The following is a 57,671-nucleotide window of genomic DNA, read 5'->3' as shown; positions in this document are numbered from 1 at the left end:
AAAGTGCGTAGGAACGCTCCTGAAGTCGAGCTTAACAGGCATCGGGCAACCGGATGAAGCAATGCGTCAGCTAAAGCTTTCGAGCAACAACGGATACAACGAAACCACCAGCAGCGCGGCCATGCCCCAGTTGAACAGGCGTAACCAGCGACGATCCTTGAGTACGTTGCGCAACAGCGTGCCGCACGCCGCCCAGACACCGACGCTCGGCAGGTTGATCAGGGCGAAGACCGCCGCAATCACGACCACATTGGTGAAATAGCCCTGCATCGGTGTGTAGGTGCTGATCGCACCGATGGCCATGATCCACGCCTTGGGATTGACCCACTGGAACGCCGCCGCGCCGAGGTAGCTGATCGGTTTGCTCTCCCCCTGTTCGCCGTCGGATACCGGCCCGGAATGGGCGATTTTCCACGCCAGGTACAGCAAATACGCCGCGCCGACATAACGCAGCACGGTGTAGAGCAACGGATAGGTTTGAAACACCGCGCCCAGGCCGAAACCGACTGCCACGACGAGCACAAAGAAGCCGCAGGTAATGCCAAGCATATGGGGGATGGTGCGGTTAAAGCCGAAGTTCACACCCGATGCCAGCAACATTGTGTTGTTAGGGCCGGGAGTGATTGAGGTGACGAGGGCAAACAGGGCAAAGCCCAGCAGCAGATCGAGCGAGAGCGTCATCGGTGGCAGTCCATCAGGGTCAGTCAGGTACTGACCCTATCGCACACCCCGGGGGAAACCCATGGACAGTTGCATGAAACTTCGAGCGGTACAGTCGCTCAGCTTGGACGGCCGTGAAGCTGGACAGCACGCTCGGCGTTCATCTCGCCTTGTTTGTCGAAACTGAAGGACTTCTGCGGTTCGCCAAGCAATTCAGCTTTTTTGGCGTGGTATTCGTCGAAAGACAAGCCGCGACGATTCAACGCTTCCAGCGCCAGTTCCCGGGTTTCTTCAGCGGTATAGGGCCGCAACTCCGGAGACACATGGCTGGCACAGCCGGCGAGAACGGAGACCGCGAGCAACAAGAAAGTGGTGAGTAGGGTTTTCATGATGTGGCGTCCTGGCATCTGGGTTCGGGGCAATGAACACAGGCTACCCGCGCCTTTCGATGAGCAGAAATCAACGCTTTCGATAGTGGGTATTGAGACCCGTTGCAGGCGCCGGCTTGCTGGCGAGGACGGCCGTAAGAACACCGTATGACTCAAGGGCCTCATCGCCAGCAAGCCGGCGCCTGCAAGGGACGATCATATTTCTTAATGATCTATAAATATCAAACAATGTTCTTTTGAGGAATAACAAAGAGCCTTTATAACAACCCCATCGCCTTTCACAACTGTTGCCCGCGCAACTGTTTGCCAGGCAACAGTCATTCAACAAACAGTCCTTCAAATCGAACAGCGCGCGTTCATCAATACGCTGCAAGCCACGGAAAACAAGGGCTCGATGGATTGGTACAGCTCTTGCTCAAGCCCTGTGACTACTCACTGCTCGCTGAGCAACTGTTTAAAAAAGGAACTGATCATGTCGCGTCCATTGAAAGTCGTTGCCCTGTCCGGCGGTACCTGGCGGCCGTCCCGCACCTTAGTGCTGACCCAGGCGCTGTTAGCCGAGCTGGCCGGGCAATTGCCGATCGAGAGCAAGCTGATCGAACTGGGCGACATTGCGCGTCCACTGGGCGCTGCACTGTCGCGCCAGGAACTGAGCGCAGACATCGAAGCCGAGCTGCAAGCCATCGAAAACGCTGACCTGCTGATCGTCGCCGCGCCGGTTTATCGCGGTTCGTACCCGGGCCTGCTCAAACACCTCTTCGACCTGATCGATCTGAACGCGCTGATCGACACCCCGGTGCTGCTCGCTGCCACCGGTGGCAGTGAACGGCATGCGCTGGTCCTCGATCATCAGCTGCGGCCGCTGTTCAGTTTCTTCCAGGCGCTGACCCTGCCGATCGGCGTCTACGCCACCGAAGCCGATTTCGCCAATTACCAAATAACCAGTGAGCCCTTGAAGGCCCGCATTCGTCTTGCTGCAGAACGCGCCGCGCCGTTGTTTGGCGTGCACCCCAAAAATCTGCTGAAAATCGCTTAAGGATCTCTTCATGGATGTTTTCTGGTTTCTGCCGACCCACGGCGACGGCCATTATCTGGGCACCACTCAGGGCGCACGTCCTGTGACCCTCAACTACCTGAAACAAGTGGCACAGGCCGCCGACAGCCTCGGCTACCACGGCGTGCTGATTCCCACCGGGCGCTCCTGCGAGGATTCGTGGGTGATCGCTTCGGCGTTGGTGCCGTTGACCGAACGCCTGCGCTACCTGGTGGCGATTCGTCCAGGCATCATCTCGCCGACGGTCTCGGCGCGCATGGCGGCCACGCTGGACCGGCTGTCCAACGGCCGTTTGCTGATCAACGTGGTGACCGGCGGCGACCCGGACGAAAACCGTGGCGACGGCATTTTCCTCGATCACAGCGAACGCTACGAAGTCACCGACGAATTCCTGAAGATCTGGCGCCGGGTGCTGCAAGGCGAAGCGGTGGACTTCGAAGGCAAACACCTGCAAGTGCAGAACGCCAAGGCGTTGTATCCGCCGGTACAGAAACCCTATCCGCCGCTGTACTTCGGTGGTTCGTCGGAAGCGGCCCATGAACTGGCGGCTGAACAGGTCGATGTCTACCTGACCTGGGGCGAACCGCCGGCCGCGGTGGCCGAAAAACTCGCCGATGTACGCGAGCGCGCGGCACGCAACGGGCGCACCGTGAAGTTCGGGATTCGCCTGCACGTGATCGTGCGCGAGACCGCCGAAGAGGCCTGGAAAGCCGCCGACAAACTGATCGAGCACATCAGCGACGAGACCATCGCCGCCGCGCAGAAGTCGTTCTCGCGTTTCGATTCCGAAGGCCAGCGGCGTATGGCCGCGTTGCATGACGGACGTCGCGACAACCTGGAAATTGCCCCCAACCTCTGGGCCGGTGTCGGCCTGGTGCGCGGTGGCGCGGGGACGGCGCTGGTGGGGGATCCGCAGCAAGTGGCGGCGCGAATCAAGGAGTACGCGGACTTGGGGATCGAGAGTTTCATCTTCTCCGGTTACCCGCACCTTGAAGAGGCGTATCGCTTTGCCGAGCTGGTGTTCCCCTTGTTGCCTGAACCGTACGCCAGCCTGGCCGGCCGCGGTGTCACCAACCTCACCGGGCCGTTTGGCGAAATGATCGCCAATGATGTGCTGCCCGCCAAAGCCACGGCCTGACAAGCAATCCCTGTGGGAGCGGGCTTGCTCGCGAAAGCGTCCGTACATTCGACATTTGTTTTGAAGGTGACGACGCCATCGCGGGCAAGCCCGCTCCCACAGGGGAATGCGCCGACTTCCATGAGGAACCCCGCGTGACTGCCAAGCCGCAAAGCGCCCTGTTATCCCCCCTGCACACCGCCCGCCGTTTGGCCGCCGAATTTGCGTTGACCGCTGTCGAGCGCGACGAGCGCGGTGGTACGCCTAAAGCCGAGCGTGACGCGTTGCGCCACAGCGGCCTGCTCGCCTTGAGCATTCCGGTCCAGTACGGCGGCCTCGGCGCCAGCTGGAGTGAAACCCTGACCATCGTGCGCGAGTTCGCCAAGGTCGACAGCTCGATTGCCCACGTCTTCGGTTTTCATCACTTGATGCTTGCCACCGTGCGCCTGTTCGCCCGGCCCGAGCAATGGCAGCCGTGGTTCGAACAAACGGCACGCAAGAACTGGTTCTGGGGCAATGCCCTCAACCCGCTGGACACGCGCACCGTGGTGAAGAAACTCAGTGGCTGGCGCGAGTTTTCCGGCAAGAAAAGTTTCTGCTCCGGCGCGAGCGATTCGGAAATGCTGATTGCCTCGGCGGTCGACGAAAGTGCCGGCGGCAAGTTGTTGATCGCCGCCATTCCCAGTGGTCGCAGCGGCATCACCCTGCACAACGACTGGAACAACATGGGCCAGCGCCAGACCGACAGCGGCAGCGCCACGTTCGAACGGGTGCGGGTCGAAGAATCGGAACTGCTGCTCGATCCTGGCCCGCTGAGCACACCGTTCGCCTGCCTGCGCCCCTTGATCGCGCAGCTCACCTTCACGCACATGTTCCTCGGCATCGCCGAAGGCGCCTTCGAAGAGGCGCGGCAATACACCCTCACCGAAACCCGTCCATGGCACAAATCCAACGTTCAAGATGTGCGTCAGGACCCCTACGTGCTCGGCCATTACGGCGAATTCTGGGTGGCGCTTGAAGGGGTTCGATTGCTGGTGGAACGCGCGGCCGATCTGCTCGACAAGGCCTGGGCGAAAGGCCCGAACCTCAGCGCCGAAGAACGCGGACATCTGGCCACGGCCATTGCCACGGCCAAAGTCGCCGCCACCCGCAACGGCCTCGAACTCTGTAGCCGGCTGTTCGAGGTGACCGGCGCGCGTTCGACTCACGCCTCCCTGCGACTGGACCGCCATTGGCGCAACCTGCGCACGCAAACCCTACACGACCCGGTGGATTACAAACTCCATGAACTGGGCGATTGGGCACTGAACCAGTCCCTGCCGATTCCGACTTTCTATTCATAGCCTTCTCATGGAGCCTGCCCCATGCAACTGCTGACCCTACCGCCCTCGCCTGCCCTGGCCACCTCCATCCGCGCCACCGCCCAGGTGTTCGAAGACCCGAAATCCCAGGCCCTGCTCGCCCACATCCAACAAGTCGCGCCCAGCGAAGCCAGCGTGCTGATCATTGGCGAAACCGGCACCGGCAAGGAGTTGGTGGCGCGACATATCCACAACCTCAGCGCCCGGCGTAACCGCCCGTTCGTGGCGGTGAACTGCGGTGCGTTTTCCGAATCGCTGGTCGAGGCCGAGCTGTTCGGCCACGAAAAAGGCGCGTTCACTGGGGCCTTGAGCGCCAAGGCCGGCTGGTTCGAAGAAGCCGATGGCGGGACGTTGTTCCTCGATGAAATCGGTGATCTGCCGATGGCGATTCAGGTCAAGTTGCTGCGGGTGTTGCAGGAGCGCGAAGTGGTGCGACTGGGTTCGCGCAAAAGCATTCCGATCAACGTGCGCGTGCTGGCGGCGACCAACGTGCAGCTGGAAAAAGCTATCAACGCCGGGCATTTTCGCGAGGATCTGTATTACCGCCTCGATGTGGTCAGCCTGGAACTGAGCCCGCTGCGTGATCGCCCCGACGACATCCTGCCGCTGACCCGACACTTCGTCGAAGCCTACAGCCAGCGCCTGGGCTACGGCACCGTCACCATCAGCAAAGAGGCCGAACTGAAACTGCGCAGCTACAGTTGGCCGGGCAACATTCGCGAACTGGAAAACGTCATTCACCACACCCTGCTGATCTGCCGTAACGGGGTGATCGAACGCGATGACTTGCGCCTGTCGAACATGCGCATCGAGCGTCAGGACGATCACCATGCGGGCGTCGACGACTCACCGGAAGCCTTGCTTGACCGGGCGTTTCAGAAGCTCTTCGAGGAACAGGCCGGCGCGCTGCACGAGAAGGTCGAAGACGCGCTGTTGCGAGCGGCTTATCGTTTCAGTCATTACAACCAGGTGCACACCGCTGCCCTGCTGGGCTTGAGCCGCAACGTAACGCGCACGCGACTGATCAAGATCGGCGAACTGGCGGTGAACAAGCGCCGGCCCACGGAAAACGTGCAAGGCGAGCGCCTGATGCAATTGTCGATTTAACCCACCAGATTGCAGTGCAACGCGTCGTCATGGCTACGTTCCAGACTGTGCAGCACCTGGAACGAGCCGAAGGTCACGGTTTTCGCCTGATAGGCGCGAATCAGCTGCCAGAAATCCTGCTCGCCGCTTTCAAAACTGCGGAACGCGGCTTCCCCCGCCTCGCGAGATTGCCATTGCAGGTAATTGAGCACCCGCCGGCCGTCGTCGCTGGCCTGGATACTGGCACTCAGAAATCCGCTGTAGCCCTGGGCCAGACGTTCGGTCTGCCTCGATAACGCCGACACCAACGCAGGTTGTTGATGGGGCTCGATCTCGAATTCGATCAACTGGGTGAAGCTGCGATTTTTCTCTGGCGCTTGCATGAAGAGTCCCCGCTGACGTGTAAGGCGGATCTTGCGATCCGAAGGCTTGCAGGGTAAAACCTCAAGTTAACTAGAGGTCAAGGGGCATTTGTTAAATGATCACCTCGGAAAATCTGCATAAAGAACTCACTGTCGGCCAATTGGCCGCCCGCAGCGGCGTGGCGGTCACGGCGCTGCATTTTTATGAGTCCAAGGGGCTGATCACAAGCAATCGCAATCAGGGCAACCAGCGGCGCTATCCACGGGAAGTGTTGCGGCGGGTGGCGCTGATCAAGGTGGCGCAGCGCCTGGGGATTCCGTTGGCGGAGATTGGTGAGGCGTTGAAAACCCTGCCGGATAACCGGGCGCCGACGGCGGCGGATTGGAAGGTGTTGTCGGCGCAGTGGAGCCGGGAGCTGGATGAGCGGATCAAACAGCTGACCTTGCTGCGGGACAAGCTCAATGGCTGTATCGGTTGTGGGTGTTTGTCGATGGAGGCGTGTCCGTTGCGTAATTTTGGGGATGTGCTGGGAGAGCAAGGGCCGGGGGCGCAGCTTCTTGAATCGGGGACAGATCCTAAATAGCGGCGCGTCCATCGCGGGCAAGCCACGCTCCCACAGGGTTTATGTTGTTCACCATTATTCAAACGACACAAAACCTGTGGGAGCGTGGCTTGCCCGCGATGGCGTCCTGTCTATCAACAAAAATTTAGAACCCCGGCGCAATCTGTCCTTTGTAGCGGGTCAGAATGAACTGCCGAACCTCATCGGAATTCAACGCCTTGGCCAGTTTCTGCAAACCCGGGTCATTGATGTTGTCCGGCCGGGCCACCAGAAACTCGATGTACAGGCTCTTGCCCTTCTCGACGATCAACGCGCTGTTAGTGTCGATCCCGGCTTCCAGGGCGTAGTTGGCGAAGACAAACGCCAGGTCCACCTGGCTCACCGAACGCGCCAGCAACGCACCTTCCAGTTCACGGATTTTCAGGTGTTTCGGGTTTTCGATGATGTCCCGCTGAGTCGCCAATGTATTGCTCGGGTCCTTTAGCTTGATCAGCCCGGCCTCGTGTAACAGCACCAGCGCGCGACCGGTGTTCACCGGGTCGTTGGGGATGGACACGGTGGCGCCATCCTTCAGTTCGGCGATGTTTTTGATCTTGGTCGAATAGGCCCCGAACGGTTCGATGTGCACGCCGACCACCGGCACCAGGTCGGTGTGGCGGGTTTTATTGTAGTCATCGAGAAACGGCCGGTACTGGTAATAGTTGGCGTCGAGATTCTTCAGGGCCAATTGCTGGTTGGGCTGGATGAAGTCGGTGAAGACCTTGATGTCCAGATCCACGCCTTCCTTGGCCAGGGTCGGTTTGACGAACTCGAGGATCTCCGCGTGCGGCACCGGCGTGGCACCGACGGTGAGTTTTTCGTTGGCGTGAACGCTCAACGAGACGAGTGCAGCCAGAATGGCCAGGGTCTTTTTCATGTTGTGCTCCTAGGCAGATTGAGTGGCCGTCGTGGGGTGGACGTGGGCCTGAGTGTTTTTCTTGAATCGAATATTTAGCGTCGGCTGTAACGCGCCACTAATCGGTCGCCGGTCATTTGCAGGGCCTGGACCAGAATCAGCAAAAGCACCACGGTAACCACCATCACGTCCGTCTGAAATCGCTGGTAGCCGTAGCGGATCGCCAGGTCGCCGAGACCGCCGCCGCCAATCACACCGGCCATTGCCGTGTAATCCACCAGCACAATCGCGGTCACCGTGACCGCCGCCAGCAACCCGCCCCTTGCTTCGGGCAACAAGGTGTGGCGGATGATTTGCCAGGTGGTGCCACCCAGGGCCTGGGTCGCTTCCACCACCCCGCGATCGACTTCGCGCAAGGCGGTTTCCACCAGCCGTGCGAAGAACGGCGTGCAGCCGACCACCAGCGGCGGAATGGTCCCCGGCACGCCGAGTGAGGTGCCGACCAGCAGCGTGGTCAGCGGAATCAACACGATCAGCAAAATGATGAACGGTAGCGAACGCAGCATGTTCACGATGACTGACAGCACCCGATAAACGCCGATGGCTTCGTGCAACTGGCGCTTGCCGGTGAGGAACAGCAGTACACCCAACGGCAACCCCGGCAGCACGGTAAAACCGAGGGCGGCACCGAGCATGCTCAACGTATCGAGGCAGGCCTGGCCGATATCGGCCCAGTAAATATTTTTGAACAATTCGGCCATGATCAGGACCAGTCGTGGCGCGGCGGTTTCACGCCATTGAGCAACCAGTTGCCGACCACGTGGTACTTCCAGCGCACCGGGTCATGCAAGGTGTGCACCCGGGCGTTACGCCAGTGCCGGTCGAAGTTGTGCTTCTTCAAGGTCGAGCGGGTGCCGCCGAGTTCGAACAGTTTGTTACTGGCTTCGATGGCGATTTCAGTGGACAGCACTTTGGCCTTCGCAACCGCAAGGGACGCTTGGGCGACGTTGTCTTCATCGGGTGCCGAACGCGCCGCATCCAGCGCCCAACCGGCGCGTTCCAGCAACGCTTCGGCGGCCTCCAGGCGAATCTCCAGACCGCCGACCTGAATGATGGTCAACGGATCTTCGCTGGCCTTTTCCACGCCCGCATCGATCCATGGCCGAGCGAATTGCTGAACGAAGGCGATGGTGTCGCGCAGGGCTGCGCGGGCGATGCCGGCGTCGATGGCGGCGGTGGTCAACTGCGCGAACGGGCCGGCCAGGGTCGGGCTCTCATAGGAGCGATAAGTCGGGAACACATTGAACGCCGCAACGTGCAAATCCTCCGCCAGCACGGTCCCGCTGGACGTGTTGCGCTGACCGATGCTGTCCCAGTCGTCGACGATCACCAGCCCTTGGGTGCCGCGCTCGACGAAAGACAGCTGGCCCTTCTGCTCTTCATCCAGCGCCAGCACCGCCAGCCAGTGGGCGTAGAGCGAGCCGGTGCAGTAACCCTTGCGGCCGTTGATCACATGGCCGTCGCCATAGCGGCGAATGGTCGCCTGAATGTCCTGCACGTTCTTGCCGCCGGTTTCCGACAGGGCGTTGGCAAACCGATGCCCTTGCAACGCCAGGCCAAAGAAATGCGCCTGCTGCTCGGGCGTGCCTTGCAGGCGGATGTCTTCCAGCAGGCAATAGTGGTTTTGCGGGATCTGCCCCAGGGACGGATCGGCCGCCGAGATGATGGCGATGACCTGCGCCAGCACCGCGTAGGACACCTGCGCGCCACCGAATTCCTTCGGCACGCTGATGCCCCATAAGCCACTGTTGGAATACAGGTCGACGATCTCGGCAGGCACCTGGCGCGTGCGGTCGCGTTCGGCGTCCTGTTCCAGCAAAACCGCGGCGACGCGCTCGCCCACGCGCAAGGCTTCGGCGTCGTCGGCGATCCGATGGGCGGCCGGCGGGTTGATCGGGTAAACGGCAGATTCAGGCATGCATGTCTCTCGGCACCAGTGTTTACCAGAGGACATTGCAGCTTCTGTGCCTGACCGCCCGAGCCCGTTTTTTCGGGCAGTTCAGGGCGTTCTCAAGCAGTTTCGAGTAAGAAACCCGAGCAATCTGCTGTATCGCTGTTGATGGCTCAACAGCAGCGTCGTCATGCCCACCCCCCGTAGGAGCTGCCGAAGGCGGCGATCTTTTGACCTTGATGTTCGTCGCCCCGACGCCTGAATCATGATCAAGATCAAAAGATCGTCGCCTTCGGCAGCTCCTACTATATTTGTATGCTCGCGACATTTTTATCCCATAACAAAAACAGGGAGAACCGTCATGAGCGTCAAACCCATTCCAGAGGGTTATCACAGCATCACCCCGTACCTGGGCATCCAGAAAGCGGCAGAAGCCATCGAGTTCTACAAGAAAGCCTTCGGTGCCACTGAAGTCATGCGCCTGTCCATGCCCGACGGCGGCATCGGTCACGCCGAACTGCGCATCGGCGATTGCCCGATCATGCTCGGCACGCCGTGCGACCAGGGGCCGTTGAGCAATCCGGACACGTCACCGTCCGTGGGCTTGCATCTGTATGTGAACGATGTGGACAAGTCATACAAACAGGCGATTGCGGCCGGCGGCACGGTGGTGTCCGAGGTCAAGGATCAGTTTTATGGCGACCGATCGGGGACGTTGAAGGATCCCTATGGGCATTTGTGGTTTCTGGCCACGCGCAAGGAGGATCTGACCCAGGATCAGATTGAGCAGCGGGCGAAGGAGATGTTTCAGCAGGGTTGAGATCATCGGTGCCTGACCCGGCCTCTTCGCGAGCAAGCCCGCTCCCACATTGGAATGCATTCCCCTGTGGGAGCGGGCTTGCTCGCAAAGAGGGCCTGACAAATACCACACATCCCCCTCAAACACACTTCATGAACAACCGCACCACGCTTTGCGCCTTGCCCTCACCGCGCAACACTTTCAGGATGCAGGCAACTACAACAAGGAGGCCTCCATGTTCGCCGGATTCCTGAAAGACCAGCGCCACGTCAACGGTGTCGACATTGCCTATCGCATGGGCGGCAGCGGGCCGGGCCTGCTGTTGCTGCACGGACACCCGCAGACCCATGTCATCTGGCACAAGGTCGCCGAACAACTGGCCGAGCACTTCACCGTGATCGCCGCCGACCTGCGCGGTTACGGTGACAGTGGCAAACCGTTGGCCAACGATCACCATACAAATTACTCCAAACGCGAGATGGCCAAGGATGCCGTGGCGCTGATGAGCGCCTTGGGCTTCGAGCGGTTCTCGGTGCTGGCCCACGACCGTGGCGCCCGCGTCGCCCATCGCCTGGCGCTGGATCATCCGGACGCCGTGCAACGCATGGTGCTGCTCGACATCGCCCCCACGCTGGCGATGTACGCGCAAACCAATGAAGCCTTTGCCCGCGCCTATTGGCACTGGTTCTTCCTGATCCGCCCGGCGCCGTTACCGGAAACCTTGCTCGAAGCCGACCCCGAAGCCTACTTGCGCAATGTGATGGGCAGTCGCAGCGCCGGTCTGAAACCCTTCACCGCCGAAGCCTTTGGCGAATACCTGCGCTGCCTGAAGCTGCCGGGCACTGCGCGGGCAATCTGCGAGGATTACCGCGCCAGTGCCAGCATCGACCTGGAGCACGACCGTGCCGACCTCGACGCCGAGCATCATATAAACCTGCCGTTGCTGGTGCTGTGGGGCGCCGAAGGCACGGTCGGACGCTGTTTCGAACCGCTCAGGGAATGGCAACTCGTTGCCACCGACGTGCGCGGCAAAGCGCTGCCCGCCGGTCATTACATCGCCGAAGAAGCCCCCGGACTGTTGCTTGCCGAAGTGCTGGGTTTCCTGCGCTGACACCTGCACCGCGCTGCTATGCTGGCGGCTCATGCCGCCAGTGCCCGTTCTGTCATGACCACCAAGAAAGACACCGTGCCCCTTCCCGAAGACTTGCGTGTATTCCTCACCGTCGTGCGCAAAAGCGGTTTCGCCGCGGCCGCCGATGAACTGGGCCTGTCGCCCGCCTACGTCAGCAAGCGCATCCAGATTCTCGAAACCACCCTCGGCACGCGCCTGTTGCACCGCACCAGTCGCCGCATCGCCCTGACCGAGGATGGCGAGCGCGTGCAGCGCTGGGCGTTGCGCATTCTCGATGACTTTCAGCAACTGCACGATGAACTCTCCGACGCCCATGACCGCCCTCGCGGGCGTCTGCATCTGTGCAGCAGTTTCGGTTTCGGCCGTCACCACGTGGCGCCGGCCGTGTCGTTGCTGGCTGAGCGCTACCCGGACCTGGAGATTCGCCTCGACCTGTTCGACCGGGTGGTGGACATCGTCAGTGAAGGCTTCGATCTGGAGATCCGCGTCGGCGACGATATTCCCGGTCAGCACATCGGTCGGCGCCTGGTGAGCAATCGGCGAGTGGTGTGCGCGGCGCCTGGTTACCTGCAACGCCAGGGTGTGCCGCAGACGTTAAGCGAGCTGGAGCAACATCATTGCCTGGTGATCAAGGAGCGTGACAACGCGTTCGGCATCTGGAACCTGGAGCGCGACGGGGTTCAAGAAAGCGTGCGGGTCAGCGGACCGCTGTCGTCGAATAACGGCGAGATTGTCTTGCAGTGGGCACTGGACGGACGCGGTGTGGTGCTGCGGTCATTGTGGGATGTAAAACCGCTGCTGGATCAGGGGCGGTTGGTGCAGTTGCTGCCCGAGTACAGTCAGAGCGCCAACGTCTGGGCGGTGTACCCGACACGGCTGGCGTACTCGGGGAAGTTGCGGGCGTGCGTGGAGTTTTTGCAAGCGCATTTCGAGGATCTATCGGTATAACGCATTCCCTGTAGGAGCCGGCTTGCTGGCGATAGCGGTGTATCAGGCGATGAGATTGTTGACTGGACGGACGCTATCGCCAGCAAGCCGGCTCCTACAGAGGGTGGTGTCAGCTCAGCCAGGGGTTGGCGGCCAGGTGTTGGCGTTCGAAGGCTTTGATCTGGTCGCTGCGCTGCAAGGTGCTGCCGATGGCGTCGAGGCCGAGCAACAGCGCGGTTTTGCGCAAGGTGTCGATTTCGAACGGGATGAGCTCGCCGTCGTGGAGGCGAATCTCCTGAGCCTGCAGATCAACGCTGATCTGCGCCCCCTCAGGCTGGCTGACGACCCGGCCGAGCCGCTGCAACAGCGGTTCATCGAGGGTAATCAGCAACACGCCGTTGCGCTGGCAGTTGTCATAAAAGATCCCGGCAAAACTGCTGCCGATCAGCGCGCGGATGCCCATCTGCTTCAAGCCCCAGACCGCATGTTCCCGGCTCGACCCACAGCCAAAATTCGGCCCGACCACCATGAAACTCGCGCCCTGCCATGCCGGTTGATTGAGCACGAACTCAGGGTTGGGCTGGCCGTCAGTCAAAAACCGCAAATCGAAAAACAACCCTCGATCCAGGCCGGCGCGGTCGATGCCCTTGAGAAACTGCTTGGGCATGATCACATCGGTGTCGATATTGGCCGCCAGCATCGGCGCAGCCTTGCCGCTGACGCGGGTGAACGGTTGCAGGCTCATGGGCGATCTCCAAAGTGGCGAATGTCGGTCAGGCGGCCGGTGATCGCGGCAGCGGCGACCATTGCAGGGCTCATCAAATGCGTGCGAGCGCCGGCGCCCTGGCGGCCTTCGAAATTGCGGTTGGTGCTGGAAGCGCAGCGATCGCCCGGCGCCAGCACGTCGTCGTTCATGGCCAGGCACATCGAGCAACCGGACTGCCGCCACTCGAACCCGGCGTCGATAAAGATCGCCGCCAGGCCTTCCGCTTCCGCCTGATTGCGCACCTCGGTGGAGCCCGGCACGATCATCGCCCGCACGTGCCCGGCAACGCGTTTGCCTCGCACCACGCTGGCAGCATCGCGCAAGTCTTCGATGCGCGCGTTGGTGCAGGAGCCGATGAAGGCGTGACTGATGACGATGTCGCTCAGCGCCATCCCGGCTTCCAGGCCCATGTAATTCAGGGCGCGGCGCATGTCTTGACGCAGGATCAGGTCGCTGACGTCTTGCGGGTCCGGTACACGGGCGCCGATCGGTGATGCCTGGTCCGGGCTGGTGCCCCAGGTGACCATCGGCTCCAGTGAGCTGGCGTCCAGCGACACTTCACGGTCGAACTGCGCATCGGCGTCGCTGTGCAAGGCGCGCCATTGCTCGACGGCCTGCTCCCACAATGCGCCTTTGGGTGCACGGGGCTTGTCCTTGAGGTAAGCGAAGACTTTTTCGTCCGGCGCCATGAACGCGCCACGCGCCCCGGCCTCCACCGCCATGTTGCAGATGGTCATGCGCGCTTCGACGCTGAGCGCATCGATGGTCGAACCGCAGAACTCAATGGCATAGCCCGTGGCCCCGGACGCGCCGATCCGGCCGATCAGCGCCATGATCACGTCCTTGGACGTCAGCCCCGGCGCCAGTGCACCGTCCACCGTTACACGCAGGCTTTTCAGGCGTTTGTAGACCAGGGTCTGAGACGCCAGCAGGTGTTCGATCTCCGAAGTGCCGATACCAAAACCGAACGCGCCGAGAGCGCCGTACGTGGTGGTGTGGCTGTCGCCCGCGGCAATCACCATGCCGGGCAGGATGAAGCCTTGCTCCGGGGCAATGACGTGTTCGATGCCTTGGCGCTTATCGAGGATGTCGAGCAATTCGATGCCGAAGTCCCGGCAATTTTCCGCCAGGTACGACACCTGCCGCGCCCCGCCGGTGTCCGGCATGGCGGCCACGCGATTCGGTGCTGTGGGGTTGACGTGATCGACCACCGCCAGCGCGGTGCTGGCGCGCCAGACTCCGCGTCTGGCCTCGCGCAGACCGCTGAATGCCTGGGGACTGGTGTATTCATTGATGACCTGGCGGTCGATGTACAACAGGACGTGGCCCTGGTCATCGAGACGACACACCGTGTGGGAATCGATGTGTTTGTCATAAAGGGTTCTTGCTGAAGTCATGGGATATTCGCTCAGGCTCGCGGGTTTCAGGCGTCTGCGCCCCATCTTAGGCAGTCGCCCGGCCCCATCAATGGCCGCAGAGTGATCCCGTGAACCATGTTTCGTGTTGGATCAAGGCAGCACAGCAATCTGAAATGAATGCAGGTCCCCTGTGGGAGCGGGCTTGCTCGCGAAGGCGGTATGTCAGGCACCCTATCTGTTACTGCCACACCGACTTCGCGAGCAAGCCCGCTCCCACAGGGGGTTATGCGTTTTCAGCAATAGGAAACATTTACTTTCATATCCCGGTTCGGGATTTCTGATTCTCATTCGTCTTATAGAGATGCAGGCGGTTCGCGTAGGCAAAAGCCACGACCGTACTTTTCATGGACCCCATGCTGGGAAGCCCGCAGCCAAGGCCCTCTCATCCATACAAGACCTTGATCATGTCAAAGAAATCCCGTTCAAAACTCTGGTTTCTGGTCCATAGCTGGCTGGCGCTCCCCATCTGGTTTTTTGTGCTGATCGTCTGTGTGACCGGCACGTTGGCGGTGATCAGCCAGGAAATCGTCTGGCTGGCCAACCCGCAGATGCGCGCCAGCCAACCCGAAGGCGATGCGCCGCTGCTGAGCTACGACCAGATCATCGCGGCGATCAAGCAAGCTGAGCCGCAGATCCTGGTCGAGAGCATCAGCCGCCCCGACGAATCGCATTTCGCCCTGGACGTGGAAGTCACCTACCCCGATGGCCGTTCGGTGGTGGTGTACGTCAACCCGTACAGCGGCGTGATCCAGGGCACGGCTCCGCAATTCAACTTCAGGGCCTTCACCCGCGCCTTGCACGGCTGGTGGCTGGTGCCGTTCACCAATGGCTACAGCTGGGGCTGGTACCTGGTGTCGTTTCTCAGCCTGCCGCTGCTGGCTTCGCTGATTACCGGGCTGGTGGTCTACAAGCGCTTCTGGAAAGGCTTTCTGCGACCGACCCTGCGCCTGCGTCACGGCGCGCGGATTTTCTGGGGCGACTTTCACCGCCTCAGCGGCATCTGGTCGATCTGGTTCATCGCGGTGATTTCCGTGACCAGCACCTGGTTCCTGATCGAAGCGTTCATGTTCGATAACCAGATCACGATTTCCACCGCCCCGGTGGCGCCCGTGGTTCCGCGCGAAAGCGTGCCCCTCACTGCCGATGGCTCGCCGGCACCGATGATCAGCCTTGAAACCGCGATCCGCGAAGCGAAGCAACGCATTCCCGGCCTCGAAGACAGCTTCGTCAGCCTGCCCGCCAATGCCTACAGTTACCTCTCGGTCGGCGGCCGCAGCTGGTATCCGCTGATGTTCCAGACCGCCGAAATCAACCCATACACCGGCGATGTCGCTGTCACCCGCCTGCTCTCGGACCGTTCGGGGCTGGAGCTGGTGACCGAATCGATACGCCCGCTGCACACCGGCGATTTCGGCGGGCTCTGGATCAAGCTGATCTGGTTCTTCTTCGGCCTGCTCCTGAGCATGATGGTCCTCAGCGGCCTGCTGATCTGGACCAAGCGCACCGCCCTGGCCACCGCCAACGCCCTCAAGCGCAGCCACAAACGCCCGCGCACTGCCGACGCCGCTCAAGCCACCCGCCGCGACACCACGGAGGTCAGCCAATGAGCCTGTTCACCGCCGAAAAACCGGGCTCCAGACTGAGCCGCTTCTGGCACAAATGGCGCTTCCACATCAACGTTCTGCTGTTGCTGGTACCGCTGGGCTTCATGCCTAAATACTTCGCCGATGCCGCGCTGTTTCGCGGGGACACCGGCCTGGGTGAGCGGGAAATCGGGGAAGTTCAGGTCGGGCCGTGGAGCCTGCGCCTGGCGGAATTGCGCAACGAAGCACCGCGCCTCGATGGCCCGGCCGGTTACATGAAGAACTTCAATGCGGCGTTGTGCGACAGCTGCCGCGAGCAGGTCAAGGCCACTTACCTGCGCATTGGCAAACCCCGCAGCCTGCGCGCCGCCGGGGTGATTTTCTTTGGTACGCCTTACCGCATGGGCGCCATGTTGCCGATTCCGGAAAAGACCCAGGCCGACGCCGAGCTGTGGATCACCATGGAAGGCTGGGACGGCGCGATGCATCAAGCGTCCATTCCCCTGAGCCAGGCATCCCCCGCCACCCTGGAGTGGCTGAACAAACAAGGAGGCAAACCATGAGCAACGCCTTTCGCCCTCTCCCCGCTGTTTTGCTGATGCTGTGCGCCGGCTTCAGCGCCAGCGCCCTGGCCCACAACCCGATGTGCGAGTGCAAGGCCATCGACGCCGAGCAGATCCAGTGCACCGGCGGTTTCTCTGACGGCAGCGGGGCACCGGGCGTGACCCTCGATGTGATCGGCTACGACGAAACCATCCTGGTGCCAGGCAAGCTCGGTGCCGATTCCAAATTGACCTTCAAGAAGCCCAATGCCGAATTTTATGTGCTGTTCGATGCCGGCCCCGGCCACGTCGTCGAGATCGACCAAGCGGACATCCAAGCTCCATGAGTACGCCAACTACACACGTCGTCCGCCCGGCCGGTGCCGGCCATGAAACCCTGTATGTGTTGCTGCTGTGCCTGATGATCCTGGCGGTCGCCGGTTCGGTAGTCGCCTGGCGCCATGAGTCTCAGGAAACCAGTAACGTCAGCAGCCATCAACTGGATGCGCGCCGCGACCTGAGCGCTTCGGAGCAAGGCATCTACGCCGATTTACGGGTGACGCTGGACGAGATCCACCTGCTGCGCCAGGAACAGCAAACCCTGCCGACACCCGGTGCCCTCGCCGACGAGGGTTTTGCGCCGTTCGCCCAGGATGCCAGTTCCGTCAGCCGTGGCGCTCATGCCTGGCAATTGCTCGACGCCAAGGCTTACTTCGGCCAGAGCCAGACGCCCGCAGTAGCGGGTTCGTTTCTGATGCGCCTGACGGCTGAGGATGACGCGCCGGACATCTGGCTCAACCGCGCCGCCGACCTCAAGGCCCCGACCGATGTCACTGACGCCGCGCTGGAAAGCGCCGGCTGGCAGCAGATCGTCGCGCAATTCGATACCGGCGTGACCCGCCAGCACCGCCACTGAACCCTCGCCTTCACCCGAGAGAAGACCGCTTTCCCATGCCTATTTCATCTCAACGTTCATTCCTGCGCCCGCTGCTGGTCGGCCTGCTTGCCTTGCTGCTGATGCCACTGGCCAGCGCCGACGAAGCCAAGCGCCTGCGCATCGGCATCACCCTGCACCCTTATTACAGTTACGTGGCCAACATCGTCGGCGACAAGGCCGAAGTGGTGCCGCTGATTCCCGCCGGTTTCAACCCGCATGCCTACGAGCCCCGCGCCGAAGACATCAAGCGCATCAGCGGACTGGACGTGATCGTGCTCAACGGCGTCGGTCATGACGACTTCGCCGACCGCATGATCGCTGCCAGCGAAACGCCGAACGTGCCGGTGATCGAAGCCAACGAAAATGTGCCGTTATTGGCCGCCACCGGCACGGCCGCGCGCGGAGCCGGCAAAGTGGTGAACCCGCACACGTTCCTGTCGATCAGCGCCTCGATCGCCCAGGTCAACAACATCGCCCGGGAACTCGGCAAGCTCGACCCGGCCAACGCCAAGACCTACACCCAGAACGCTCGCGCCTACGGCAAACGCCTGCGGCAGATGCGCGCCGACGCCCTGGCGAAATTGACCCAGGCGCCGAATGCCGAGTTGCGGGTGGCCACGGTTCACGCGGCCTACGACTACCTGCTGCGTGAATTCGGCCTGGAAGTGACCGCCGTGGTCGAACCGGCGCACGGCATCGAGCCGAGCCCGAGCCAGTTGAAAAAGACCATCGATCAACTGCGCGAACTGGACGTGAAAGTGATCTTCTCGGAGATGGATTTCCCGTCCACCTACGTCGACACCATCCAGCGGGAATCCGGGGTGAAGCTGTACCCGCTGTCGCACATTTCCTATGGCGAATACACCGCCGACAAATACGAAAAGGAAATGACCGGCAACCTCAACACCGTGGTCCGGGCGATTCAGGAGTCGGGCGCATGACGGCTAAAGAAACTCTCATCGACTCCGAATCCACTGTGGGAGCGGGCTTGCTCGCGAATGCGGTGGGTCAGACACTATCAATGTCGACTGACACGACGCAATCGCGAGCAAGCCCGCTCCCACAGGTCTGCGGCCCGACACTGGATTTTGCGGAGGTCAGCCTGACGCTGGGGCGCACGACGATCCTCGACAAGGTGGCCTTCCAGGTCCGGCCTGGCAGCGTGCATGCGCTGGTCGGCCCCAACGGTGGCGGCAAGAGTTCATTGATCAAGACCCTGCTCGGGCAGATGCCGCATCAGGGTCGCCTCAGCCTGCAATGGACCGGCGAACCCGGCACCATCGGCTATGTGCCGCAAGCGCTGGAATTCGATCGCGGATTGCCGATGACCGTCGACGATTTCATGGCCGCGATGTGTCAGCGGCGCCCGGCGTTTCTCGGGTTGAGCAAGCATTACGCCGCGGCGATCGGTGAGGCGCTGGAGCGGGTCGGCATGCAGGACAAACGCAAACGGCGCATGGGCGCGTTATCCGGTGGCGAGCGTCAGCGCGTGTTGCTGGCACAGGGGCTGATTCCGGCGCCGCAGTTGCTGGTGCTCGATGAACCGATGTCGGCCCTCGATGAGGCGGGCATTCAGGTGTTTGAACGGTTGCTGGGTGACTGGCGCCAGAGCGGCATCACTGTGCTGTGGATCGAGCACGATCTGGAAGCGGTCGGGCGTCTGGCGGATCGCGTCACCGGGCTCAATCGCCGGGTGCTGTTCGATGCCACGCCAAAGCAGGCACTGACGCCCGAAAGAGTGTTGACGCTGTTTTCACCCCATCCACGGAGCGCTGCCCGATGAGTTACGAAGCCTTTCGTTTGATGGTTCAAGGCTGGGCGTCTTCGGGTTATCTGCCTGAAGCGCTGGCCTATGGATTCGTGGTCAACGCCCTGCTCGCCGGTTTGCTGATCGGCCCGGTACTGGGCGGTCTGGGCACGCTGGTGGTGGTCAAGCGCTTTGCGTTTTTCTCCGAAGCCGTGGGTCACGCCGCACTGACCGGCGTGGCCATCGGCATTCTGCTCGGTGAGCCCTACACCGGGCCGTATGGCAGCCTGTTCGGTTACTGCCTGTTGTTCGGCATTTTGCTCAACTACCTGCGCAACCGCACAGGTCTGGCGCCGGATACGTTGATCGGCGTGTTCCTGTCGGTATCGTTGGCGCTGGGCGCGAGTCTGCTGCTGATTCTGGCGGGCAAGATCAACGTGCACATTCTGGAAAACGTGCTGTTCGGCTCGGTGCTGACGGTCAATGGCAATGATTTGCTGGTGTTGGCCATCGTCGGTTCGCTGGTCATGGCGCTGGCGTTGCCGCTGTACAACCGCATCATGCTCGCCAGTTTCAACCCGCAACTGGCGGCGGTGCGCGGCGTGGCGGTGAAGACCCTGGATTACCTGTTCGTGATTCTGGTGACGCTGATTACCGTAGCGGCGGTGAAAGTCATCGGGGCGATTCTGGTCGGTGCATTGCTGGTGATTCCGGCAGCAGCGGCGCGCTTGCTCAGCCAGTCACTGAAGGGGTTCTTCTGGTGTTCGGTGTTGATCGCCACCATCAGCACGTTGTGCGGGATTCTTGCGCCAATTGTCTTCGACCTGCCTATCCCGTCCGGCGCCGCGATCATTCTGGTGGCCGGTATCGCCTTCGCCCTCGCCGCCATTGCGCGCGGTGTCGTCCCCAGTCTGAAAGGGAACCTTGGATAAATGTCATTTTCTCTGCCTCAACTGACCCTGGCCCTCGCCCTCTGCGGGCTGGTTAACACCTCGTTTGCGGCGGACAGCGCCAAACCGCTGCACGTGCTGGCGTCGCTGCCGATCACTTACGGGCTGGGCGAAGTGTTGCTCAAGGGCACTAACGTCAACCTTGAACGTGCGGCGCCGGCGAACTTGCCGGGCAGCCGTCAGACGGCTTATTTCACCGGGCGTGGCGCGCCGGCGCTGGCCAAACTCGCGACGGACGCCGATGCGGTGATTGGTCTGCGTTCGCTGTGGGCGGATGATCCGCTGTACCCGATCTCCCGGCGCAGCAACATTCGTATCGTCGAAGTCGACGCCGCGCGCCCGGTGGACGGCGCCCTGCCCGGCATCGCCGTGCTGCCGGGCAACAAGGTAGATGGCTTGAACAGTCAGCCGTGGTTTTCCAGCAACAACATGGGGCGCATGGCGGATGTGATGGCGGCGGATCTGGTGCGCCTGGCGCCTGCTGCAAAGCCTGTGATCGAGGCCAACCTTGCGACGCTGAAACAGCGTTTGCTCAAGTTCAGCGCCGATAGCGAAGCGCGGCTGGCCAGAGCCGACAATCTGAATGTGATGAGCCTGAGCGATCACTTTGGCTATCTGATTGGCGGGCTCAATCTGGAGCTGATTGGGCTCGATGCACGGCCGGATGCCGAGTGGACACCTGAAGCGCTGAAGCAATTGGGTGCGACGCTGAAGGACAATGACGTGGCGGTGGTGTTGCATCATCGGCAGCCTTCGGAGGCAGTGAAAGCGGTGATTGCCGAAGCGGGTAGTCGGTTGGTGGTGTTGAGTGTGGATGCGGAGGATCCGGTGGGTGAGCTGGAGGGGAATGTGGATTTGGTGATCAAGGGGTTGAGTGGGGCGTAGCTGGGCATTTTCTTTTGGGTGGACATATCCGTTACCGCAGAAACGGATATGTACACCATCAAAACCTGCGTCGCCTGATGCTCAGCCATCGCTAGCAAGCCAGCTCCTACAGGGGTTCAGGGTACATCCGTGAGAACAAAGGTCAGCTGTCAGGCCGCCATCGCGAGCAGGCTCGCTCCCACAGAGATCATGGTTTGCTCAGAAAACACACCTGCCAGACAACACAACGCCCAATGCAAAAAAAGCCCGCTGACCTCCTCGGTCCAGCGGGCTTCTCTTTGCGCGAAAATCTTAGTGAGCCACTGCCGCCTGCTCTTCCATCTTCTTGCGCAAGCTCAACGGACGCATGTCCGTCCAGGTTTCTTCGATGTAAGCCAGGCACTCCTTCTTCAGCCCGCTTTTGCCCACAGTGCGCCAGCCTTCTGGCACGGCTTTGTAGTCGGGCCAGATCGAGTACTGCTCTTCGTGGTTGACCACGACCTGAAAGAGGATGTCCTCGCGGTCGAAAACTGACGTCATGCTGTCTCTCCATCGCTGTTAGGTAGGCTGCACGGCGTGCGCAGCCGTTATGTAGAAAGAACGTTCCGGAGCCCGGAAAATTTAAAGGCTGTCGGTAGCAGCAGCCATGGCCCGACCGAAAATCTCCGCGACCCGATCGATTTCCGCAGCGGTGATCACCAGTGGCGGCAGAAAACGCACCACACCACCATGACGGCCGCCCAGCTCAAGAATCAGCCCACGCTTGAGGCATTCACGCTGCACCAGCGGCGCCAGACGCGCAAAAATCGGCGGGTGACCCTGACCATCCGGCGCGCCCGTCGGGTCAACCAGCTCGACCCCCAGCATCAGGCCGCGACCACGAATATCGCCCAGTTGCGCAAAGTCCCGCTGCAGAATGCGCAAGTGTTCGCTCAAGCGGTCACCCATGGCGGCAGCGTGTTCGCACACCTTGTGCTCGACCAGATAACGCATCACCGCAGAGCCCGCGGCCATCGCCATTTGATTGCCGCGGAACGTTCCGGCGTGGGCGCCCGGCAGCCAGGTGTCGAGCCAGTCGCGATACACCACCACCGCCAGCGGCAGGCTGCCGCCGATGGCCTTGGACATCACCACCACGTCCGGAATGATCCCGGCGTGCTCGAAGGCGAACATCTTGCCGGTGCGGGCAAAACCGCTCTGGATTTCGTCGACGATCAGCGCCACGCCCGCCTTCTCGGTGATGCGCCGCACGCCGCGCAACCAGTCAAGGTCAGCCGGGATCACCCCGCCCTCGCCCTGGACGACCTCCACAATCACAGCGGCCGGCAATTGCACGCCGGCCTCGGGATCGTTCAGCAAATTATCGAGATAGTTGAGATTGACCTGCACACCCTGCGCGCCGCCCAGGCCGAACGGGCAACGGTAATCGTAGGGATACGGCATGAACTGCACCCCGCTGCTGAGCAACGCACCCAAGGGTTTTTTCGGCCCCAGGCTGCCCATCAGGCTCAACGCGCCCTGGCTCATGCCGTGATAACCGCCCTGGAAAGACAGCACGGTGCTGCGTCCGGTGGCGGTGCGCACCAGTTTGAGCGCGGCTTCCACGGCGTCGGTGCCGGTCGGACCACAGAACTGAATCTTTGCTTCAGCGGCGAGCTCAGGCGGCAGCAGACCGAACAGGTCCTGGACGAACTGGTCCTTGACCGGCGTAGTCAGGTCGAGAGTGTGCAGCGGCAGTTCATCGGTCAGCACTTGCTGGATCGCTTCGATCACCACCGGATGGTTATGCCCCAGGGCCAGCGTCCCGGCGCCGGCCAGGCAGTCAATGAAACGGCGACCTTCAACGTCTTCGACATAAATGCCCTTGGCACGCTTCAGGGCCAGGGGAATGCGTCGCGGGTAGCTGCGGGCATTCGATTCCTGCTGACTCTGGCGTGCCAGCAATGGCGATTCGTTGAACTGATACAGCGTCTCGGTCGGCGCCGGGGTGATCCGGGCCGACTGATCTTCCATAAGGCTGGTAGCGACTGACATCTCTCGACCCCTCAATAAGGTTTTCCTGTTCTGGAAACGCATCAGCGCGCCGAGGATTTAGACCCTTGATCAGCTTTTATGAAGGTGACGTCAGTGCCTTGCGCATGGGGATGGCGTGGAGTCCGGCGACGGTGAAGGTTTCGGCGCAGGGCTGATAACCCAGGTGACGGTAAAAGGCTTCGCTGGTTCGGGTGCTGTTGAGTCGGGCCTGCGCCAAACCGCGTTCAATCAGCCAGCTTTCGAGGTCGTGGACCAGCGCCAGCCCGGCACCGCGTCGAAACCATTCCGGCTGCACGTAACAGAACGCAACCTTGCCGCTGATCGCCGCCATCGCAACGCCCACCGGTTTGTCCTGCAACAGGGCGATGTTCAGGTACAACCGTGGGTCGGTCAGCCACGCTTGAATGTGTTCAGTGGTTTTGCTGTGAGTCCAGGAGGAGACGGTTCGCGGGTCGTTGCGATGGTCGAGCGCACAGCCGACGCGGATCGAACGCTCGACGATCCGGCTGATGATGCCGGCGTCGGCGGGGGTTGCCTTGCAGATGTGCAGGGGTACATCCATGGCGCTGTGACCTCAATCCATTGAGAAAAAGCTGTCGGGGACGATAGCGTCGGTGGTGACAGAAATGCCAATGGAGAGAGGTTACATTTGATGTGCAACACAACCCCTTGTAGGAGCCGGCTTGCTGGCGATGGCGCCCGCAGGGTCAACATCTATGTTGATTTTGAGGACGCTATCGCCAGCAAGCCGGCTCCTACAGGGGGATTGGGGTGTTGGTCAGACCGGTTGCAACGGCATGCTCAACTCAACCCGCAAGCCATCCGGGCGGCTGTCGAAATGCAGCGTGCAGCCACAACGCTGAACGATCGCCTGGACAATCGCCAGCCCCAAGCCGCAGCCGGTGCTCTGGCCGTTGCGCCAGAAGCGTTGGGTCAGGTGTTGCAGATCGTCTTCGGCAATGCCCGGGCCATGGTCGCGCACCACGAACTGCACACGGCTGCCGGTGGTCTCCAGGCTCAGTTCCACCGGACCGTCGTTCGGAGTATGGCGCAGGGCGTTGTCCAGCAAATTGCGCAGCGCGGCAATCGACAGCACCGCGGGCATTTGCACCGGGGCATGGGAGAGTACCGGCGGCAGCTTGAATTTGATCCGCTGACGATCACCACTGGCGGCATCCTGAATCGCCAGTTTCGCCACTTGCTCGGCGCTGCATTGCACACCATCGTCGAACGACAGGCTGCCCTCGACCCGCGCCAGCAGCAACAGTTGTTCAAGAGTCCGGTGCAGGCGGTCGGCGCCCTCCTCCGCCCGAGCCAGCGACTGATCCCGCGCCGCGCCGTCGGTCATGCGCGCCACTTGCAGGTGTGTCTTGATCGCCGTCAGCGGGCTGCGCAATTCATGCGCCGCGTCACCGGTCAGGCGGCGTTCGCGCTCGATGGTCTTGCCGATGCGCTGGAACAACTGGTTCTGGGTATCCAGCAACGGTTGCAATTCGCTGGGCAGCGGCTGGATCTGCAAAGGTTCGAGCGAGTCGGCGCTGCGGCGCATCAAGGCGTCGCGCATGCGGTTCAGCGGCGCCAGGCCCTGGCCGATGCCCAGCCAGAGCAGGCACAGGCAACCGAGCAATGCCACGCCGACCGGCACCGAAGCGGCCAGCAGGATCGACATGTTCAGCGCTTCACGCTCGATCTGCCGGTCAGCGGTGGTGATGCGCAGGTCGCCACGGGCCAGGGTGAAGCTGCGCCACGGCGCGCCGTCGATCATCTGATCGTGGAAGCCCATTTTCTCGGCTTCCAGGGTTTGTTGCGGATCGGTGTGACTGCGGGCGAGGATTTCACCGCGCAGCGAGCTGACCTGACACGCCATGCCCCCCGGAATATTCAGTTGTTCGGCGCTGAAATGGGTGCCCTCGCCCTTGGTCGGCAAGGCCGGCAATTGCTCCATCAGACCGGCGACCATGCGCGCCGACGCCACCAGCCGCTGGTCGAGGGAAAACATCATCTGGTTGCGCAGGTCGCTGAGCATCCAGGCTGCCGCCAGGGCCCAGATCAGCGCAAATGCGGCGCCGAGTGTCAGGCTCAGGCGCAAACGCAGGCTCATCACTTTTTCACGTCCTCTGCACCATCGGCCGGCCCCAGGCGATAGCCCAGGCCGCGCACCGTCTCGACAATCCCATTGCCGAGTTTGCGCCGCAAGTGATGGATATGCACGTTGAGGGCGTTGCTTTCCAGCTCGTCGTTGAAACCGTAGACGCTGTCTTTCAACTGCTCGGTGGACAGCACCCGGCCACGGTTGTGCAGCAGAGCTTGCAACAGCGACTGTTCGCGACGGGAAAGGTCCACCGGTTGGCCGGCGAGCATGGTTTCGCGGCTGCTCGGGTCGTAGGTCAGGGCACCGTGCTCGATCAGGTTGACGCTGCGCCCCGCCACCCGCCGCAACAACGTGTGCAGGCGCGCGGCGAGTTCACGCAAGTCGAACGGTTTAAGCAGGTAATCATCGGCACCCGCTTGCAGCCCGTCGACGCGGTCGGTGACCGAATCCCGCGCGGTGAGAATCAGCACCGGAATCTCCAGACCGTTGTGGCGCAACTGCTGCAACAGCTTCAGGCCGTCCTCGTCGGGCAGGCCGAGATCGAGCACCATAACGTCGAACTCGGCGACCTTGAGCATGGCGCGGGCAGCCGAAGCCGTGGCTACGTGTTCGACCGTCAGGCCTTGAGCGGTGAGACCGGCGACAATGCCGCTGGCGATCAGCTCGTCGTCTTCGCAAACCAGTACGTGCATGGTCAACCCTGTTGAAAAAAGCTGATTAGGCCGGTGGCCGATTAAGCGGACATTATGCCGCAAGCGCCACGTCCACAAGGTTATCGCGGTTAATCATCGGTTAATCGCCGCCTCCCATTGTGCACCTCACTTGCAAAGGGATAAGGCTGACCCATGCGTCGACTGTTTTTGTTTTTTGTGCTCTTGATCTCGGGTGTGGCCCAGGCAGGGACCAATCCGTTCGAAACCAAACCTGAGTTCCTGCCGGTGGAAAAGGCGTTTGTCTTCACCTCCGAGCGCCTCGAATCAGGTGAAATGCAGCTCTATTGGCAGATCACCGACGGTTACTACCTGTATCAGAAACGCCTGAAATTCGATGGGTTGCCCGCCGAGCTGCATCCTGTGTTACCCGAAGGCGAGCCTCACAGTGATGAATTCTTCGGCGAACAGCCGGTGTATCGCCAGGGCCTGGAACTGAAGATTCCGGCCGGTGCGACGGGCACGATCAAGGTTGGCGTCCAGGGCTGTGCCGATGCCGGTCTGTGTTATCCACCGCAAACCCAGGTGGTGGATCTGGGCGGCAGTGCTGTCACTTCCGCGACGACCGAAGCCCCGGATCAAGCCCTGGCCAGCAGCCTGCAACAACGGGCGCTGGGCTGGAGTTTGCTGGTGTTCTTCGGTCTGGGCCTGTTGCTGGCCTTCACCCCTTGCTCGCTGCCGATGCTGCCGATTCTCGCCGGTTTGATCGTGGGCAGCGGCGCCACGCCAAAACGCGGGTTTGCGCTGGCCACCAGCTATGTCGTGAGCATGGCGCTGGTGTATGCGGCGATGGGCGTCCTCGCCGCGCTGCTTGGGGCGAACTTGCAGGCGCTGCTGCAAAACCCATGGTTACTGGGCAGTTTCGCCGCGGTGTTTGTGCTGCTGGCGCTGCCGATGTTCAGTTTTTTCGAGTTGCAACTGCCGGTGGCGCTGCGTGACCGGCTGGAAAACGTGTCGCGCAATCAACGCGGTGGCAGCCTGATCGGCGCGGGTGTGCTGGGCGCGTTGTCCGGTCTGTTGGTCGGTCCGTGCATGACCGCGCCGCTGGCGGGTGCTCTGCTCTATATCGCGCAAAGTGGCAACGCGCTGCACGGCGGGTTGATTCTGTTCGCCATGGGCATCGGCATTGGTGTGCCACTGCTGTTGCTGGTGACGGTCGGCAATCGCTTCCTGCCCAAACCCGGTGCCTGGATGAACCTGCTCAAAGGCGTGTTCGGCTTCCTGTTCCTCGCCACCGCGTTGCTGATGCTGCGGCCGGTGCTAGATGAGTCGTTGTGGGTCGGTCTGTGCGGTGCGTTGTTGCTGATTGCTGCCTACAGCGCCTGGAAACAGTCCGAAGGTTTCGGACGCATCGCGCATCTGTTCGGTGCCAGCTCATTGCTGCTTGGCGTGTGGGGCAGTCTGTTGATGATCGGTGCGGCGGGCGGCAGTGATGACCTGTTGAAACCGCTGCAGGTCTATAGCACTGCCAATGCGAGCAATGTCACCCGCCCGGTCGGCCACGACGCCTTCACCACGATCAAGGACCCGACCGCGCTGCAACGGGAACTCGACGCGGCGCAGGCTCAGGGCCAGTGGGTGCTGCTGGACTACTACGCCGACTGGTGCGTGTCGTGCAAGGTCATGGAAAAACAGGTGTTCGGCAAAGCCAAAGTGCTCGAAGCCCTCAGCGAAGTGCGCTTGCTACGGCTGGACGTGACCGCCGACAATGCCGCCAGCCGCGAACTGCTCGGCCGTTATAAAGTGCCGGGGCCACCGAGTTTTCTGTGGATCGGCGCCGACGGCATCGAGCGTCGCAGCCAGCGCATCACCGGCGAGGTCGATGCCGACACTTTCCTGCAACGCTGGACCACCACCCGAGACGCCCGTTAATGCTGACTTTTACCCTCGGCACGTTTGCCATCGCGCTTAACCACCTGCTGCTGATCAGTGCCCTGGCGCTGGCGACGTTTGTCGGCTGGCGGGCGGCCAAGCGCGGTGGCGAGAATCCCGAGTCGGCGCTGTTCAGCCTGTTTCTGATCGGCATGCTGGCCGCCCGGGCCAGCTTCGTGGCGCTCTACTGGACGCACTATCGCAATGATCCGTGGCAAGTCATCGACTTGCGCGACGGCGGTTTCCTCGCATTGCCCGGGGTGATCGTGCTGTTGCTCGCCGCGTTGTATCGCGGCTGGCGTCGGCCGGGCTTGCGCCGTCCGTTGGGCTTCGGCGTGGCCAGCGGCCTGGCGTTCTGGGTGCTGGCCACCTTTTCGCTGACGATCTACGAACAAGGCACGCGCCTGCCGGACATTACCCTGCGCAATGCCGCCGGTGAAACCGTGCAACTGGCGGACTACAAGGGTGGGCCGCTGGTGATCAATCTCTGGGCGACCTGGTGCCCGCCGTGCCGTCGGGAAATGCCGGTCCTGGAAAACGCCCAGCAACATCGCCCGGACCTGACTTTTCTGTTCGTCAATCAGGCCGAAAGCATGCAAAGCGTCAGCACCTTTCTGGAAACACAGGGCCTGAGCCTGTCCAACGTGCTGTTCGACGGCAGTGGCCGGTTGGGCCAGGCCGTCGGCTCGATGGCATTGCCGACTACGCTGTTCTATAGCCCCGACGGTCGCCTGTTGGGCAGCCACTTGGGCGAGCTGTCGGAAGCCAGCCTGGCTCGCGCCCTGGAAAACTTCGAAACCCCGAATCCTGCCGTACCGGCCACCTCTTCAAGGAAACTGCCATGCCCCGCCTCCGCCACCTGCTGACGCTGACCCTGGGTGCCGCCCTGCTGCATCTGCCGTCGGTACAGGCCGCTGAAGAACTGCCCGAAGCGATCAAGAAAATCGAAGCCAAGGGCGCCAAAATTGTCGGCCAGTTCGACGCGCCCGACGGTCTGCGTGGTTATGCCGCGCAGTACCAGAACCGCGGCATGGCGCTGTACCTGACGCCCGATGGCAAACATGTGTTGCTGGGCAGTTTGTACGACGCCGAGGGCAATGACCTGAGCAGCGCGCCCTTGCAGAAACTGGTTTACGCGCCGATGGCCAAGGAGATCTGGGGCAAGATGGAAGCCAGCAACTGGATCGGTGACGGCAACAAGGACGCACCGCGCGTGGTGTACCTGTTCAGCGATCCGAACTGCCCTTACTGCAACATGTTCTGGGAACAGGCGCGGCCGTGGGTGAAGGCCGGCAAGGTGCAATTGCGGCACATCATGGTCGGTATCATTCGTGAGGACAGTCCGGGCAAATCCGCGGCGTTGCTGGCCGCCAAGGATCCGCAAAAAGCCCTGCAAGACCACGAAGCAGCCGGCAAGGCCAGTTCGCTCAAGGCCTTGAAAGATGTGCCGCCGGCGATTCAGGCGAAACTGGCGGCGAACATGCAGCTGATGGAAGACCTGGAGTTGCAGGCGACACCGGCGATTTTCTACATGGACGACAAGGGTGAGTTGCAACAGCAGCAAGGCGCGCCTTCGCCGGACAAGCTGGTGAAGATTCTCGGGCCGAAGTGATTTTTCCCGACTCTTTAGTGTTTTTGCCGGCCTCTTCGCGGGCAAGCCTCGCTCCTACGGGGTTTATGTCGATCACAATGTTTGCAATCGACATAATCCTGTAGGAGCGAGGCTTGCCCACGAAGGCATCAGCAGAATCAACTAATTTCTCTCAGCCAGAAACTTCAGCAAAACCTCAGTCACAAACAACGGGTTCTCCAGATTGGAGATATGCCCCGCCTCCGGCACCAGCACACACGGACAACCGATCAACCCGGCCATTTCCTGCGCCTCCGACGGCGGCCGCGGCTTGTCCTGATCGCCACACATCACCAGCGTGGCGTCAGCATTCAACTCGCCCAGACGCGGCAACAGATCATCCCGACCAAACGTAATCCGGCCCATCGGCACGATGCTTTGACGCAAGCGCTCCGGCGGCAGCGCGACCAGCTTCGCGCGAAAATCCTGATACAGCGCCGACTGCGGATCGATGCCCGGACGAAAGAAGATCGGCACGACGATATCGAGCAATTGCGGCGCAATCACCCCGCTGTCTTCGATCTGTTTGAACAGCGAGAAATAGTACTGGCGGGTCGGTTCCGGCTCGACACCGACGTAGGTGTCCATCAGCACCAGGCCATTGACTCGCTGCGGCGCCGACAAGGCCAGACGCACGCCCCACATGCCGCCTACCGACAGACCGACCAGCGTGACCCGGTCGATGTCCAGATGATCGAGCAACACCAATGCCTGACGGGCGATGTCATCCAGCGATTGCGTGCCTTCGGGTAGCGGGCCTGATTCACCATGCCCCCACAGGTCCAGGGCGATGACCCGGTATTGCTGCGACAGCGCGGCGATCTGCGGCGCCCACATGGTTTGGTCCCAGAGGTAGCTGCCGGCGAGCAGCACCGCGGGGCCGGTGCCTTGATCGATGTAGTGAAGGGGTTGTCCGTCAATCGTAACGAAGGGCATTGACTGGTTCCTTTGTGAAATGGGATTCAGCAAAAAAAGCAGGAGGAAGACTGAGCGGGTCCGAAGCGACAGTCAACGCGCAAATCTGCGCAAATTTCACCGACGCCATCGCGAGCAAGCCCGTTCCCACATTCGAACTGTGTTCGCAGGCCAAATGTGTGTGGGCTTGCTCGCGATGGGGCCCTCACAGACGCTGGAGAATCAAAGCCCCTCCAACTCCGCCATCAAGTCATTCAACCGGTCCACCTTCTCCTCGGTGATGTCACTCGCGGCCAACCCGTCGATGTACTCCGCCAGTTCCTCCACCGTGCTGCACTCGAACATCGCCCGCAGGGGTACATCCCGTTGCAGCGATTTCTGCACCCGCGAGGCAATCTGCGTCGCCAGCAGCGAATGCCCGCCCAGCTCGAAGAAGTTGTCGCGCACACCGACCTTCTCGACCTTCAACACCTCGGCCCAGATGTTCGCCAACGTCTGCTCCAGCTCATTGCGTGGCGCCTGGTAATCCTGGCTCTGCAACTGGCCGATCTCCAGCGTCGGCAACGCCTTGCGATCCAGTTTGCCGTTGGCGTTGAGCGGCATCCGCTCCAGCCACAACCAGTGCAGCGGCACCATGTATTCCGGCAGTTCAGCGCGCAGGCGTTGCTTGATGCGCTCCAGACGTTCGGTCGGACTCAGTGCCGAATCCGTTGCGACCAGATAGCCCACCAAGTGTTTGCCGTTCACGCCGTCCTGCACACCGACCGCCGCTTCGCGCACCTCCGGTTGCTCGTGCAGACGCGCTTCGATTTCACCCAGTTCGATGCGGTAACCGCGAATCTTCACTTGATAGTCGATGCGACCGACGTATTCCAGCACGCCGTCACTGCGCCGACGGGCCAGGTCGCCAGTGCGATACAGACGGTCCCCGGGCTCGCCAAACGGGTTCGGCACAAACACCTGCGCCGTGCGCAGCGGATCGCTGACATAACCGCGCCCGACACCGGTGCCGGCCACGCACAACTCGCCCACCGCACCCAACGGCACCAGGTCCAGCGCGCCATCGAGCAGGTACAAACGGTTGTTGTCGGTCGGCGTGCCAATCGGCAAGTAACTGCCGCGAGTCGATGCCATGTCGACACGGAAAAACGCCACATCGTCCGAGCACTCCGCCGGCCCGTAAGCATTCACCAGCCCGATATCCGGGTAGCGCAGCAACCATTGGTGCGCGAGTTCCGGCGGCATCGCTTCACCCGTCGGCAGCATCCAGCGCAGGCCTTCGAGGCTCATGCGTTCCTGGGCGAGCATGCCCTGAATCAGCGAAGGCACGCTTTCCAGCACGGTGATGCCCTGGGCCGAGACATGCGCCAGCAAACCCTGTGGATCGTGGGCGATGGTGTTCGGCACGATGTCCACCCGCGCACCAAATAACGGTGCAGCGAGAAACTGCCAGACCGAAATATCGAAGCTTTGCGAAGCGGTCTGGGCGATCACATCGGCGTCGCTGAGGTTCAGGTACGGGACCTTGCTCAACTGGTTATTGAGCATTCCGCGTTGTTCGACCATCACACCTTTGGGCAGCCCCGTCGAACCCGAGGTGTAGATCACGTAGGCGAGGTTGTCCGGGCCGCTGTAGATGCCCGGATTGGCCACCGACACATGGCTCGCCTGCACCTCTTCCCACACCAGCAACCGTGGCCGATTGGCGCAACCGAATTCCTCCAGCAGCGCCACAGCCTGTTCGCGACAGGCCTGCGTGCACACCAGCAACGGCGTACGGCTCAGGTCGATGATCCGGCTCAGACGCTGACTCGGCAGCCCCGGGTCCAGCGGTAGGTAACCGGCGCCAGCCTTGAAGCTGCCGATGATCATCCCGAGTAGGTCGAGGTTACGTTCAGCCAGCAACGCCACCGGTTGATCCAGCCCGACACCCGCCGCGATCAACCCATGGCCGAGGCGGTTGCTGCGCTGGTTCAGCTCAATGTAACTGTATTGCTGATCGAGGCAACTGGCGGCGATCCGTTGTGGATGCAACGCGACCTGCGCTTCGAACAACGCAACGTAGCTTTGCTCCAGCGGGTAATCGTGTTCGCTCTGGTTGCAGCCATTAATCAGGAAGTCCTGCTCCTCGCCACCGAGCAACGGCAAGTCAGCCATGTCGCCGTGGAAACCTTCGACCAGCGCCAACAACAAGCGCTTGAACTCACCGAGCATGCGCTCGACGGTCGATTCGTCGAAATAACGCTGGTCGTAAGACAGGTGCAAGCCCAGGTCATCGCCCCGATAGCACACCGCCGTCAGCGGGAAGTTGGTGTGGGTACGGCCCGAATCCGAGGTCGCGTTGAGGCTCTGCGCACGGTCCAGCACCGAGACTTCCACCGGCGCGTTTTCAAACACGAACAGGCTGTCGAACAGCGGCTGGCCTTTCGGCAATTCGCTGTTTTCCTGAATGCTCACCAGCGGCAGGTATTCGTACTCGCGCAATTGCATGTTGCTGTCGAGCAAGTCACTCAGCCACTGACGAACACTGCAACGCTGATCGTCCTCGGGCATTTTCACCCGCAGCGCGATGCTGTTGATGAACAGCCCGACAGTGCGTTGCATGTCCGGCATCTCCACCGGACGTCCGGCCACCGTGACACCGAACAGCACGTCGCGATCACCGCTCAGACGCCGCAGCACCAGGGCCCACGCCGCTTGCGCGAAGGTGTTGATGGTCAACTGATGGGCCTGCGCCAGTTCACGCAACCGCGCGCCGTCGCGGGCATCGAGACGGGTGTAGCGGTCGCCGACGATCATGCCGCCGCTGTCGCCCGCATGTTCGCGCAGGAACGGTCGGTCGCTCGGAATCGGCGTGGTGCGTTCGAAGCCCTGCAGGTTGGTTTTCCACCACTGCCGCGCTTCGTCCAGGCTCTGGCGTTGCAGCCAGCCGATGTAGTCGCGATAGCGCGGGGGCACGGTCAATCGGGCCTCGCGACCGTCGCCCAGCGCGGTGTAAATCTCAAAGAAATCCGCCATCAACAGCGACCGACACCAGGCATCGATGAGGATGTGGTGGTTGCTCATCATGAACCAGTAGCGCGCTTCGCCCACCTTGATCAAACGCAGGTGGAACGGTGCCAGGTTGAGCAGATCGAACCCGGATTCGCGCTCGCTTTTCAGCAATGCTTGCAGTGTCGGTTCTTGCTCGGGCTCGGCGAGGTCGGTCCAGTCGAGGTACTCGATCGGCGTGCTGCCCGGCTTGTGGATAACTTGCAGCATGTCTTCGCCGATGTTCCAGCAGAACGACGCACGCAAGGCTTCGTGACGGGCGATCACCGCTTGCCAGGCCTCGGCGAAACGCTGCGGATCGAGTTCGCTGTTGATGCGATAACGATCCTGCATGTAGTAGAGGCCGGTGCCCGGTTCCAGCAAGGTGTGCAGCAACATGCCTTCCTGCATCGGCGTCAGCGGGTAGACGTCTTCGATGGCGGCGGCCGGAATCGGCAGTGCGTCGAGTTGCGGCTGGGTCAGCTTCGCCAGCGGGAAGTCCGACGGCGTCAGGCCGCCTGCCTCGTCACGCAGGCAATGCTCGATCAGGCTCTGCAATTCGCCGAGGTAGGCGTCCGCCAGTTCTCTGATGGTTTGCGCGTCGTGGCGTTCGGCGCTGAAGGTCCAGCGCAGCACCAGTTCGCCGCCGTAGACCTGACTGTCAACGCTCAGCTCGTTGGGCAGCGGCGCACGCGGATCGTGGGCGGCGCCGACGGCTTCATCCAGCGGACGGAACAACGCGTCCGCGCCGAAGCTCTGGTCGAACTGGCCGAGGTAGTTGAAGGTGATCGGTGCCAACGGCAACGCGGCCATGACTTCACGGCACGGCTCATCGGCGAGGTAACGCAGCACGCCATAACCCAGGCCCTTGTGCGGCACGCCACGCAGTTGTTCCTTGATCGCCTTGATCGACGGGCCCTGCCCCGCGGCCTCTTCGATGTTCAGCGGCGTCAGGCGCAACGGATAAGCGCTGGTGAACCAGCCAACGGTGCGGGTCAGGTCGATCTCGTCGAACAGCGTCTCGCGACCGTGGCCTTCGAGTTGAATCAACGCCGACTCATGACCGCTCCAGCGGCACAGCACGCGGGCCAGTGCCGTCAGCAACAGATCGTTGACCTGGGTGCGATAGGCGCTCGGTGCCTGTTGCAACAGTTGCCGGGTGTACTCGGCATCGAGGCGCACGCTGACGGTTTCGGCGTGACGATTCTGCCGGCCGCCCTCGGGCCCCTCGCACGGCAATCCGGCGCTCGGCCCGGCCAGTTGCGCCTGCCACCAACTCAGCTCTTCACGCAGGGACTCGCTGCCGGCATACGCCTGCAAACGTGCGGCCCAGTCCTTGAAGGCGCTGGTTTTCGCCGGCAGTTTGACGGACTGTTCAGCCGCCAGTTGGCGATACACCGTTTGCAGATCGTCGAGCAATACGCGCCAGGAAACGCCGTCCACCACCAAGTGATGGATCGCGAAGAACAGCCGTTGCTGGCCTTCGGGACCATCGACCAGCAGCACGCGCATCAAGGGCCCTTGTTCGAGGTCGAGGCTGCGTTGGGCATCGGCGAACAGTGCCGCGCACTTACCCATCGCCGACACCCGCACCTGCCACAGCACCGGCGCGCCCCCTACCTTCTGGTGAGCCGCCGTCCATTCATCCGCCGTTTCAGTGAAACGCAGGCGCAAGGCGTCGTGCTGTTCGATCACCGCCAGCAGCGCTTGCTCCAGACGATGAGGCTCCAGCGCAACGGTCGGCTCCAGCAACAACGCCTGGTTCCAGTGCTGACGCTCGGGCATGTCGGTGTCGAAGAACCAGTGCTGGATCGGCGTCAGACGCGATTCGCCGGTGAGCAAGCCTTGCTCGGCCTTGACCTGTTCAGTGCGACTGGCCACAGCGGCGAGTGCCTGTACGGTCTGGTGCTGGAACAGGTCACGCGGGCTGAAGTGAATGCCCTGCTGCCGCGCACGGCTGACCACCTGGATCGACAGGATCGAGTCGCCGCCCAGTTCGAAGAAGTTATCGTTGAGCCCGACCTGCGCAACGTTCAACACTTCACACCAGATCTGCGCCAGCGTCATTTCCAGCTCGTTGCTCGGGGCCACATAGTCCTGACGATTCAGCTCAGGGTCCGGTGCCGGTAACGCACGACGGTCGAGTTTGCCGTTGGCCGTCAGCGGCATGCTGGCCAGCAGGATCAGGTGCGTGGGCACCATGTAATCCGGCAGTTGCGATTTCAGGTGAGCCTTGAGGGCTTCGCGCAACTCGGTTTGTTGGGCTTCGTCCTGCTCAGCGACCTCGGTCACCAGATAGCCAACCAACTGTTTGCCGCTCGGTGCGTCCAGTGCCAAAACCACAGCTTCACGGATCGATTCATGTTCCAGAAGACGGGTTTCGATCTCGCCCAGCTCGATGCGAAAACCGCGAATTTTCACTTGATGGTCGATGCGCCCGAGGTATTCCACCAAACCGTCGGCGCGCTGACGCACCAGGTCGCCGGTGCGATAAATCCGCCCGCCATCCGCTGCAAACGGGTTGGCCACGAATCGCTCCGCCGTGATGCCCGGACGGTCGTGATAACCCTGCGCCAGGCCGGCACCGCCGACGTACAGCTCACCGGTTGCGCCTTGCGGCACCAACGCCAGTTCGGCATCGAGGATGTACGCCACACGAGCGCCAATGACGCTGCCAATCGGCACACTGCCCAGCCCCTCTTCAAGCTGCTGCGGTGCAAGACTGGCCAACGGCATGACCACCGTTTCCGTCGGACCGTAGGCATTGAAGAACAGGCTCGGTTTGAACGCCGCACGAATGCGCTGCAAGTGCTCGCCGGTCAGGGCTTCGCCGCCGGTGATGCACATGCGCACCGGCAAGGTTTCGCCCTGAGTCGCCAGCCACTGCGCCAGTTGGCTGCCATAGCTTGGGGTGAAGCCAAGGATGTTGATGTGGTGGCGACGGATCAGTCCGCAGATTTCTTCCGCGTCCCACTGCCCTTGAGCACGCAAGACCACTTGCGCACCGCTCAACAACGGCACCAGCAAACGCTCGGTCGCGGCGTCGAAGTTGATCGAATAGAAATGCAGCTCGCAGTCGTCCGGGCGCATGCCAAAGCGCTCGATCACTGCTTGGCAGTGCATGGCGATTTCACCGTGGGACACCACCACGCCTTTCGGCTTGCCGGTGGAGCCCGAGGTGTAAATCAGGTACGCCTGGTGTTGCGGCAGGCTGATGAACGGCAGCTCAGTGGCCGGGTAATCAGCCAGTTCCGCAGCGTCGTCCTCCAGGCACCAACGGGCGACGGTGGCTGGCAGATCACCGAGGGCCTTGAACATCGCCGCATCGCTGAGCAGCAAACCGACGCCGCTGTCTTCGATCATGTAATGCAGGCGATCGAGCGGGTATTCCGGATCGAGCGGCACATAAGCACCACCGGCCTTGAGGATCGCCAGCAGGCCGATGACCATTTCCAGCGACCGCTCAAGCGCCAGACCGACGCGAACCTGCGGCCCGACACCCCGCTCGCGGAGCATCCAGGCCAGACGATTGGCGCGGCTGTCGAGTTCGGCGTAACTCAGGGTTTCACCGGCGAACGTCAGCGCCGGCGCATCCTTGCGCGCCAGGGCCTGCTCGCTGAACAGGTGATGGATGCACTGGTCCAGTCGATGTTCGCCCGGCTCGACGCCGAGGCTGTCGAGCAGGTTTTGCTGCTCGGCAGTTTCCAGCAACGGGAGCTCGCTCAAGCGCTGTTGCGGATCGGCCAGCAACGCCTCCAGCAGATTGCGCCAGTGCCCGGCCATGCGTGCAATGCGCGGTTCGTCGAACAGATCGGTGCTGTAAGTCAGGCAGCAACCGAGCCGATGGTCGAGGTCGGTGACTTCCAGATTGAGATCGAACTTGGTCGCGCGCGCATCGTTGGCCAGGTACTCGACAGTCATGCCGGCGAGCGTGCGGCTTTGCTGGAACTCCCAGCGCTGCACGTTGCACATCACCTGGAACAGCGGGTTGTACGCAGCGCTGCGCGGTGGTTGCAAAGCCTCCACCAGATGATCGAATGGCAGGTCCTGATGGGACTGTCCTTCGATCACGGTGTGACGCACCTGCTCGAACAACTCACCGACCGACATCTGCCCATCGAGCTGGCAACGCAGCACCTGAGTGTTGAGGAACGCACCGATCAACCCTTCGCTTTCCGGGCGAATACGGTTGGCCACCGGCGCGCCGATGCGCAGGTCGGTCTGGCCGCTGTAGCGATAAAGCAGCACAGCGAGCGCGGCGGTCATGGTCATGAACAGAGTCAAACCGTTTTGCGCATTGAAGGCGCGAACCCGTGCGGCGAGGTCGTCGCTCAGGTCGAAACGGAACAGCTCGCCTTGATGGCTTTGCACCGGCGGACGCGGACGATCGGCAGGCAATTCCAGCAGCGGATGTTCGCGACCCAGTTGCGCGGTCCAGTAGTCGAGCTGACGCTGACGCTCGCCGGACTCCAGCCACTGACGCTGCCAGACGCTGTAATCCAGATAGTGCACCGGCAGCGGCGCCAGCGGCGATTCGCGGTCATCGACGAACGCCTCGTAGAGCGCGCTGAGCTCCCGGGCGAAAATGTCCATCGCCCAGCCTTCGGTGACGATGTGGTGCAGGGTCAGTACCAGGTAATGCTCCTGCTCGGCGGTCTTGACCAGGCAGGCGCGCAGCAAGGGTCCGGTTTCCAGATCGAAGGGCTTGTGCGCTTCGCTGTCGGCCAGTGCCTGCACCCGCTGTTCGCGCAGGTCAGCCTCCAGCGCCGAGAAATCCTTCCAGTCCATGCGCATCCCGGTTTCCGGGTGCACTCGCTGCTGCGCCACGCCATCAACGCTCGGGAATGTGGTGCGCAAGGTTTCGTGACGCATGATCAGCGCTTGCAACGCCGTCTCGAAACGTCCGACATCCAGCACCCCACGCAACCGCGCCATGCCGCCGACGTTGTAGGCCGGGCTGTCCGGCTCCATCTGCCACAGGAACCACATGCGCTGCTGGGAATAGGACAGCGGCACCGGCTGGCTGCGGTCGACTTTCTCGATCGGCGGTTGTTTGTTGGTATTGCCGCTGGCCTGAATCCGTTGCACCTGCTCGGCAAATGCACCCAGTTCGCTGTTTTCGAACAAGGCTCGCAGCGGCAACTCGACGTCGCAAGCCTGCCGGGTGCGAGAGATGATTTGCGTGGCCAGCAGCGAGTGTCCGCCGAGGGCGAAGAAGTCGTCGCGCAGACCGATCTGCTTCAAGCCCAGCACTTCACGCCAGATCGCGGCGATTTGCTGTTCAAGTTCAGTGACCGGCTCAACGTGTTCGCGCACTTGCCACTGCGGTTCCGGCAAGGCGCGGCGGTCGAGTTTTCCGCTGGGGCTGAGGGGCATTTCGTCCAGGCGCATCAGTTGCGCCGGGACCATGTATTCCGGCAGCTCGGCCGTCAGTGCGGCTTTCAGGCGTGCGGTTTGTGCGTCTTCGGTTTCGTTGTGTTCAGTGGCGGTGTAGTAACCGATCAATTGCCCGCCAGCGGCGGTTTCGCGCACCAGCACCACGGCTTGCGCGACACCGTCCTGCGCCAGCAGACGTGCTTCGATTTCTTCCGGTTCGACGCGAAAGCCGCGCAGCTTGACCTGCTGATCGAGACGGCCGAGGTATTCGATCACGCCGTCGGCAGTCCAGCGTGCACGGTCGCCCGTGCGGTACAAACGTGCGCCCTGCTCGCTCAATGGATCGACCACAAAGCGTTCGGCGGTCAGGCCCGGACGCCCCAGATAACCTCGGGCCAGACCGATGCCGCTGATGCACAGTTCACCGGGCACGCCGGCCGGGACCGGGTTGAGCTCGCTGTCGAGCACTCGGCAGATAACGTTGCCCAACGGGCGGCCAATCGGTGAGCGCTCGCCATCGGCCGTGCGGCAATGCCAATGGGTGACGTTGATCGCGGTTTCGGTCGGGCCATAGCGGTTGTGCAGTTGCACGGCCGGCAGTCGCTCCAGCACGCGGTTGCGCAGCTCGGCAGGCAAGGCTTCACCGCCGGAAAATACGCGGCGCAGGCTGGTGCACTCGGCGGTGAGCGGTTCGTCGATGAACAACGAAAGCAGTGGCGGCACAAAGTGCAGCGTGGTCACGCCGAATTGCTGAACAAGTTGCGCGATGCGGTGCGGATCGCGGTGCTCGCCAGGCCCGGCAATCAGCAAACGCGCCCCTGTGATCAGCGGCCAGAAGCATTCCCACACCGACACGTCGAAACTGATCGGCGCCTTTTGCATCAGCACGTCGGTGTCGTTCAGGCGATAGGTGTTCTGCATCCATTGCAGACGCTCGGCGAGCGCCGCGTGGGTGTTGCCGACACCCTTCGGCTGGCCGGTGGAACCGGAGGTGTAAATCACGTAAGCGAGGTTGTCGCCGTGCAGATGCAGACCCGGCGCCTGGCTCGGCCAGTTCTCCAGGTGCAGCGCATCCATCGCGATCACACTGACGCCGTGGGTGGCCGGCAGTCGGTCGAGCAATCGGGTTTGGGTCAGCAACAATTCCACGCCGCTGTCGCTGAGCATGTAGGCCAGGCGCTCGGCCGGGTAATCCGGGTCCAGCGGCACGTAGGCGCCACCGGCCTTGATGATTGCCAGCAGACCGATCAGCAACTGCGGCGAACGCTCGGCTGCGATGGCCACGCACACATCCGGGCCGACGCCTTTGTCGCGCAGGTAATGGGCGAGACGATTGGCCTGGGCGTGCAATTCGGCGAAGTCCAGGCTGCCGCCGTCCCACAGCAGCGCGGTGCGTTCAGGCGTCAGGCGGGCCTGATCGTTGAGCCGTTCCGGCAGCCATTGGCTGGCTGGCGTGCAGGGTGCGGCGCTCCAGTTTCCCTGCTGATCGTGCTCATTCGGCGCCAACAGTTGCAGGTCGCCGACGGCCGTATTCGGCTGCTCGCAGATGGCGCGCAGCAGATTGCTGAAATGCTCGGCCAGTCGCTCGATGGTGGTGGCGTCGAACAGTTCGCTGGCGTAGTCGAAGGACAGGCTCAGGCGACCGTTACGGTCTTCTTCGCTGTGCAGTTGCAAGTCGAACTTGGCTTCGCGGCTGTGCCACGGCAGTTCTTCAGCGAGCAGGCCAGGCAAGCGACGCAATGCGCTCAGGTCCCGTTCTTGATGGTTGAACATGACCTGGAACAAACCCTGTTCACGGGCTTGCGGGAAGACTTCCAGCAGTTGTTCGAACGGCAGGTCCTGATGCGCCTGTGCGCCCAACGCGTTTTGACGGGTTTGCGCCAGCAACTCAACAAACGGCAACCGCGAATCCACCTCGGCCCGCAGCACCTGGGTGTTGATGAAGAAGCCGATCAGGCCCTGGGTTTCCAGGCGCGGACGGTTGGCGTTCGGCACGCCGATGCGAATGTCGCGTTGGCCGCTGTAGCGATGCAACAGACTCTGGAACGCTGCGAGCAGCAGCATGAAGGACGTGGCGTCGTGGGCCTGGGCAGTCTGGCGAATCGCCTCGCTGAGGTGTGCAGCCAAACGCACGGTGTGACGCGCGGCGCTGTGACAGTGTTGCGCCGAACGCGGGTGATCGGTGGCCAGGCTCAGGGTCGGATGCTCGTCGCCCAACTGCGCTTTCCAGTAGGCCAGTTGCCGCTCGCCCTCGCCTTGCGCCAGCCATTGACGCTGCCAGCTGCCGTAGTCGGCGTATTGAGTCGGCAGTGGCGCGAGTGTTGCCGTTTGCCCTTGGGACGCAGCGGCGTACAGGCGCGAGAACTCGTCGATCAGCACGTTCAGCGACCAGCCATCGGCGATGATGTGGTGCAGCGTCACCAGCAGTTGGTGATCCTCATCATCGAGGCGCACCAGGGTCACCCACAGCAGCGGGCCTTTTTCCAGATCGAACTGGGTGTGCGCTTCGTCCTCGCGGATTTGTTGCGCGCGGGCTTCACGCTCGGCGACGGGCAAATCGCTGATGTCGATAAATTGCAGGTTGAATTCGCCGGCGGCGTCGACCTGTTGCAGCGCTACACCGTCACGCTCGAAAAAACGTGTGCGCAGGGATTCGTGGCGTTCGATCAGTTGCTGGAAGCAGGCGCGCAAGGCGTCTTCGTCCAGCTCGCCACGCAGGCGCAAGGCGCCAGGAATGTTGTAGGCGCTGCTTTGCGGCTCGAGCTGCCAAGTGATCCACAGACGGTTTTGCGCCAGGGATTGCGGCAGCGCTTCGTTGCGCGACAGCGCGCTGATCGCACCTTGGGCCAGGCCGCCGTCCTGTTGTTGCTGCGCGACCGCGGCGGTAAATGCGCCGAGGGTCGGGGCTTCGAACAGCAGGCGCAGGTTCAGCTCCAGACCGAGCTCTTCGCGCAGGCGCGCAACCACTTGAGTGGCAGCGATGGAGTTACCGCCGAGCAGGAAGAAGTGGTCATCGGCATTGACCTGTTTGACCTGCAATTGCTCGGACCATATCTGGCCGATCAGGGTTTGCAGTTCGGAACCCGATTCGGTTTTCGCCTCGTTTTCAGTGGTCGCCGACGGGAACACTGCGTAGCTGTCGAGGCTGCCATCCGCCAGGCGATTGCGGCACGCCGAACGTTGCAGTTTGCCGCTGGAGGTCTTGGGCAATGCGCCCGGATTGAGCAACACCACCACGCTCGGCGCTTCCTGATACGCCTCGGCCACGGCTTGGCGAATGGCCTTGATCAGCGCCTCGGGCGGCAGGATTTTCTGCACGCTACGGCTGATTTCCGCGGCGATGCCGATGCCTTCCTGACCGTCGATGTTCACCGCGAAGGCCGCGACGCGACCTTTGCGCACCACTTCCACTTCACGCTCGATGGTCTGTTCGATGTCTTGCGGGTACAGGTTGTGGCCGCGAACGATCAGCATGTCTTTCAGGCGCCCGGTGATGAACAGTTCACCGTCGCGCTTGAAACCCAGGTCACCGGTGCGCAGCCAGGTTTTTCCGGCGTGCTGGACGAAGGTCTTGGCACTGGCCTCGGGGTTGCGCCAATAGCCGTGGGCGATGCTCGGCCCGGCGGCCCAGACTTCGCCGATCGCGTTGTCGGCCATTTCGTTGAGCGCCAATGGATCGACAATCAGCACCGCGTGATTGGGCTGACTGATGCCACAACTCATGATCGCGCTGCCCTCGCCCGCTTCGGCACGGTTTTGTGCCAGCGCCTGATCGTCCACCCGCAGATTGCCGATGCCTTCACCACGCGGTGTGCCTGCGACGAACAACGTGGCTTCCGCCAAGCCGTAGGACGCCATGAAACTGTCCGGGGTGAAACCGCAGCTCGCGAACTTCTCGGCGAAACGTTCCAGAGTGTCGAGTCGAATCGGTTCGGAACCGGAATACGCCACGCGCCAGCCGCTCAGGTCGAGGCGCTCCAGCGCTGATTCGCTGACCCGTTCGCTGCACAGTCGATAGGCAAAATCCGGCCCGCCGCTGATGGTGCCGCCGTATTCGCTGATCGCTTCCAGCCAGCGCAGCGGCCGGCCGAGGAAGTACGCCGGCGACATCAACACGCACGGCACGCCGCTGAAAATCGGTTGCAACAGACCACCGATCAAACCCATGTCGTGGTACAGCGGCAGCCAACTGACGATCACGTCATCCGGGTTCAGGTCGATGCCGAAACCGTGGCGAATCAGCAGTTCATTGGCCACCAGATTGCCGTGGCTGACTTGCACACCTTTAGGCAGCGCCGTGGAGCCGGAAGTGTATTGCAGGAACGCGATGTGATCGCCTTCAAGGTTCGGCTTGCCCCAACGCTCCGACAGCGCGGTATCAAGGGTGTCGACGCACAGCAGCGGCGGCGCGCCTTCGATTTGCAGCAAGGCGTCGCGCAGGCCGGCGCTGGTCAATAGCAGACGCGGTTCGGCGTCGCTGATGATTGACAGCAGGCGCTCCTGATGATGACGCTTGGCCGACTCCGGCGGATAAGCCGGCACCGCAATCACGCCCGCATACAAACAACCAAAAAACGCCGCGACGTAGTCCGGACCGCTTGGAAACAACAGCACCGCACGATCACCGAAATCCGCCTGGGCCTGCAACGCACCGGCAATGGTGCGCGCCCGTTGATCCAGCTCGCGATAACTGAGCACCACTGCCTGATCCGGTGTTTCGGCGAGAAAACGCAAGGCCACCCGGTCCGGCGTCAGGGCCGCGTGGCGCTGAAGGGCTTGGACCAGTGTGCCAGGTATTTTGAACGCGTCGGTCATGAGGTTTCCTGCCTGAATTCGGCTTGTAAATGGAATCGGTTTTCTGACGTCACGCCCCTTCGGGGGGCATGCAGGACGCGGTCTTCGCCGACCGCGCAAGGCATTGGGAATGCTGTTTTGGCCGGGGCTGGCGCCCGGAGCCATTCACCAATGAGAACGGATGGCGTCTTGAAATAATTAGTCGGCAGGCGTGATCGTCAACGGGGGCGCGGCTGCGTCAGTGTGTCGCAGTTCTCACTGCGCACCTTTGAAGAGTATTACTTCTATTTCTCAATTGACAATAATTATCATTCATAATAATTTGTCGCTCGATGTGTAGGACGGCTCCGATTCTTCCAGTCGTCCCACGACCCTATTTGCAGCAAGGTGATTTCCATGACGGAACAAGTATCCACAAGCAGGTGCGATTCACCGCTACTTCAGGCATTCGTCGACAATCGACTGATTCTGGTCAAGATTGCTGCCCGTATCACCGGCTGCCGGTCACGTGCCGAAGATGTGGTTCAGGATGCGTTCTTCCGCCTGCAATCGGCGCCGCAGATCACATCCTCGATCAAGGCTCAGCTCAGTTACCTGTTCCAGATCGTGCGCAACCTGGCGATCGATCACTACCGCAAGCAGGCGCTGGAACAAAAGTATTCGGGGCCTGAAGAGGAAGGGTTGAATGTGGTGATTCAAGGCGCTTCGCCGGAAACCTCGCACATCAATTTCTCGACCCTGGAAAACATCGCCGACGCGTTGACGGAGCTGCCGAGCCGCACCCGCTACGCCTTCGAGATGTACCGCCTGCACGGTGTGCCGCAAAAGGACATCGCCAAGGAGCTGGGCGTTTCGCCAACCCTGGTGAACTTCATGATTCGTGATGCGTTGGTGCATTGCCGCAAGGTGTCGGGCAGTCGCGCGGATACCTTCGCCCGTCGGTAAGAGCCGACATTTGCATCACCCCCATCGCGGGCAAGCCCGCTCCCACAGGTTCAGCGCTAACCCTGTGGGAGCGGGCTTGCCCGCGATGACGGACTCAAGAACGGTGCAGGTCTTGAGCCTTGTCAATCAAGCCAACACACACCGCTCAAAAAACCGCTCCCGCCCCAACACCATCAACGCTGCACGCTTGTGCGGGAAGTCGAACTCTTTCTCGCAGTGAAAACGCTGCCCCTGCATATACGCGATCATCTTCGCGTTATCGGCGCGCGGTTCGGCGACCACCCGCTGGGTGCGTGGATCGTCGAGAAACAGGTAATGCGTCAACGCCGATAACCAGCTCGCCACCTTGTGCGGACCGCGATGATTTTCTTCGCCGACCAGCATGTGAATGCCACGGTCGTAATCGCCCGCCTCGTAGAACGGCGCGATGCGGTCTTCCTTGGCCCAGTAGGCTTCGAAATAGGCAAACGGCTGATCATCGAAACAGCCGATCAGCGTCACAGTGTGTGGATCGGCTTCGAGTTTGCCCAGGTATTCGCGATGCTGTTCGAGGCTGCCCTCTTCCTGCCAGAAACTCGCCACCCGCGCACTGTTCTGCCAGCGGTTGAATCGCTCAAGGTCGAGGCCGATGTCCACCGTCCGCAGGGAAATCCACGCGCCCAGTCGCGCATCAAAACGCCGATAGACCTCACCGCGAGGCTTCACTGGTCGCAACGGATGACGCTTGCCGCCGCTGATCACCATCTGTTGTGGATAGCTGCCGGTCATCGACGCCCCCAACCAGGGCTGCGGCAACTGCCAGAACAACGCGCGCTCGCAGCGATACTGGCCAGCAGTTTCGCTCGCGATCAGTAATCCACTGAGCAAGGCTTCAACGGGAGCTTCATCGAGGTGCCACGCCAGGTGCTGACACGCAGGGTCACGGGTAAACAACCAATAACAGGCAGCCCACAACGCCTGAGTATCGGGGCGTGCCTCGACCTGCACCTGCAACTCGGGCTCGCCCGCCAGGCGCAGGGTAATCAGGGGTTGCGCGTCCAGGCTCAGTGTCAGCCGGTTTTCGCTTTCTTCAGCGACAAGGCGACGCCCTGTCGGCAAGGCCAGGGCAGTCAGGTCATTCAGATCGGGCATGGGTCGGGCTCACGGTAATCGTCGACAGTTCAACGATGTGACGTCAGCCAGCGCGGAAAATTTAAGCGGCACAGGCAAACACGCAATCTTTGACGCGTGTTCAACTGCCCGGAACCGGCACCACGGCAATCTTGTACGGATCGAAAATCTTCAGCATCTGGCCGTTGTTACGCAATCCTTGCAGCAACTTGCCGAATGCCTCGCCGCTGATGGGCGCCGTGGGACGGAGAATGGCGTAGTGGTGATAGACCTGATCGATGCGCTCGGACACCAGCAACTGATCAGCAACCTTCTCGTTGCGCAGCAGGTAATCGCTCAGGTAGGAGCGCGTCACCAGGGCAATGTCGGCGCGCCCGCGCAGCACCATCAGCAGGTTGCTGTCATGGGAATAGGTCAGTGTGGCGTTGTAGTTTTGCGCGAGGACTTTCGGGTCGGCATTGAAGTTGGCGAATTCGTAGTGATAACCGCTGAACAGCGCCAGACGCTTGCCGGTGAGGTCGGAAAAGTAGTTCTGCTGACGATTCGGGACTCGTTGCGCGACAAAGATTTCCGCGTCCTCCAGCCCCATGTCGACGCTGACGTGAGGGATGTCCTTCCAGCCCCAGCCCGGGTTCTCGAAAATCGCCATGTCCACCCGGCCCTGCTTGAAGTCACCGAAGCGTCGCGGAATGGAAGTCGGCACCAGCTCGAACTGATAGTCGCTTTGTAACGCATTGAGCGCTTCGACCAACTGTGGCAACAGACCGGTGTCGGCACCGGATTCCGGGCGCACGGTATAAGGCGGGAAATGTGCGGCACCGACCCGCACCAGCTGTGCAGCGGGGGACGGCAATACCCACAACGCCGCAAGCGCCGCCAGCAAAAGCCGCGAGGCCGTCCGAATTGGCGAAGACATCAAAACTTCCCACTCCCCAAAAAAATACGCATCAATCAATTCAAGCTAGGCGGTTTCCGCCACTTAGCCAGTTTATTGCCGCCCTGTGCGAAATTATTGTTTTTCTTCCAATACCAGAATCAACGCCTCATCGGCCAATTGATCGAGGTTCATGCTGCCATCCGCGCGATACCACGTCGTGGTCCAGGACAGCGCACCGGTCAGAAAACGGCGGGTGATGAACACGTCCCCACGAATGAATCCCGCGTCCTTGGCCTCTCCCAGCACCTGCAGCCAGAGGTCCTCATAGATGTCGCGCAGTGCCAGGACCTTCGCCTGGCCGTCTTCGGACAGCGAACGCCATTCATACACCAGCACCGCCATGGCCTCGCCGCTGCCGCCCATGATCGACTGCAATTCGCAGCGAATCAGCGCCAGCACCCGCTCGCGCACGTTATCGGCTTCAGCGATCGCGGCACGCATCAACGCGGTGTTGTAGCGAATGGTTTCCTCCATCACCGCCCGCAGGATCTCGTCCTTGCTTTTGAAGTGATGAAAAATACTCCCCGACTGAATGCCCACGGCACCGGCCAGATCGCGCACTGTGGTGCGTTCAAAACCTTTATTGCGGAACAGGTGGGCCGCGACTTGCAGCAGTTTGCCGCGGGCGCTGTCCGGGTCGGTCAACTGGCCGCTGTCGACCAGTTCGCGCATGACCCTCAGGGCTTTTTGCTCGTCCACCCGTTCTCTCCTACAGTCGTATTCACCGCTGAAACTGCGGGGTTGCGCGGGCAATTTAAGCTGACAATGGCAACCAAGCAAGCGCTCGGGTAGAAGATATTTCAGCCGTTTACAAACCAAGCGCTTGCTTGGTAGTCTCGTTGTACTTCTGTTGGAGGTGGCTATGGAGAGCGTTGTGCCTGAAACCATTCGCATCGGTTGCGCCAGTGCCTTCTGGGGCGACACCTCGACCGCCGCCGCGCAACTGGTGGAAGGCGGGCGCCTGGACTATCTGGTGTTCGATTATCTGGCCGAGATCACGATGTCGATCATGGCCGGTGCGCGGATGAAAGATCCACAGGCCGGGTACGCCAGTGACTTCATCGAAGTCCTCAGCCCTCTGCTGGCGTCACTTGCCGAACAGAAAATCCGCGTCATCAGCAACGCCGGGGGTGTCAATCCACACGCCTGCGCCGCTGCGCTGCAAGCGGCCTGCGACAAGGCTGGCGTGTCGCTGAAGATCGCGGTGCTGCTGGGTGATGACCTGCAACCGCAGTTCAAACAGCTGAGCAGCCGCGGCCTCCACGAAATGTTCAGCGGCGCACCCTTGCCGCCGATGTGCGTTTCCACCAACGCCTACCTCGGCGCGCCGGGCATTGTCGAAGCCTTGCGCCTGGGCGCGGACATCGTCATTACCGGACGCGTGGTCGACAGCGCCGTGGTCAGCGCTGCGCTGGTGCATGAATTCGGCTGGTCCTGGCACGACTACGACAAACTCGCTCAGGCCGCCCTTGCCGGGCACATCATCGAATGCGGCGCCCAGTGCACCGGCGGCAACTTCACCGATTGGCGCGACGTGCCCGATTACGAACACATCGGTTTCCCCATCGTCGAAGTCAGCGCCGACAGCCAGTTTATCGTCAGCAAACCCGAAGGCTCCGGTGGCCTCGTTACGCCCCTCACCGTCGGCGAACAAATGCTCTATGAAATCGGCAACCCGCAGGCTTATCTCTTGCCCGACGTGGTTTGCGATTTCTCTCAGGTCAAACTTCAGCAACAAGGCAGGAACGCGGTTCAGGTGCACGGCGCAAAAGGCTTGCCGCCGACCGATCAGTACAAAGTCAGCGCGACGTATCCGGACGGTTTCCGCTGCACCGCCAGTTGCCTGATCGCCGGAATCGATGCCGTGGACAAGGCGCGACGAGTCAGCGAAGCGATCATCAACAAGACCTCGGAAATCTTCAGTCAGCGCGGCTGGGCACCCTACAGCGAAGTGAACATCGAACTCCTTGGCAGCGAGGCGACCTACGGCCCCCATGGCCAGCGACAGGACAGTCGCGAAGTGGTGATCAAACTCGCCGTGCGCCACCCCAGTAAACAGGCCTTGATCGTGTTCTCCCGGGAAATTGCCCAGGCCGCCACCGGCATGGCGCCGGGGCTGACCGGGATCGTCGGCGGCCGGCCGACGGTGTATCCGCTGATCCGGCTGTTTTCGTTCCTCATCGACAAAACGGCCTGCACGCTGGACATTGATATCAACGGTCAGCGTCACCCGTGCCCCCCGCCCGCCCTCGACGCGCTCGCCACCGCGGACCTGCCGGTGCCGTTCGAACCACCGAAACCCACCGGTCGCGCCGATGCCAGCGTGGCGCTGATCAAGCTTGCGGTCGCTCGCTCGGGTGACAAGGGCAATCACAGCAACATCGGCGTCATGGCGCGCGAGCCAGAGTACCTGCCGTGGATTGCCGAAGCCTTGACCCCGGCAGTGGTCGTCGACTGGATGAGCCACGTACTCGACCCGGTTCACGGGCGCGTCGAGCGCTGGTATCTGCCCGCGACCCACAGCCTTAATTTTCTGCTGGAGAACGCCCTGGGCGGGGGCGGCGTGGCCAGCCTGCGGATCGACCCGCAAGGCAAAGCCTTCGCCCAACAACTGCTGGACATCCAGATTCCGGTGCCTCAGCGCATCGCCGACCAGGTCAACTAGAGGACTGCCGCCGTGGCCTACGATTCGATTTTCAAAGCTGATCTGTTTGCCGGCCAAAACATCATCGTCACCGGTGGCGGCAGTGGCATCGGCCGCTGCACCGCACATGAACTGGCGGCGCTCGGTGCCCATGTGCTGTTGATCGGGCGCAATGCCGACAAACTCAAATCCGTGACCGCCGAAATTGTCGAGGATGGCGGCAAGGCCGATTGGCAGACCTGCGATATTCGCGACGAAGAAGCGGTCAAGCATCTGGTCAGCGAACTGATCCGCAAGCACGGTCCGATTCATGGACTGGTCAACAATGCCGGCGGCCAATTCCCTTCGCCGCTGGCTTCGATCAATCAGAAGGGTTTCGAAACCGTGGTGCGCACCAATCTGGTGGGCGGTTTCCTGATGGCCCGGGAAGTGTTCAATCAATCCATGAGCCAACACGGCGGCGCCATCGTCAACATGCTCGCCGACATGTGGGGCGGCATGCCCGGCATGGGCCATTCGGGCGCAGCGCGTTCGGGCATGGACAACCTGACCAAGACCGCTGCGTTCGAATGGGGTTACGCCGGTGTGCGGGTCAACGCGGTGGCGCCGGGCTGGATCGCCTCAAGCGGCATGGACACTTATGAAGGCGCGTTCAAGGCGGTGATTCCGACCTTGCGCGAACACGTGCCGCTGAAACGCATCGGCACCGAATCGGAAGTCAGTGCCGCGATCGTGTTCCTGCTCAGCCCGGCAGCGGCGTTCATCAGTGGCAGCACCTTGCGCATCGACGGCGCCGCCAGCCTTGGCGGCCGAGCGTGGCCGATCCACAAGGCGACCAACAGTGAGTCGTACAACGGTTTCCACCGCGCGTACTTACCGGACGTGCTCAAGGACAAGGAATAACTCATGCCGGTCATTGAGTCGCAAGTCGACCCGTTCAGCGAACAGTTCGCCCGGAACCGCGCAGCGATGCTGGCCGGTATCGAGCAGGTCCGTCAGCTCGAACAAAACCTGCTGGACAAAGCGGCCGAAGCCAAGCCCAAGTTCGACAAGCGCGGGCAATTGCTGCCCCGTGAACGCCTCAACCTGTTGCTCGACCCCGGTGCGCCGTTCCTCGAACTGGCAAGCCTGGCCGGTTACAAATTGCATGACGACAAGGACGGCAGCTCGGCGGGCGGCGGCTTGATCGCCGGGATCGGCTACGTATCCGGCGTTCGTGCCTTGGTGGTGGCGAACAACAGCGCGATCAAGGGCGGAACCATCTCCCCCAGCGGTTTGAAGAAATCCCTGCGCCTGCAACAGATCGCCATGGAAAACAAACTGCCGGTGATCACCCTCGCTGAAAGCGGTGGCGCCAACCTCAATTACGCAGCAGAGATTTTCGTCGAAGGCGCGCGCAGCTTTGCCAATCAGGCGCGGATGTCAGCCATGGGGTTGCCACAGATCACTGTGGTTCACGGCTCGGCCACGGCAGGCGGCGCGTATCAGCCGGGGTTGTCGGATTACGTGGTGGTGGTGCGCGGCAAAGCCAAGCTGTTTCTCGCCGGCCCGCCCCTTCTCAAGGCGGCCACCGGCGAGGTCGCCACCGATGAGGAACTGGGCGGTGCCGAGATGCACGCGCAAACCGCCGGCACCGCTGAATACCTGGCCGAGAACGATGCCGATGGCGTGCGTCAGGTGCGGGAGATTGTCAGCTTGTTGTCGTGGAATGATCAGTTGCAGTGGGCCCCCGAACGTCACTATCAGGAACCGCTCTACCCCATCGACGAACTGCTCGGGCTGATTCCCGATGACCCGAAAAAACCCTATGACGTGCGCGAAATCATCGCGCGAATCGCCGACGGTTCGAACTTCCTCGAGTTCAAGGGTGAGTTCGATCAACAGACCGTCTGCGGTCATCTGCAGATTCAGGGTCGCGCCTGCGGGTTCATCGGCAACAACGGCCCGATCACGCCCAAAGGCGCGAGCAAGGCTGCGCAGTTCATTCAGCTGTGCGATCAGAGCCGGACGCCGCTGCTGTTCTTCCACAACACCACCGGGTTCATGGTCGGCACCGAATCCGAACAACAAGGCGTGATCAAGCACGGCGCCAAAATGATCCAGGCGGTGGCCAACGCCCGGGTGCCGAAACTGACGATCGTCGTCGGTGGCTCCTATGGCGCCGGCAACTATGCAATGTGCGGCCGCGGCCTCGACCCGCGCTTCATCTTCGCCTGGCCCAACAGCCGCACGGCGGTGATGGGCGGTGCCCAGGCCGGCAAGGTCCTGCGGATCGTCACCGAAGCCAAACAGCTCAAGGACGGTCTGGTACCTGACCCGAAAATGCTCGACATGCTGGAGCAGGTCACCGCGCAGAAACTCGACAGCCAGTCCACCGCGCTGTATGGCAGCGCCAATCTATGGGACGACGGTTTGATTGATCCCCGGGATACCCGGACGTTGCTCGGTTACGTGCTGGACATCTGTCATGAGGCGGACATGCGGCCGCTGCAAACCAACAGTTTTGGCGTGGCCCGGTTCTGAACCGGCCAGAGGAGAACAATAAAAATGATCTTCACCCAGGAACACGAAGCACTGCGCCGCACCGTTCGCCAATTCGTCGAGCACGAGATCAACCCGCACGTCGAGGAGTGGGAAAAGGCCGGGCGTTTTCCAATCCACGATCTCTTTCGCAAGGCGGGTGAGCTCGGCTTGCTGGGGATTTCCAAACCGGAAAAATTCGGCGGCATGGGGCTCGACTACAGCTATTCGATCGTCGCCGCCGAAGAGTTCGGCACCATTCATTGCGGCGGGATCCCGATGTCCATCGGCGTGCAAACCGACATGTGCACGCCGGCGCTGGCACGCTTCGGCTCCGATGAACTGCGTGAAGAATTCCTGCGGCCGGCGATTACCGGCGAACAGGTCGGTTGCATCGGCGTGTCGGAAGTCGGTGCCGGTTCCGACGTGGCCGGCTTGAAAACCACCGCCCGCAAGGACGGCGACGACTACGTGATCAACGGCAGCAAGATGTGGATCACCAACTCGCCGAGCGCCGATTTCATCTGCCTGCTGGCCAACACCTCGGACGACAAGCCGCACATCAACAAGTCGCTGATCATGGTGCCGATGAACACCCCCGGTATCAGCCTCAGTTCGCACCTCGACAAACTCGGCATGCGCAGTTCGGAAACCGCCCAGGTGTTTTTCGACAACGTGCGCGTACCTCAGCGCAATCGTATCGGTCATGAAGGTGCGGGGTTCATGATGCAGATGCTGCAATTCCAGGAGGAACGCCTGTTCGGTGCCGCGAACATGATCAAGGGCCTGGAATACTGCATCGACAGCACCATCGAGTACTGCAAGGAACGCAAAACCTTCGGCAATGCACTGATCGACAATCAGGTTATCCACTTCCGCCTCGCCGAGCTGCAGACCGAAGTCGAATGCCTGCGGGCGCTGGTCTATCAGGCTACCGAGCAATACATCAAAGGTCAGGACGTCACCCGCCTGGCGTCGATGGCCAAACTCAAGGCCGGGCGACTGGGCCGCGAAGTCAGCGACAGCTGCCTGCAATACTGGGGCGGCATGGGCTTCATGTGGGACAACCCGGTAGCCCGCGCCTACCGCGACGTGCGGCTGGTATCGATTGGCGGCGGCGCCGACGAAATCATGCTGGGGATCATCTGCAAACTCATGGGCATCCTGCCGGGGAAAAGGAAATGAGCACCCTCCCGGTTTGCCAGACGTTGTTGCTCGAACCGCATAACGGCGTGCTGCACATCACCCTCAACCGACCGGAAAGCCGCAATGCCATGAGCTTGCAGATGGTCGCCGAGTTGCGTTCGGTGCTGTCTGCAGTGCGCGATGACCGTGAGATTCGGGCCCTGGTGATCGGCGGTGCCGGCGGGCACTTCTGCGCCGGGGGTGACATCAAGGACATGGCCAATGCCCGAGCCCAGGGACCGTCGTCGTACCGTGATTTGAATCGGGCGTTTGGCGCACTGCTGCAGGAAGTACAGCACGCGCCGCAAGTGGTGATCACGGTGCTACAGGGCGCGGTGCTCGGCGGTGGATTGGGGCTTGCGTGCGTCAGCGATGTCGCCCTGGCGGACCACCAGGCGCAATTCGGTCTGCCGGAAACCAGCCTCGGCTTGCTGCCCGCGCAGATCGCGCCGTTTGTGGTTCAGCGCATCGGCTTGACCCAGGCTCGACGGTTGGCACTGACTGCAGCGCGATTTGATGGCACCCACGCCCGACGCATGGGGCTGGTGCACTTTGTCGAGCATGACGCGCAAGCGCTGGCCGAGCGTCTCGATGAAGTCCTGGCCCATGTGTTGTGCTGCGCGCCGGGGGCGAATGCGACGACCAAAAAACTGTTGCTGGCGAGTGCCGGGCAGCCTTCGGACGCGTTGCTGGATGAAGCGGCTGATTGGTTCAGTGAGGCGGTGACCGGGGCTGAAGGGCTCGAAGGGACCATGGCTTTCGTGCAGAAGCGCAAACCGGGGTGGGCCTCCTAAAAGCATCGCGGGCAAGCCCGCTCCCACAGGGATCTCCAGCGGTCATTCATTTCTGGACACACCCGAGATCCATTGTGGGAGCGGGCTTGCCCGCGATGAGGCCATCACTTTCACCGAACAACTTGAGCGAAGACCCTGATGCCCGCCCTAAAAAAAATCCTTATCGCCAACCGCGGTGAAATCGCCTGCCGCATCCAGCGCACCGCCCAGGCCCTTGGCTACCGCACCGTCGCCGTGTTCAGCGACGCAGATGCCGACGCGCTGCACGTACAGATCGCCGACGAAGCCATCAACATCGGCCCGGCCCCGGTGCAGCAATCCTATCTGAACATCCCGGCCATCCTCGATGCCGCCCGCCGCACCGGCGCCGACGCGATCCACCCCGGCTATGGTTTCCTCTCGGAAAACGCCGGGTTCGCCCGCGCCTGCCGAGACGCCGGCTTGACCTTTATCGGCCCCAGCCCTGAAGCCATCGAACTGATGGGCAGCAAGCGCCTGTCGAAACTCGCCATGCTCGACGCCGGCGTGCCGTGCATCAAAGGCTATCAAGGCGCCGAGCAGGACGATGCGACCCTGAGCCGCGAAGCCGAACGCATCGGTTTTCCGCTGATGATCAAGGCCAGTGCCGGCGGTGGCGGACGGGGCATGCGTCTGGTGCACGAGGCCAGTGAGTTGCTGGCGCAGATCCGCACCGCACGCTCCGAGGCATTGCATGGGTTTGGCAGCGATGAGCTGATCCTCGAACAAGCGTTGATCGACCCGCGCCACGTTGAGGTTCAACTGTTCGGCGACCAACAGGGCAACTTGATCTACCTCGGCGAACGCGACTGCTCGATCCAGCGTCGCCACCAGAAAGTCATCGAGGAAGCGCCCTGCCCCGTCATGACCGCCGAATTGCGTCAGGCCATGGGCGAAGCAGCATTAAAGGCCGGTCGCGCGGTGAACTACGTCGGCGCTGGCACCGTGGAATTCCTGCTGGATGCACGCGGACAGTTTTACTTTCTGGAAATGAACACCCGGCTGCAAGTGGAACACCCGGTAACAGAACTGATCACAGGCCTCGATCTGGTGGCCTGGCAACTGCACGTCGCCGAAGGTCTGCCGTTGCCGTTGCGCCAGGAGCAGGTGCAACTCAGCGGCCATGCCATGGAAGTGCGCTTGTATGCCGAAGACCCGACCCAAACGTTTCTGCCTCAAACCGGGCGGATCGCGGCTTGGGAACCGGCATCTCAGGGCGGCGCACGGATCGATCATGGCCTGATCGAGGGGCAGCAGGTCAGCCCGTTCTACGACCCGTTGCTGGGCAAGATCATCGCCCATGGTGCCACCCGTGAAGAAGCCCGGCGCAAGTTGCTGCGGGCGGTGCAGGACAGCGTCTTGCTGGGCCTCGCCAGTAATCAGCGTCTGCTTGCCAGCCTGCTCGAACATCCGCGATTCATCAGTGGCGAGTTCAGCACCGGGTTCATTCCGACGTATTTTGCCGACCATCCCTGCCTGCACCCTTATGTACCCGACGCCGAAGAACTGGCGATTGCTGCTGCGCTGTTCTATCAGGCTTCTGCCCAGGCTCATCCCGCCGTGCTGGCCGGTTGGCGCAATAACGCCAGTGTGCCACTGCACTATCGCATCGGCCTGGAGGATCAGGACTGGCCGGTGCAATTGAACGCGGTGCCGGGCGAACCGTACCGGGTTGAAGCCGCCGGACAGGCGTTCGAACTGAGCATCATCCAGTGCGACGGACGCTGGGCCAGCCTGGAAATCGATGGTATCCGCCGGCGTCATGCCTACCGTCTCGACGCCGGGCAACTCTGGCTCTTCACCCGTCCCGGAAGTCTGCGGCTGATGGATTGCACACAGGCGCTGGTCAGCAGCGCTGCCAGCGCCAGCTCCGGCACACTCAAGGCGCCAATGGACGGCGCCATCGTCGATGTGCTAGTCACTGAAGGCAGCACGGTCAGCAAAGGCCAGCTGCTGGTGGTGCTGGAAGCCATGAAAATGGAACATCCGTTGAAATCAGGCATCGACGGCGTGCTCAAACGTTTGCAGGTCAGGGTCGGCGACCAGGTGAAAAATCGTCAGATTTTGTTGGAGGTCGAATAAGCCGCTAGGCGGATCCGCCGGGTTTGGCTACGCTCAAGCCCTATCAGGACGCGGATACCAGGAACCCTGCAATGCCTCACTGGCTGGTCATTGATCTGGAAGCCACCACCGATGAAGGGGGTTGGCCGGTTACAGAAATGGAAATCATCGAAATCGGTGCCACGCTGGTGGACCGCCAGGGTCGGGAGCTGGATCATTTCCAGCGTTTCGTGCGCCCGTTGCGCCGGCCCCTGCTCACGCCGTTTTGCCGCGAGCTGACCCGCATCACCCAGGCCAATATCGACAGCGCACAGCCGCTGACCGAGGTCTGGCCAGCCTTCGAACGCTGGCTCGGCCAACATCATTCACGCCTTGAAGGCTGGGCCAGCTGGGGCGATTACGATCGCAAGCAACTGCTGCAGGAATGGCAGAAGCTGCAACTCGACAGCGAACTGAGCCGCGTGCCGCACATGAACCTCAAACAGCGCTTTGCCAAGGCCCGACGCCTGGAACGCCCGCTGGGGCTCAAAGGTGCGCTGCAACTGGCGGGCATGCAGTTCACCGGCCAGCAGCACCGGGCGCTGGAGGATGCGCGCAATACAGCGCGTCTGTTACCGCTGATTCTGCCCCTCTAGAGAGGTGACGCCGCCAAAGGCCTTGTGCATACTGGCCGGCCCTTTTTAGCCCTTTTCGAGGAATCGCCCATGTTTAAAGTCAACGAGTACTTCGACGGCACCGTCAAGTCGATCGCCTTTGGCACCGCTGAAGGTCCGGCGACCATCGGCGTCATGGCTCCGGGCGAGTACGAATTCGGCACCAGCCAGCGTGAAATCATGCACGTGGTAACCGGCGCCCTGACCGTCAAACTGCCGGACAGCTCCGACTGGGAAACCTTCGAAGCCGGCAGCCAGTTCAACGTGCCAGCCAACAGCAAGTTCCAGCTGAAAGTGGCTGTCGATACCGCTTACCTGTGCGAATACCGCGGCTAAAACCCCGGGTTTTCACAGCGTAAAAAAAATGCCCGTGTTCTTGGACACGGGCATTTTTCATTCAGGGTCGTTTATTCCAGCACCGTGACCGGCATGCCGACTTCGAGTTGGCCATTGCCATCGTTGACCAGATTCTGGCCGAACATCGCGCCGTCTTCCTGAGCACGGTACTTCTGCAAGGTTGCGAGCGGTTCACGGTCATCGCTGCGCAAACCGGTTTGCGGATCGATGGTAGTCAGAATGCAACGTGAACACGGCTTGACCACGCGGAACTCGACATCGCCGATGCGGATACGCTTCCAGCCATCCTCGGCGTACGCCTCACTGCCCTCGATGACCAGATTCGGCCGAAAGCGCAGCATTTCCAACGGGCGCCCGACGCGTTGCGAAAGATCTTCCAGAGATGCCTGCCCGATCAGCAACAACGGGAAGCCATCGGCGAACGCGACCTGGTCATCATCCTTGCCATAGCCCGCCTGAGTGGTACGCGCGCGATCCAGCGGTACTTGCACCAGGCGAGTCGGCTTGCCGATGAATTCGCTGACCCAGGCACCCGCCTCGTCGCCGGCATCGGGGACGCGCAAGGTGTCGCGCCAGATGGTCACGCCACGCAGCTCAGCGTCACTGTCGGGCAAGGCGATATCGATCGGCGAACGGCCCGGAGCGCTGAGGGTCAAGCCACCGTCGGAATTCCGCAATGCCGACAACTGACTCATCTGCGCCACCGCACGCTGGGTCAGGAAGCGCCCGCTGGCCTCGTCCACCAGCATCCAGCGTCGATCCCCATCCAGCCCCAGTTTGTCGAGGCCAACCTGTTGCAGGGACTCGCCCATGCCGGATTTCAACGGAAAACGATAAAGCGCGCTCAGACGCAGCATGTCCAGCTCCCTGGTGGGCAAAAAACGCCACCCT

The 57,671-nt window shown here is 61.7% G+C and carries 47 protein-coding genes; 28 read left to right on the top strand and 19 right to left on the bottom strand.

Translation table 11 applies throughout. The annotated features are described in order from the left end of the window. Window positions 1-66: 66 nt before the first annotated feature. Both FBY04_RS08735 and FBY04_RS08730 read right to left on the bottom strand, forming a co-directional pair. Entirely contained in the window at window positions 67-681 is a 615-nt protein-coding gene (locus FBY04_RS08735; RefSeq protein WP_084323522.1) for a LysE family translocator, read from the bottom strand. 98 nt (window positions 682-779) lie between these two features. Then, the gene (locus FBY04_RS08730) at window positions 780-1,049 is read right to left on the bottom strand and encodes a hypothetical protein (RefSeq protein WP_084323524.1); all 270 of its coding nucleotides are present in this window, start codon (window positions 1,047-1,049) and stop codon (window positions 780-782) included. A 472-nt stretch (window positions 1,050-1,521) separates the two neighbouring features. Here FBY04_RS08730 and msuE point away from each other — a divergent pair, with 472 nt between their 5' ends. From msuE to FBY04_RS08710, 4 genes are all read left to right on the top strand, one after another. Beyond that, window positions 1,522-2,085: an FMN reductase gene (gene msuE, locus FBY04_RS08725; protein ID WP_084323526.1), complete on the top strand. Its 564-nt coding sequence runs from the start codon at window positions 1,522-1,524 to the stop codon at window positions 2,083-2,085. Window positions 2,086-2,095: 10 nt separating this feature from the next. After that, window positions 2,096-3,241, top strand: a complete 1,146-nt coding sequence (gene ssuD / locus FBY04_RS08720) for an FMNH2-dependent alkanesulfonate monooxygenase (RefSeq protein ID WP_084323528.1) — start codon at window positions 2,096-2,098, stop codon at window positions 3,239-3,241. A 134-nt stretch (window positions 3,242-3,375) separates the two neighbouring features. Further along, a complete protein-coding gene (locus tag FBY04_RS08715) occupies window positions 3,376-4,563 on the top strand; it encodes an acyl-CoA dehydrogenase family protein (RefSeq protein ID WP_084323530.1) in 1,188 nt (395 codons plus the stop codon). Between the two features lie 21 nt (window positions 4,564-4,584). Beyond that, window positions 4,585-5,688, top strand: coding sequence for a sigma-54-dependent Fis family transcriptional regulator (locus tag FBY04_RS08710; protein WP_084323532.1), 1,104 nt, complete (start codon window positions 4,585-4,587; stop codon window positions 5,686-5,688). On the opposite strand, the gene FBY04_RS08705 is transcribed toward FBY04_RS08710, so the two are convergent. Then, on the bottom strand, window positions 5,685-6,050 hold the full coding sequence (locus FBY04_RS08705) for an antibiotic biosynthesis monooxygenase (RefSeq protein WP_145314987.1): 366 nt from the start codon (window positions 6,048-6,050) through the stop codon (window positions 5,685-5,687). The genes FBY04_RS08710 and FBY04_RS08705 overlap by 4 nt on opposite strands. 95 nt (window positions 6,051-6,145) lie before the next feature. Between FBY04_RS08705 and soxR the strand changes: the two genes are divergently transcribed. Further along, a complete protein-coding gene (gene soxR, locus FBY04_RS08700; RefSeq protein WP_145314986.1) occupies window positions 6,146-6,613 on the top strand; it encodes a redox-sensitive transcriptional activator SoxR in 468 nt (155 codons plus the stop codon). A 124-nt stretch (window positions 6,614-6,737) separates the two neighbouring features. Here the strand turns inward: soxR and FBY04_RS08695 are convergent, their stop codons facing one another. The 3 genes from FBY04_RS08695 to FBY04_RS08685 all read right to left on the bottom strand — a co-directional run bounded on the left by FBY04_RS08695 (window position 6,738) and on the right by FBY04_RS08685 (window position 9,465). After that, on the bottom strand, window positions 6,738-7,508 hold the full coding sequence (locus tag FBY04_RS08695) for a MetQ/NlpA family ABC transporter substrate-binding protein (protein WP_145314985.1): 771 nt from the start codon (window positions 7,506-7,508) through the stop codon (window positions 6,738-6,740). A gap of 74 nt (window positions 7,509-7,582) precedes the next feature. Beyond that, window positions 7,583-8,248, bottom strand: a complete 666-nt coding sequence (locus FBY04_RS08690) for a methionine ABC transporter permease (protein WP_145314984.1) — start codon at window positions 8,246-8,248, stop codon at window positions 7,583-7,585. Window positions 8,249-8,250: 2 nt separating this feature from the next. Beyond that, window positions 8,251-9,465 carry an SfnB family sulfur acquisition oxidoreductase gene (locus FBY04_RS08685; RefSeq protein WP_145314983.1) on the bottom strand — a complete coding sequence of 405 codons (1,215 nt, stop codon included), beginning with the start codon at window positions 9,463-9,465 and terminating at the stop codon, window positions 8,251-8,253. Window positions 9,466-9,799: 334 nt separating this feature from the next. Here FBY04_RS08685 and FBY04_RS08680 point away from each other — a divergent pair, with 334 nt between their 5' ends. The 3 genes from FBY04_RS08680 (at window position 9,800) to FBY04_RS08670 (ending at window position 12,317) form a co-directional block, all read left to right on the top strand. Continuing rightward, on the top strand, window positions 9,800-10,258 hold the full coding sequence (locus tag FBY04_RS08680) for a VOC family protein (RefSeq protein WP_145314982.1): 459 nt from the start codon (window positions 9,800-9,802) through the stop codon (window positions 10,256-10,258). Window positions 10,259-10,472: 214 nt separating this feature from the next. Then, window positions 10,473-11,348: an alpha/beta fold hydrolase gene (locus FBY04_RS08675; RefSeq protein ID WP_145314981.1), complete on the top strand. Its 876-nt coding sequence runs from the start codon at window positions 10,473-10,475 to the stop codon at window positions 11,346-11,348. A gap of 18 nt (window positions 11,349-11,366) precedes the next feature. Beyond that, entirely contained in the window at window positions 11,367-12,317 is a 951-nt protein-coding gene (locus tag FBY04_RS08670) for a LysR substrate-binding domain-containing protein (RefSeq protein ID WP_084323542.1), read from the top strand. A gap of 109 nt (window positions 12,318-12,426) precedes the next feature. Here the strand turns inward: FBY04_RS08670 and leuD are convergent, their stop codons facing one another. After that, a complete protein-coding gene (gene leuD, locus FBY04_RS08660; protein WP_145314980.1) occupies window positions 12,427-13,041 on the bottom strand; it encodes a 3-isopropylmalate dehydratase small subunit in 615 nt (204 codons plus the stop codon). Beyond that, window positions 13,038-14,459, bottom strand: a complete 1,422-nt coding sequence (gene leuC, locus FBY04_RS08655; RefSeq protein ID WP_145314979.1) for a 3-isopropylmalate dehydratase large subunit — start codon at window positions 14,457-14,459, stop codon at window positions 13,038-13,040. Before leuC ends, leuD begins: the two co-directional genes overlap by 4 nt. Before the next feature lie 425 nt (window positions 14,460-14,884). Between leuC and FBY04_RS08650 the strand changes: the two genes are divergently transcribed. From FBY04_RS08650 to FBY04_RS08615, 8 genes are all read left to right on the top strand, one after another. Continuing rightward, window positions 14,885-16,087, top strand: a complete 1,203-nt coding sequence (locus tag FBY04_RS08650; protein ID WP_145314978.1) for a PepSY domain-containing protein — start codon at window positions 14,885-14,887, stop codon at window positions 16,085-16,087. Then, on the top strand, window positions 16,084-16,626 hold the full coding sequence (locus FBY04_RS08645) for a thiamine pyrophosphate-binding protein (RefSeq protein ID WP_084323550.1): 543 nt from the start codon (window positions 16,084-16,086) through the stop codon (window positions 16,624-16,626). The genes FBY04_RS08650 and FBY04_RS08645 overlap by 4 nt, the downstream gene beginning before the upstream one ends. After that, a complete protein-coding gene (locus tag FBY04_RS08640) occupies window positions 16,623-16,952 on the top strand; it encodes a hypothetical protein (protein WP_084323552.1) in 330 nt (109 codons plus the stop codon). Before FBY04_RS08645 ends, FBY04_RS08640 begins: the two co-directional genes overlap by 4 nt. Next, the gene (locus FBY04_RS08635) at window positions 16,949-17,521 is read left to right on the top strand and encodes a DUF6162 family protein (protein ID WP_145314977.1); all 573 of its coding nucleotides are present in this window, start codon (window positions 16,949-16,951) and stop codon (window positions 17,519-17,521) included. The genes FBY04_RS08640 and FBY04_RS08635 overlap by 4 nt, the downstream gene beginning before the upstream one ends. Window positions 17,522-17,556: 35 nt before the next feature. Further along, window positions 17,557-18,483, top strand: coding sequence for a metal ABC transporter substrate-binding protein (locus FBY04_RS08630; RefSeq protein WP_145314976.1), 927 nt, complete (start codon window positions 17,557-17,559; stop codon window positions 18,481-18,483). 80 nt (window positions 18,484-18,563) lie between these two features. After that, a complete protein-coding gene (locus FBY04_RS08625; RefSeq protein ID WP_178118267.1) occupies window positions 18,564-19,325 on the top strand; it encodes a metal ABC transporter ATP-binding protein in 762 nt (253 codons plus the stop codon). Beyond that, window positions 19,322-20,221 carry a metal ABC transporter permease gene (locus tag FBY04_RS08620; RefSeq protein WP_033059198.1) on the top strand — a complete coding sequence of 300 codons (900 nt, stop codon included), beginning with the start codon at window positions 19,322-19,324 and terminating at the stop codon, window positions 20,219-20,221. Before FBY04_RS08625 ends, FBY04_RS08620 begins: the two co-directional genes overlap by 4 nt. After that, the gene (locus FBY04_RS08615) at window positions 20,222-21,124 is read left to right on the top strand and encodes a metal ABC transporter solute-binding protein, Zn/Mn family (RefSeq protein ID WP_145314974.1); all 903 of its coding nucleotides are present in this window, start codon (window positions 20,222-20,224) and stop codon (window positions 21,122-21,124) included. A gap of 291 nt (window positions 21,125-21,415) precedes the next feature. Here FBY04_RS08615 and FBY04_RS08610 read toward each other — a convergent pair whose 3' ends face one another. From FBY04_RS08610 to FBY04_RS08590, 5 genes are all read right to left on the bottom strand, one after another. Next, the gene (locus tag FBY04_RS08610) at window positions 21,416-21,643 is read right to left on the bottom strand and encodes an MbtH family protein (RefSeq protein WP_008033724.1); all 228 of its coding nucleotides are present in this window, start codon (window positions 21,641-21,643) and stop codon (window positions 21,416-21,418) included. Between the two features lie 81 nt (window positions 21,644-21,724). Beyond that, window positions 21,725-23,137, bottom strand: a complete 1,413-nt coding sequence (locus FBY04_RS08605) for an aspartate aminotransferase family protein (RefSeq protein ID WP_084321161.1) — start codon at window positions 23,135-23,137, stop codon at window positions 21,725-21,727. Between the two features lie 76 nt (window positions 23,138-23,213). Next, complete coding sequence (locus FBY04_RS08600) at window positions 23,214-23,699, bottom strand: GNAT family N-acetyltransferase (protein ID WP_145314973.1); 486 nt, start codon at window positions 23,697-23,699, stop codon at window positions 23,214-23,216. Window positions 23,700-23,915: 216 nt separating this feature from the next. Continuing rightward, window positions 23,916-25,241, bottom strand: coding sequence for an ATP-binding protein (locus tag FBY04_RS08595; protein ID WP_084321159.1), 1,326 nt, complete (start codon window positions 25,239-25,241; stop codon window positions 23,916-23,918). Next, window positions 25,238-25,921, bottom strand: a complete 684-nt coding sequence (locus FBY04_RS08590; protein WP_084321158.1) for a response regulator — start codon at window positions 25,919-25,921, stop codon at window positions 25,238-25,240. Before FBY04_RS08590 ends, FBY04_RS08595 begins: the two co-directional genes overlap by 4 nt. Before the next feature lie 153 nt (window positions 25,922-26,074). Here FBY04_RS08590 and dsbD point away from each other — a divergent pair, with 153 nt between their 5' ends. Genes dsbD through dsbG form a run of 3 tightly spaced genes read left to right on the top strand, consistent with a single transcriptional unit; the run spans window position 26,075 to window position 29,423 of the window. Then, window positions 26,075-27,811: a protein-disulfide reductase DsbD gene (gene dsbD / locus FBY04_RS08585; RefSeq protein WP_145314972.1), complete on the top strand. Its 1,737-nt coding sequence runs from the start codon at window positions 26,075-26,077 to the stop codon at window positions 27,809-27,811. Beyond that, the gene (locus FBY04_RS08580; protein WP_084321156.1) at window positions 27,811-28,677 is read left to right on the top strand and encodes a TlpA disulfide reductase family protein; all 867 of its coding nucleotides are present in this window, start codon (window positions 27,811-27,813) and stop codon (window positions 28,675-28,677) included. Before dsbD ends, FBY04_RS08580 begins: the two co-directional genes overlap by 1 nt. After that, entirely contained in the window at window positions 28,653-29,423 is a 771-nt protein-coding gene (dsbG, locus tag FBY04_RS08575) for a thiol:disulfide interchange protein DsbG (RefSeq protein WP_084321155.1), read from the top strand. The genes FBY04_RS08580 and dsbG overlap by 25 nt, the downstream gene beginning before the upstream one ends. A gap of 141 nt (window positions 29,424-29,564) precedes the next feature. Here the strand turns inward: dsbG and FBY04_RS08570 are convergent, their stop codons facing one another. Next, window positions 29,565-30,377 carry an alpha/beta fold hydrolase gene (locus FBY04_RS08570; RefSeq protein WP_145314971.1) on the bottom strand — a complete coding sequence of 271 codons (813 nt, stop codon included), beginning with the start codon at window positions 30,375-30,377 and terminating at the stop codon, window positions 29,565-29,567. Window positions 30,378-30,578: 201 nt separating this feature from the next. Further along, window positions 30,579-43,577 (bottom strand): non-ribosomal peptide synthetase, encoded by a 12,999-nt coding sequence (locus tag FBY04_RS08565; RefSeq protein WP_145314970.1) that lies wholly within the window; start codon window positions 43,575-43,577, stop codon window positions 30,579-30,581. A 375-nt stretch (window positions 43,578-43,952) separates the two neighbouring features. Between FBY04_RS08565 and FBY04_RS08560 the strand changes: the two genes are divergently transcribed. Further along, complete coding sequence (locus FBY04_RS08560) at window positions 43,953-44,501, top strand: RNA polymerase factor sigma-70 (RefSeq protein ID WP_017339972.1); 549 nt, start codon at window positions 43,953-43,955, stop codon at window positions 44,499-44,501. A 126-nt stretch (window positions 44,502-44,627) separates the two neighbouring features. Here FBY04_RS08560 and FBY04_RS08555 read toward each other — a convergent pair whose 3' ends face one another. The 3 genes from FBY04_RS08555 to FBY04_RS08545 all read right to left on the bottom strand — a co-directional run bounded on the left by FBY04_RS08555 (window position 44,628) and on the right by FBY04_RS08545 (window position 47,247). Continuing rightward, window positions 44,628-45,632, bottom strand: coding sequence for a GNAT family N-acetyltransferase (locus tag FBY04_RS08555; RefSeq protein ID WP_145314969.1), 1,005 nt, complete (start codon window positions 45,630-45,632; stop codon window positions 44,628-44,630). Between the two features lie 100 nt (window positions 45,633-45,732). After that, complete coding sequence (locus tag FBY04_RS08550; RefSeq protein WP_178118263.1) at window positions 45,733-46,527, bottom strand: ABC transporter substrate-binding protein; 795 nt, start codon at window positions 46,525-46,527, stop codon at window positions 45,733-45,735. A gap of 93 nt (window positions 46,528-46,620) precedes the next feature. Next, window positions 46,621-47,247: a TetR/AcrR family transcriptional regulator gene (locus FBY04_RS08545; RefSeq protein WP_084321150.1), complete on the bottom strand. Its 627-nt coding sequence runs from the start codon at window positions 47,245-47,247 to the stop codon at window positions 46,621-46,623. 175 nt (window positions 47,248-47,422) lie between these two features. On the opposite strand from FBY04_RS08545, the gene FBY04_RS08540 reads away from it, so the two are divergent. The 8 genes from FBY04_RS08540 to FBY04_RS08505 all read left to right on the top strand — a co-directional run bounded on the left by FBY04_RS08540 (window position 47,423) and on the right by FBY04_RS08505 (window position 56,759). Next, complete coding sequence (locus FBY04_RS08540) at window positions 47,423-49,213, top strand: acyclic terpene utilization AtuA family protein (protein ID WP_178118262.1); 1,791 nt, start codon at window positions 47,423-47,425, stop codon at window positions 49,211-49,213. A 12-nt stretch (window positions 49,214-49,225) separates the two neighbouring features. After that, the gene (locus FBY04_RS08535) at window positions 49,226-50,095 is read left to right on the top strand and encodes an SDR family oxidoreductase (protein ID WP_084321148.1); all 870 of its coding nucleotides are present in this window, start codon (window positions 49,226-49,228) and stop codon (window positions 50,093-50,095) included. Window positions 50,096-50,098: 3 nt separating this feature from the next. Then, the gene (atuC, locus tag FBY04_RS08530) at window positions 50,099-51,715 is read left to right on the top strand and encodes a geranyl-CoA carboxylase subunit beta (RefSeq protein ID WP_145314966.1); all 1,617 of its coding nucleotides are present in this window, start codon (window positions 50,099-50,101) and stop codon (window positions 51,713-51,715) included. Between the two features lie 24 nt (window positions 51,716-51,739). Then, the gene (gene atuD, locus FBY04_RS08525) at window positions 51,740-52,897 is read left to right on the top strand and encodes a citronellyl-CoA dehydrogenase (protein WP_084321146.1); all 1,158 of its coding nucleotides are present in this window, start codon (window positions 51,740-51,742) and stop codon (window positions 52,895-52,897) included. After that, a complete protein-coding gene (locus FBY04_RS08520) occupies window positions 52,894-53,691 on the top strand; it encodes an enoyl-CoA hydratase/isomerase family protein (protein ID WP_145314965.1) in 798 nt (265 codons plus the stop codon). The genes atuD and FBY04_RS08520 overlap by 4 nt, the downstream gene beginning before the upstream one ends. Before the next feature lie 138 nt (window positions 53,692-53,829). Then, the gene (locus tag FBY04_RS08515) at window positions 53,830-55,791 is read left to right on the top strand and encodes an acetyl/propionyl/methylcrotonyl-CoA carboxylase subunit alpha (protein WP_145314964.1); all 1,962 of its coding nucleotides are present in this window, start codon (window positions 53,830-53,832) and stop codon (window positions 55,789-55,791) included. Between the two features lie 71 nt (window positions 55,792-55,862). Next, window positions 55,863-56,405 (top strand): exonuclease domain-containing protein, encoded by a 543-nt coding sequence (locus tag FBY04_RS08510; RefSeq protein ID WP_145314963.1) that lies wholly within the window; start codon window positions 55,863-55,865, stop codon window positions 56,403-56,405. A gap of 69 nt (window positions 56,406-56,474) precedes the next feature. After that, on the top strand, window positions 56,475-56,759 hold the full coding sequence (locus tag FBY04_RS08505; RefSeq protein ID WP_145314962.1) for a pyrimidine/purine nucleoside phosphorylase: 285 nt from the start codon (window positions 56,475-56,477) through the stop codon (window positions 56,757-56,759). Between the two features lie 71 nt (window positions 56,760-56,830). Here FBY04_RS08505 and FBY04_RS08500 read toward each other — a convergent pair whose 3' ends face one another. Next, window positions 56,831-57,637 (bottom strand): MOSC domain-containing protein, encoded by an 807-nt coding sequence (locus tag FBY04_RS08500; protein ID WP_145314961.1) that lies wholly within the window; start codon window positions 57,635-57,637, stop codon window positions 56,831-56,833. Window positions 57,638-57,671: the final 34 nt, after the last annotated feature.

Source organism: Pseudomonas sp. SJZ080 (genome assembly GCF_007828295.1).
GTDB classification, from domain to species: domain Bacteria; phylum Pseudomonadota; class Gammaproteobacteria; order Pseudomonadales; family Pseudomonadaceae; genus Aquipseudomonas; species Aquipseudomonas migulae_A.
Note: the sequence above shows the minus strand (reverse complement) of the source record. Positions and strands in the feature narration are given on the sequence as shown.

What these genes read in the sequence shown, in the direction of transcription:
- FBY04_RS08625 (WP_178118267.1), top strand. Translation starts at nt 18,564, where the DNA reads ATGTCGACTGACACGACGCAATCGCGAGCAAGCCCGCTCCCACAGGTC.
- soxR (WP_145314986.1), top strand. Translation starts at nt 6,146, where the DNA reads ATGATCACCTCGGAAAATCTGCATAAAGAACTCACTGTCGGCCAATTG.
- FBY04_RS08560 (WP_017339972.1), top strand. Translation starts at nt 43,953, where the DNA reads ATGACGGAACAAGTATCCACAAGCAGGTGCGATTCACCGCTACTTCAG.
- ssuD (WP_084323528.1), top strand. Translation starts at nt 2,096, where the DNA reads ATGGATGTTTTCTGGTTTCTGCCGACCCACGGCGACGGCCATTATCTG.
- FBY04_RS08705 (WP_145314987.1), bottom strand. Translation starts at nt 6,050, where the DNA reads ATGCAAGCGCCAGAGAAAAATCGCAGCTTCACCCAGTTGATCGAATTC.
- FBY04_RS08555 (WP_145314969.1), bottom strand. Translation starts at nt 45,632, where the DNA reads ATGCCCGATCTGAATGACCTGACTGCCCTGGCCTTGCCGACAGGGCGT.
- FBY04_RS08570 (WP_145314971.1), bottom strand. Translation starts at nt 30,377, where the DNA reads ATGCCCTTCGTTACGATTGACGGACAACCCCTTCACTACATCGATCAA.
- dsbG (WP_084321155.1), top strand. Translation starts at nt 28,653, where the DNA reads ATGCCCCGCCTCCGCCACCTGCTGACGCTGACCCTGGGTGCCGCCCTG.
- FBY04_RS08710 (WP_084323532.1), top strand. Translation starts at nt 4,585, where the DNA reads ATGCAACTGCTGACCCTACCGCCCTCGCCTGCCCTGGCCACCTCCATC.
- FBY04_RS08735 (WP_084323522.1), bottom strand. Translation starts at nt 681, where the DNA reads ATGACGCTCTCGCTCGATCTGCTGCTGGGCTTTGCCCTGTTTGCCCTC.
- FBY04_RS08610 (WP_008033724.1), bottom strand. Translation starts at nt 21,643, where the DNA reads ATGACGTCAGTTTTCGACCGCGAGGACATCCTCTTTCAGGTCGTGGTC.
- FBY04_RS08635 (WP_145314977.1), top strand. Translation starts at nt 16,949, where the DNA reads ATGAGTACGCCAACTACACACGTCGTCCGCCCGGCCGGTGCCGGCCAT.
- leuD (WP_145314980.1), bottom strand. Translation starts at nt 13,041, where the DNA reads ATGAGCCTGCAACCGTTCACCCGCGTCAGCGGCAAGGCTGCGCCGATG.
- FBY04_RS08680 (WP_145314982.1), top strand. Translation starts at nt 9,800, where the DNA reads ATGAGCGTCAAACCCATTCCAGAGGGTTATCACAGCATCACCCCGTAC.
- FBY04_RS08500 (WP_145314961.1), bottom strand. Translation starts at nt 57,637, where the DNA reads ATGCTGCGTCTGAGCGCGCTTTATCGTTTTCCGTTGAAATCCGGCATG.
- FBY04_RS08685 (WP_145314983.1), bottom strand. Translation starts at nt 9,465, where the DNA reads ATGCCTGAATCTGCCGTTTACCCGATCAACCCGCCGGCCGCCCATCGG.
- FBY04_RS08695 (WP_145314985.1), bottom strand. Translation starts at nt 7,508, where the DNA reads ATGAAAAAGACCCTGGCCATTCTGGCTGCACTCGTCTCGTTGAGCGTT.
- FBY04_RS08620 (WP_033059198.1), top strand. Translation starts at nt 19,322, where the DNA reads ATGAGTTACGAAGCCTTTCGTTTGATGGTTCAAGGCTGGGCGTCTTCG.
- FBY04_RS08550 (WP_178118263.1), bottom strand. Translation starts at nt 46,527, where the DNA reads ATGTCTTCGCCAATTCGGACGGCCTCGCGGCTTTTGCTGGCGGCGCTT.
- FBY04_RS08510 (WP_145314963.1), top strand. Translation starts at nt 55,863, where the DNA reads ATGCCTCACTGGCTGGTCATTGATCTGGAAGCCACCACCGATGAAGGG.
- atuD (WP_084321146.1), top strand. Translation starts at nt 51,740, where the DNA reads ATGATCTTCACCCAGGAACACGAAGCACTGCGCCGCACCGTTCGCCAA.
- FBY04_RS08650 (WP_145314978.1), top strand. Translation starts at nt 14,885, where the DNA reads ATGTCAAAGAAATCCCGTTCAAAACTCTGGTTTCTGGTCCATAGCTGG.
- FBY04_RS08565 (WP_145314970.1), bottom strand. Translation starts at nt 43,577, where the DNA reads ATGACCGACGCGTTCAAAATACCTGGCACACTGGTCCAAGCCCTTCAG.
- FBY04_RS08580 (WP_084321156.1), top strand. Translation starts at nt 27,811, where the DNA reads ATGCTGACTTTTACCCTCGGCACGTTTGCCATCGCGCTTAACCACCTG.
- FBY04_RS08645 (WP_084323550.1), top strand. Translation starts at nt 16,084, where the DNA reads ATGAGCCTGTTCACCGCCGAAAAACCGGGCTCCAGACTGAGCCGCTTC.
- FBY04_RS08730 (WP_084323524.1), bottom strand. Translation starts at nt 1,049, where the DNA reads ATGAAAACCCTACTCACCACTTTCTTGTTGCTCGCGGTCTCCGTTCTC.
- FBY04_RS08505 (WP_145314962.1), top strand. Translation starts at nt 56,475, where the DNA reads ATGTTTAAAGTCAACGAGTACTTCGACGGCACCGTCAAGTCGATCGCC.
- FBY04_RS08590 (WP_084321158.1), bottom strand. Translation starts at nt 25,921, where the DNA reads ATGCACGTACTGGTTTGCGAAGACGACGAGCTGATCGCCAGCGGCATT.
- FBY04_RS08630 (WP_145314976.1), top strand. Translation starts at nt 17,557, where the DNA reads ATGCCTATTTCATCTCAACGTTCATTCCTGCGCCCGCTGCTGGTCGGC.
- FBY04_RS08640 (WP_084323552.1), top strand. Translation starts at nt 16,623, where the DNA reads ATGAGCAACGCCTTTCGCCCTCTCCCCGCTGTTTTGCTGATGCTGTGC.
- FBY04_RS08605 (WP_084321161.1), bottom strand. Translation starts at nt 23,137, where the DNA reads ATGTCAGTCGCTACCAGCCTTATGGAAGATCAGTCGGCCCGGATCACC.
- FBY04_RS08600 (WP_145314973.1), bottom strand. Translation starts at nt 23,699, where the DNA reads ATGGATGTACCCCTGCACATCTGCAAGGCAACCCCCGCCGACGCCGGC.
- dsbD (WP_145314972.1), top strand. Translation starts at nt 26,075, where the DNA reads ATGCGTCGACTGTTTTTGTTTTTTGTGCTCTTGATCTCGGGTGTGGCC.
- msuE (WP_084323526.1), top strand. Translation starts at nt 1,522, where the DNA reads ATGTCGCGTCCATTGAAAGTCGTTGCCCTGTCCGGCGGTACCTGGCGG.
- FBY04_RS08690 (WP_145314984.1), bottom strand. Translation starts at nt 8,248, where the DNA reads ATGGCCGAATTGTTCAAAAATATTTACTGGGCCGATATCGGCCAGGCC.
- leuC (WP_145314979.1), bottom strand. Translation starts at nt 14,459, where the DNA reads ATGACTTCAGCAAGAACCCTTTATGACAAACACATCGATTCCCACACG.
- FBY04_RS08615 (WP_145314974.1), top strand. Translation starts at nt 20,222, where the DNA reads ATGTCATTTTCTCTGCCTCAACTGACCCTGGCCCTCGCCCTCTGCGGG.
- FBY04_RS08675 (WP_145314981.1), top strand. Translation starts at nt 10,473, where the DNA reads ATGTTCGCCGGATTCCTGAAAGACCAGCGCCACGTCAACGGTGTCGAC.
- FBY04_RS08515 (WP_145314964.1), top strand. Translation starts at nt 53,830, where the DNA reads ATGCCCGCCCTAAAAAAAATCCTTATCGCCAACCGCGGTGAAATCGCC.
- atuC (WP_145314966.1), top strand. Translation starts at nt 50,099, where the DNA reads ATGCCGGTCATTGAGTCGCAAGTCGACCCGTTCAGCGAACAGTTCGCC.
- FBY04_RS08520 (WP_145314965.1), top strand. Translation starts at nt 52,894, where the DNA reads ATGAGCACCCTCCCGGTTTGCCAGACGTTGTTGCTCGAACCGCATAAC.
- FBY04_RS08670 (WP_084323542.1), top strand. Translation starts at nt 11,367, where the DNA reads ATGCTGGCGGCTCATGCCGCCAGTGCCCGTTCTGTCATGACCACCAAG.